Origin of the sequence: Burkholderia pseudomultivorans, from assembly GCF_001718415.1 — a bacterium.
GTDB classification, from domain to species: Bacteria; Pseudomonadota; Gammaproteobacteria; order Burkholderiales; family Burkholderiaceae; genus Burkholderia; species Burkholderia pseudomultivorans_A.
This window is the reverse complement of the sequence record NZ_CP013378.1, coordinates 3,431,911-3,487,165: the sequence shown is the minus strand read 5'-3', so window position 1 is coordinate 3,487,165 and position 55,255 is coordinate 3,431,911. Positions and strand designations below refer to the sequence as shown.

Annotated in this window: 62 protein-coding genes and 1 tRNA gene (1 of these 63 cut by a window edge); 46 read left to right on the top strand and 17 right to left on the bottom strand. The window is 63.6% G+C overall.

The features are described from left to right. Positions 1-106 precede the first annotated feature (106 nt). Entirely contained in the window at positions 107-316 is a 210-nt protein-coding gene (locus WS57_RS28405) for a dodecin (RefSeq protein ID WP_059512805.1), read from the bottom strand. A gap of 135 nt (positions 317-451) precedes the next feature. On the opposite strand from WS57_RS28405, the gene WS57_RS28400 reads away from it, so the two are divergent. Beyond that, positions 452-1,345 carry an NAD(P)-dependent oxidoreductase gene (locus WS57_RS28400; RefSeq protein WP_059512803.1) on the top strand — a complete coding sequence of 298 codons (894 nt, stop codon included), beginning with the start codon at positions 452-454 and terminating at the stop codon, positions 1,343-1,345. Between the two features lie 102 nt (positions 1,346-1,447). On the opposite strand, the gene WS57_RS28395 is transcribed toward WS57_RS28400, so the two are convergent. The 4 genes from WS57_RS28395 to WS57_RS28380 form a co-directional block, all read right to left on the bottom strand. Next, positions 1,448-1,894 carry a hypothetical protein gene (locus WS57_RS28395; protein WP_027784713.1) on the bottom strand — a complete coding sequence of 149 codons (447 nt, stop codon included), beginning with the start codon at positions 1,892-1,894 and terminating at the stop codon, positions 1,448-1,450. A 327-nt stretch (positions 1,895-2,221) separates the two neighbouring features. Beyond that, the gene (gene mscL / locus WS57_RS28390) at positions 2,222-2,662 is read right to left on the bottom strand and encodes a large conductance mechanosensitive channel protein MscL (RefSeq protein ID WP_009689958.1); all 441 of its coding nucleotides are present in this window, start codon (positions 2,660-2,662) and stop codon (positions 2,222-2,224) included. A gap of 240 nt (positions 2,663-2,902) precedes the next feature. Further along, positions 2,903-4,057: a tetratricopeptide repeat protein gene (locus WS57_RS28385; RefSeq protein ID WP_069245175.1), complete on the bottom strand. Its 1,155-nt coding sequence runs from the start codon at positions 4,055-4,057 to the stop codon at positions 2,903-2,905. An 88-nt stretch (positions 4,058-4,145) separates the two neighbouring features. After that, complete coding sequence (locus WS57_RS28380; protein WP_009689956.1) at positions 4,146-4,826, bottom strand: PspA/IM30 family protein; 681 nt, start codon at positions 4,824-4,826, stop codon at positions 4,146-4,148. 453 nt (positions 4,827-5,279) lie between these two features. Here WS57_RS28380 and WS57_RS28375 point away from each other — a divergent pair, with 453 nt between their 5' ends. Further along, positions 5,280-7,802, top strand: a complete 2,523-nt coding sequence (locus WS57_RS28375; RefSeq protein ID WP_040127599.1) for a penicillin-binding protein 1A — start codon at positions 5,280-5,282, stop codon at positions 7,800-7,802. Positions 7,803-8,622: 820 nt separating this feature from the next. Here the strand turns inward: WS57_RS28375 and WS57_RS28370 are convergent. The 5 genes from WS57_RS28370 to mfd form a co-directional block, all read right to left on the bottom strand. Next, complete coding sequence (locus tag WS57_RS28370; RefSeq protein WP_009691834.1) at positions 8,623-8,856, bottom strand: hypothetical protein; 234 nt, start codon at positions 8,854-8,856, stop codon at positions 8,623-8,625. Positions 8,857-9,126: 270 nt separating this feature from the next. Then, positions 9,127-9,609, bottom strand: coding sequence for a DUF3574 domain-containing protein (locus tag WS57_RS28365; protein WP_069245174.1), 483 nt, complete (start codon positions 9,607-9,609; stop codon positions 9,127-9,129). 134 nt (positions 9,610-9,743) lie between these two features. Then, positions 9,744-10,763 (bottom strand): threonine/serine dehydratase, encoded by a 1,020-nt coding sequence (locus WS57_RS28360; RefSeq protein ID WP_069245173.1) that lies wholly within the window; start codon positions 10,761-10,763, stop codon positions 9,744-9,746. Positions 10,764-10,823: 60 nt separating this feature from the next. Continuing rightward, complete coding sequence (gene argE / locus WS57_RS28355; RefSeq protein WP_009691831.1) at positions 10,824-12,047, bottom strand: acetylornithine deacetylase; 1,224 nt, start codon at positions 12,045-12,047, stop codon at positions 10,824-10,826. A 112-nt stretch (positions 12,048-12,159) separates the two neighbouring features. After that, entirely contained in the window at positions 12,160-15,624 is a 3,465-nt protein-coding gene (gene mfd, locus WS57_RS28350) for a transcription-repair coupling factor (RefSeq protein WP_059512785.1), read from the bottom strand. Between the two features lie 107 nt (positions 15,625-15,731). On the opposite strand from mfd, the gene ispD reads away from it, so the two are divergent. Both ispD and ispF read left to right on the top strand, forming a co-directional pair. Then, positions 15,732-16,442 carry a 2-C-methyl-D-erythritol 4-phosphate cytidylyltransferase gene (gene ispD / locus WS57_RS28345; protein WP_009691828.1) on the top strand — a complete coding sequence of 237 codons (711 nt, stop codon included), beginning with the start codon at positions 15,732-15,734 and terminating at the stop codon, positions 16,440-16,442. Positions 16,443-16,470: 28 nt separating this feature from the next. Continuing rightward, positions 16,471-16,956, top strand: a complete 486-nt coding sequence (gene ispF / locus WS57_RS28340; RefSeq protein WP_059481168.1) for a 2-C-methyl-D-erythritol 2,4-cyclodiphosphate synthase — start codon at positions 16,471-16,473, stop codon at positions 16,954-16,956. Between the two features lie 135 nt (positions 16,957-17,091). Here ispF and WS57_RS28335 read toward each other — a convergent pair whose 3' ends face one another. The 4 genes from WS57_RS28335 to ompR all read right to left on the bottom strand — a co-directional run bounded on the left by WS57_RS28335 (position 17,092) and on the right by ompR (position 20,570). After that, on the bottom strand, positions 17,092-17,619 hold the full coding sequence (locus WS57_RS28335) for a carboxymuconolactone decarboxylase family protein (RefSeq protein ID WP_040127591.1): 528 nt from the start codon (positions 17,617-17,619) through the stop codon (positions 17,092-17,094). Between the two features lie 76 nt (positions 17,620-17,695). Continuing rightward, positions 17,696-18,244 carry a peroxiredoxin gene (locus tag WS57_RS28330; protein ID WP_009691824.1) on the bottom strand — a complete coding sequence of 183 codons (549 nt, stop codon included), beginning with the start codon at positions 18,242-18,244 and terminating at the stop codon, positions 17,696-17,698. 189 nt (positions 18,245-18,433) lie between these two features. After that, a complete protein-coding gene (locus tag WS57_RS28325) occupies positions 18,434-19,795 on the bottom strand; it encodes an ATP-binding protein (RefSeq protein WP_009691823.1) in 1,362 nt (453 codons plus the stop codon). 40 nt (positions 19,796-19,835) lie between these two features. Next, positions 19,836-20,570, bottom strand: coding sequence for a two-component system response regulator OmpR (gene ompR, locus WS57_RS28320; RefSeq protein WP_006478565.1), 735 nt, complete (start codon positions 20,568-20,570; stop codon positions 19,836-19,838). Positions 20,571-20,827: 257 nt separating this feature from the next. On the opposite strand from ompR, the gene WS57_RS28315 reads away from it, so the two are divergent. The 3 genes from WS57_RS28315 to WS57_RS28305 all read left to right on the top strand — a co-directional run bounded on the left by WS57_RS28315 (position 20,828) and on the right by WS57_RS28305 (position 23,989). Further along, positions 20,828-21,106: a hypothetical protein gene (locus tag WS57_RS28315; protein ID WP_009691822.1), complete on the top strand. Its 279-nt coding sequence runs from the start codon at positions 20,828-20,830 to the stop codon at positions 21,104-21,106. Positions 21,107-21,225: 119 nt separating this feature from the next. After that, positions 21,226-22,716 carry a DUF1800 domain-containing protein gene (locus WS57_RS28310; protein WP_059512876.1) on the top strand — a complete coding sequence of 497 codons (1,491 nt, stop codon included), beginning with the start codon at positions 21,226-21,228 and terminating at the stop codon, positions 22,714-22,716. 61 nt (positions 22,717-22,777) lie between these two features. Continuing rightward, positions 22,778-23,989 carry a DUF1501 domain-containing protein gene (locus WS57_RS28305; RefSeq protein ID WP_059512871.1) on the top strand — a complete coding sequence of 404 codons (1,212 nt, stop codon included), beginning with the start codon at positions 22,778-22,780 and terminating at the stop codon, positions 23,987-23,989. A 19-nt stretch (positions 23,990-24,008) separates the two neighbouring features. Here the strand turns inward: WS57_RS28305 and hpnD are convergent, their stop codons facing one another. Beyond that, positions 24,009-24,842, bottom strand: coding sequence for a presqualene diphosphate synthase HpnD (gene hpnD, locus WS57_RS28300; protein ID WP_059512781.1), 834 nt, complete (start codon positions 24,840-24,842; stop codon positions 24,009-24,011). 246 nt (positions 24,843-25,088) lie between these two features. Between hpnD and WS57_RS28295 the strand changes: the two genes are divergently transcribed. The 4 genes from WS57_RS28295 (at position 25,089) to WS57_RS37365 (ending at position 27,642) form a co-directional block, all read left to right on the top strand. Further along, positions 25,089-25,175, top strand: a tRNA-Leu gene (locus WS57_RS28295). 173 nt (positions 25,176-25,348) lie between these two features. Then, the gene (locus WS57_RS28290; protein ID WP_069245172.1) at positions 25,349-26,533 is read left to right on the top strand and encodes a tyrosine-type recombinase/integrase; all 1,185 of its coding nucleotides are present in this window, start codon (positions 25,349-25,351) and stop codon (positions 26,531-26,533) included. A gap of 99 nt (positions 26,534-26,632) precedes the next feature. Continuing rightward, positions 26,633-26,965, top strand: a complete 333-nt coding sequence (locus tag WS57_RS37370; RefSeq protein WP_146122073.1) for a hypothetical protein — start codon at positions 26,633-26,635, stop codon at positions 26,963-26,965. Next, positions 26,962-27,642 carry a hypothetical protein gene (locus WS57_RS37365; RefSeq protein WP_155774367.1) on the top strand — a complete coding sequence of 227 codons (681 nt, stop codon included), beginning with the start codon at positions 26,962-26,964 and terminating at the stop codon, positions 27,640-27,642. Before WS57_RS37370 ends, WS57_RS37365 begins: the two co-directional genes overlap by 4 nt. Before the next feature lie 247 nt (positions 27,643-27,889). On the opposite strand, the gene WS57_RS28285 is transcribed toward WS57_RS37365, so the two are convergent. Continuing rightward, positions 27,890-28,381, bottom strand: a complete 492-nt coding sequence (locus WS57_RS28285; protein WP_069245171.1) for a hypothetical protein — start codon at positions 28,379-28,381, stop codon at positions 27,890-27,892. Between the two features lie 94 nt (positions 28,382-28,475). On the opposite strand from WS57_RS28285, the gene WS57_RS28280 reads away from it, so the two are divergent. Next, positions 28,476-29,372 (top strand): DUF72 domain-containing protein, encoded by an 897-nt coding sequence (locus WS57_RS28280; RefSeq protein WP_069245170.1) that lies wholly within the window; start codon positions 28,476-28,478, stop codon positions 29,370-29,372. After that, the gene (locus WS57_RS36335) at positions 29,369-29,752 is read left to right on the top strand and encodes a hypothetical protein (protein WP_081337674.1); all 384 of its coding nucleotides are present in this window, start codon (positions 29,369-29,371) and stop codon (positions 29,750-29,752) included. The genes WS57_RS28280 and WS57_RS36335 overlap by 4 nt, the downstream gene beginning before the upstream one ends. Positions 29,753-29,771: 19 nt before the next feature. Here the strand turns inward: WS57_RS36335 and WS57_RS28275 are convergent, their stop codons facing one another. Next, positions 29,772-30,050, bottom strand: coding sequence for a pyocin activator PrtN family protein (locus WS57_RS28275; protein ID WP_069245169.1), 279 nt, complete (start codon positions 30,048-30,050; stop codon positions 29,772-29,774). 78 nt (positions 30,051-30,128) lie between these two features. Here WS57_RS28275 and WS57_RS28270 point away from each other — a divergent pair, with 78 nt between their 5' ends. The 33 genes from WS57_RS28270 to WS57_RS28120 form a co-directional block, all read left to right on the top strand. Further along, positions 30,129-30,959 carry a hypothetical protein gene (locus tag WS57_RS28270; RefSeq protein ID WP_155774366.1) on the top strand — a complete coding sequence of 277 codons (831 nt, stop codon included), beginning with the start codon at positions 30,129-30,131 and terminating at the stop codon, positions 30,957-30,959. Positions 30,960-31,256: 297 nt separating this feature from the next. Further along, positions 31,257-31,628 carry a hypothetical protein gene (locus tag WS57_RS28265; protein WP_155774365.1) on the top strand — a complete coding sequence of 124 codons (372 nt, stop codon included), beginning with the start codon at positions 31,257-31,259 and terminating at the stop codon, positions 31,626-31,628. Then, on the top strand, positions 31,621-31,908 hold the full coding sequence (locus WS57_RS28260; RefSeq protein WP_069245166.1) for a hypothetical protein: 288 nt from the start codon (positions 31,621-31,623) through the stop codon (positions 31,906-31,908). Before WS57_RS28265 ends, WS57_RS28260 begins: the two co-directional genes overlap by 8 nt. Then, positions 31,901-32,194: a hypothetical protein gene (locus WS57_RS28255; protein WP_069245165.1), complete on the top strand. Its 294-nt coding sequence runs from the start codon at positions 31,901-31,903 to the stop codon at positions 32,192-32,194. The genes WS57_RS28260 and WS57_RS28255 overlap by 8 nt, the downstream gene beginning before the upstream one ends. Positions 32,195-32,708: 514 nt before the next feature. Continuing rightward, positions 32,709-33,668, top strand: coding sequence for a hypothetical protein (locus WS57_RS37360; protein WP_155774364.1), 960 nt, complete (start codon positions 32,709-32,711; stop codon positions 33,666-33,668). A 160-nt stretch (positions 33,669-33,828) separates the two neighbouring features. Next, on the top strand, positions 33,829-34,095 hold the full coding sequence (locus tag WS57_RS38125; protein WP_236871927.1) for a transcriptional regulator: 267 nt from the start codon (positions 33,829-33,831) through the stop codon (positions 34,093-34,095). 257 nt (positions 34,096-34,352) lie between these two features. After that, complete coding sequence (locus WS57_RS28235) at positions 34,353-34,676, top strand: hypothetical protein (protein WP_155774363.1); 324 nt, start codon at positions 34,353-34,355, stop codon at positions 34,674-34,676. After that, on the top strand, positions 34,673-35,503 hold the full coding sequence (locus tag WS57_RS36330) for a helix-turn-helix domain-containing protein (protein WP_081337673.1): 831 nt from the start codon (positions 34,673-34,675) through the stop codon (positions 35,501-35,503). The genes WS57_RS28235 and WS57_RS36330 overlap by 4 nt, the downstream gene beginning before the upstream one ends. Next, a complete protein-coding gene (locus WS57_RS28225; RefSeq protein WP_069245162.1) occupies positions 35,500-37,287 on the top strand; it encodes a toprim domain-containing protein in 1,788 nt (595 codons plus the stop codon). The genes WS57_RS36330 and WS57_RS28225 overlap by 4 nt, the downstream gene beginning before the upstream one ends. Further along, positions 37,284-37,646 (top strand): helix-turn-helix domain-containing protein, encoded by a 363-nt coding sequence (locus tag WS57_RS28220; RefSeq protein ID WP_069245161.1) that lies wholly within the window; start codon positions 37,284-37,286, stop codon positions 37,644-37,646. Before WS57_RS28225 ends, WS57_RS28220 begins: the two co-directional genes overlap by 4 nt. Then, complete coding sequence (locus WS57_RS28215) at positions 37,643-37,996, top strand: winged helix-turn-helix domain-containing protein (protein WP_069245160.1); 354 nt, start codon at positions 37,643-37,645, stop codon at positions 37,994-37,996. The genes WS57_RS28220 and WS57_RS28215 overlap by 4 nt, the downstream gene beginning before the upstream one ends. A gap of 221 nt (positions 37,997-38,217) precedes the next feature. Further along, positions 38,218-38,685 (top strand): HNH endonuclease signature motif containing protein, encoded by a 468-nt coding sequence (locus WS57_RS36325; protein WP_081337672.1) that lies wholly within the window; start codon positions 38,218-38,220, stop codon positions 38,683-38,685. 257 nt (positions 38,686-38,942) lie between these two features. After that, on the top strand, positions 38,943-39,122 hold the full coding sequence (locus tag WS57_RS28210) for a hypothetical protein (protein WP_069245159.1): 180 nt from the start codon (positions 38,943-38,945) through the stop codon (positions 39,120-39,122). A gap of 736 nt (positions 39,123-39,858) precedes the next feature. After that, complete coding sequence (locus WS57_RS28205) at positions 39,859-41,862, top strand: hypothetical protein (RefSeq protein WP_069245158.1); 2,004 nt, start codon at positions 39,859-39,861, stop codon at positions 41,860-41,862. Between the two features lie 2 nt (positions 41,863-41,864). Beyond that, complete coding sequence (locus tag WS57_RS37355; protein ID WP_155774361.1) at positions 41,865-42,026, top strand: hypothetical protein; 162 nt, start codon at positions 41,865-41,867, stop codon at positions 42,024-42,026. Positions 42,027-42,028: 2 nt separating this feature from the next. Then, positions 42,029-42,205, top strand: a complete 177-nt coding sequence (locus WS57_RS37350; protein WP_155774360.1) for a hypothetical protein — start codon at positions 42,029-42,031, stop codon at positions 42,203-42,205. 7 nt (positions 42,206-42,212) lie between these two features. After that, positions 42,213-44,402, top strand: coding sequence for a hypothetical protein (locus WS57_RS28200; RefSeq protein ID WP_069245157.1), 2,190 nt, complete (start codon positions 42,213-42,215; stop codon positions 44,400-44,402). Continuing rightward, positions 44,399-44,743 carry a M48 family metalloprotease gene (locus WS57_RS28195; RefSeq protein ID WP_069245156.1) on the top strand — a complete coding sequence of 115 codons (345 nt, stop codon included), beginning with the start codon at positions 44,399-44,401 and terminating at the stop codon, positions 44,741-44,743. The genes WS57_RS28200 and WS57_RS28195 overlap by 4 nt, the downstream gene beginning before the upstream one ends. Beyond that, positions 44,736-44,984, top strand: a complete 249-nt coding sequence (locus tag WS57_RS37345; RefSeq protein WP_155774359.1) for a hypothetical protein — start codon at positions 44,736-44,738, stop codon at positions 44,982-44,984. Before WS57_RS28195 ends, WS57_RS37345 begins: the two co-directional genes overlap by 8 nt. An 8-nt stretch (positions 44,985-44,992) precedes the next feature. After that, complete coding sequence (locus WS57_RS37340; protein WP_155774358.1) at positions 44,993-46,999, top strand: beta strand repeat-containing protein; 2,007 nt, start codon at positions 44,993-44,995, stop codon at positions 46,997-46,999. A 58-nt stretch (positions 47,000-47,057) separates the two neighbouring features. Then, complete coding sequence (locus WS57_RS28185) at positions 47,058-47,576, top strand: hypothetical protein (protein ID WP_155774357.1); 519 nt, start codon at positions 47,058-47,060, stop codon at positions 47,574-47,576. Positions 47,577-47,584: 8 nt separating this feature from the next. Beyond that, positions 47,585-48,349, top strand: a complete 765-nt coding sequence (locus tag WS57_RS37335) for a hypothetical protein (RefSeq protein ID WP_155774356.1) — start codon at positions 47,585-47,587, stop codon at positions 48,347-48,349. Positions 48,350-48,365: 16 nt separating this feature from the next. Continuing rightward, positions 48,366-49,781: a N4-gp56 family major capsid protein gene (locus tag WS57_RS28170; protein WP_069245151.1), complete on the top strand. Its 1,416-nt coding sequence runs from the start codon at positions 48,366-48,368 to the stop codon at positions 49,779-49,781. A gap of 10 nt (positions 49,782-49,791) precedes the next feature. Further along, complete coding sequence (locus WS57_RS28165; protein ID WP_069245150.1) at positions 49,792-50,304, top strand: hypothetical protein; 513 nt, start codon at positions 49,792-49,794, stop codon at positions 50,302-50,304. A gap of 24 nt (positions 50,305-50,328) precedes the next feature. Then, positions 50,329-50,754, top strand: coding sequence for a hypothetical protein (locus WS57_RS28160; RefSeq protein ID WP_155774355.1), 426 nt, complete (start codon positions 50,329-50,331; stop codon positions 50,752-50,754). A 1-nt stretch (position 50,755) separates the two neighbouring features. After that, complete coding sequence (locus WS57_RS28155) at positions 50,756-51,460, top strand: hypothetical protein (RefSeq protein WP_048806070.1); 705 nt, start codon at positions 50,756-50,758, stop codon at positions 51,458-51,460. Between the two features lie 4 nt (positions 51,461-51,464). Next, the gene (locus WS57_RS28150; protein ID WP_069245148.1) at positions 51,465-53,084 is read left to right on the top strand and encodes a hypothetical protein; all 1,620 of its coding nucleotides are present in this window, start codon (positions 51,465-51,467) and stop codon (positions 53,082-53,084) included. 2 nt (positions 53,085-53,086) lie between these two features. After that, positions 53,087-53,857 carry a hypothetical protein gene (locus tag WS57_RS28145; RefSeq protein ID WP_069245147.1) on the top strand — a complete coding sequence of 257 codons (771 nt, stop codon included), beginning with the start codon at positions 53,087-53,089 and terminating at the stop codon, positions 53,855-53,857. A 44-nt stretch (positions 53,858-53,901) separates the two neighbouring features. Beyond that, complete coding sequence (locus WS57_RS28140) at positions 53,902-54,090, top strand: hypothetical protein (protein ID WP_069245146.1); 189 nt, start codon at positions 53,902-53,904, stop codon at positions 54,088-54,090. A gap of 9 nt (positions 54,091-54,099) precedes the next feature. After that, entirely contained in the window at positions 54,100-54,318 is a 219-nt protein-coding gene (locus tag WS57_RS28135) for a hypothetical protein (protein WP_069245145.1), read from the top strand. Further along, the gene (locus WS57_RS28130; protein ID WP_069245144.1) at positions 54,315-54,797 is read left to right on the top strand and encodes a glycoside hydrolase family 108 protein; all 483 of its coding nucleotides are present in this window, start codon (positions 54,315-54,317) and stop codon (positions 54,795-54,797) included. The genes WS57_RS28135 and WS57_RS28130 overlap by 4 nt, the downstream gene beginning before the upstream one ends. Next, a complete protein-coding gene (locus WS57_RS28125; RefSeq protein WP_069245143.1) occupies positions 54,797-55,198 on the top strand; it encodes a 3TM-type holin in 402 nt (133 codons plus the stop codon). The genes WS57_RS28130 and WS57_RS28125 overlap by 1 nt, the downstream gene beginning before the upstream one ends. A 41-nt stretch (positions 55,199-55,239) precedes the next feature. Next, on the top strand, positions 55,240-55,255 hold the 5' portion of the coding sequence (locus WS57_RS28120; protein WP_167361745.1) for an aspartyl/asparaginyl beta-hydroxylase domain-containing protein. Its footprint extends 503 nt past the window's final position; only the first 16 of its 519 coding nucleotides appear in the window; the start codon lies at positions 55,240-55,242; its stop codon lies off the right edge, out of view.

Sequence of the window (55,255 nt, the reverse complement as noted above, 5' to 3'; positions counted from 1 at the left end):
GAACGGGGCGGGGTGAGGCAGGGGCGCGCGGTATCACGCGGCCGCACGGCGGGCGCGCAGCCGGCTTGCGGCGGTGCGTGACGCCAGGTGACGTCGCGTGCGCGCGTCAGTCGTCGAGGCGCATACCGACCTTCAGCGTGACCTGCCAGTGGACGACCTGGTCGCCTTCGATGTGGCCGCGCGTCTCGGTGACCTGGAACCAGTGCAGATTGTGCAGCGTCTTGCCGGCCTTCGAGATCGCGTTGCGGATGGCGTCGTCGCTCGATTGCTGCGACGAACCGGTCAGTTCGATCAGCTTGTATACGTGGTCGCTCATGATGCACTCCCTGGCGTGTCGAGGTGTGTGACCGACGCAAGCCGCGGTCCCGAAGCGCCGCCGCGCGTGCCCGGCTTCTTGAGTGATAGGTATGATGGGCGGCAAGTGCAACCCCAATTGGAGACGAGGAGCATCGTGGAAGTCGGATTTTGCGGACCGGGATTGATGGGCATGCCGATGATTCGGCATTTGCTGGCGGCCGGGCATCGCGTGAGCGTATGGAATCGCACGCGCGCGAAAGCGGAAGCGCTCGAGGCCGATGGCGCGCAGGTGGTCGACACGCCGCGCGAACTGGCGGAGCGCGTCGATACGGTATTCGTATGCGTGCTCGACGGACGTGCGGTCGGCGACGTCGCATTCGGCGCCGACGGCCTGCTCGCGGGCGACGCGGCGGCGCGCCGGCTGCGGCGCATCGTCGATCATTCGAGCATCCCGCCCGCCGCGACGCGCGACTACGCGGCGCGCGCGGCCGAACTCGGCGTCGGCTGGGTCGACGCGCCGGTGTCGGGCGGCGTGCCGGGCGCGCAGGCCGGCACGCTAGCCGTGATGGCGGGCGGTCGCGCGGCCGATCTCGACGCGGTGCGGCCGCTGATCGACACGTATGCGTCGCGCATCACGCACATGGGCGACGCGGGCGCGGGGCAGACCGCGAAGCTGTGCAACCAGGCGATCGTCACCGCGACGGTCACCGCGATCGCCGAGGCCGTCGGCCTGGCGCAGGCGAGCGGCATCGACGCCGCGCGTCTGGCCGAGGCGCTCGCCGGCGGCTGGGCCGATTCGGTGCTGCTGCAGACCTTCGTGCCGCGCATGACCTCGGGCGGGCATCCGCCGATCGGCGCGCTCAGCACGTTTCAGAAGGATGTCGATGCGATCGCCGATGCCGCGCGCGACACGGGCGCGGTGATGCCGGTGTCGTCCACCGTGCAGCAGGTATTGCGGCTCGGTGCCGCGCAGGGGTTGGCGGGTGCCGATTTCGCGGCGTTCATCGATATCGTGCGGCCCGGCAACGGACGCGGACACGCGCAGTGACACGCGGGCGCCGGCCGGCTCGGGCCGGCCGCGCGACGGCATAACGGCGCGCGTGAATGGCCGATGGGCCGCGCGAAGGCGGCCCATCGAATCGGTGGCGGTTCAGCCGAGAGAGCGTGGTGTCGTGTCGCCGGCGTTTTGCCGGCCGAGCCCGCCGCGCAGGCTCGCTTTCGTGCCTGCACCAAATTCGGGCAGGATGCGCGCGCGGGCGCGGCTTGCGAACACGAGGAAGCCGAAGCCGTTCGCTTCGTACCAGTACCCGCCGTTCTCGAGGCCGTCGAGCGGCTGCTCGAGCGCGTTGGCGATCGACTCGATGCAGCGCTTGCGCAGCTCGGCGATCGCCGGATAGGGCGGCTGGGCGCCGCGCACGCTGCACAGGAGCACGTCGAGCCCGGGCAGCACGTGCGCATAGAGGACCGGTTCGTCCTGTGCGCGGGCGCGGGCAATCTTGGTGTCGAGCTGGGCAAACGGTTTCGAATGGCGCAATACCGCAAGAAACGACTCCTGGCCATCCTGTTGCGCACGTCGACGTTTTTTCGGGAAGGACATAAACACTCGCCTCAAAAACAATTGCAAGAAATGCGGCACTTTCATGCGACCCACTCCCGGCTATGTACGCCGCATGTCGATCCTTTATAGCACACGAAAATGCTGCGCTCGTGCGGTGCGACGATCGATGTCTCCCGTCGACCCGCTCCCTACGATCGACACAGCCAGCGTCTTGGCGCCTGTACTGTCATTTAGTCTCCATCATAGACCTGCTTTTCGCGCGCGTGCATTCGCGCGTCACAAAAAAGTGCGATAGCCCGCTCGCGGCGGCGCGCGCATGAAAAAGGCCCGCACGGTGGCGGGCCTGGCGTACGGGGCGGGCGGCGCTCAGCGCTGCTTCAGCGAATCGCGGATCTCGCGCAGCAGCACGATGTCTTCCGGCGTCGGGGCCGGTGCGGCCGCTTCGGCTTCGGCCGGCTTGCGCAGCTTGTTGATGAATTTCACCATCAGGAAAATGATGAACGCCAGGATGATGAAATTGATCAGCACGGTGATGAACGAGCCGTAGCCGAACGTCGCGACACCGGCGGCCTGCAGGTCCTTGTAGGAATCGGGGTTTCCCTTGAACGTCGGAGGGATGGTGCCGAGCAGAACGAACTTGTTCGAGAAATCCAGACCGCCCGTCAGCACGCCGATCACCGGCATGATGAGGTCCTTCACGACCGAGTCGACGATCTTCGAGAACGCGCCGCCGATGATCACGCCGACGGCGAGATCCATCACGTTGCCCTTGACGGCGAACTCCTTGAATTCCTTGATTATGCTCATGAGCGGCTTTCTCCTGTTGGGGGCGAGGGGAAGCGTGCCGCGACGCGCAGGGCTGCGAAGCGTCGATATAAGGGGTCGGTGGCACGCCGATGGCCGCATGATAGCGAACGCGCCCCATTGTCGGTAGTCCATCTTGAAATGATTGACAAAGTGGGACGCGCGCGCGACCGGTGAAGCGGGGGCCAGCACGGGTGCTGCGAGGCGCCGCGCATCGAGCGGGCGCCCCGGTCGATGAGGGGCTCAGGTGTTGTCGTCAGTCCAGCCGTCGTCGTTGCTGCCGAGATCGACGCCGCCACCGTTGCCGTCGCTCCAGTTCGAATCGTCGCCACGGCCGAGGTCGAAGCCCGGGTCGTTGTTCTGGCGGCGGCGCTCGTCGTCGACGATCACGTCGCGCTCGACCACGCGCTCGCGGCCGCCCGACATCGCCTCGCCGAGCAGCACGCCGGTCAGCAGCCCGCCCATCCCGCTGCCGAAGCCGCCGCCTTGCTGGATCACGACGGGAGGCTGCTGGGGCGGGTAGGGTTGCGGCGGATACGGCTGGCCCTGCGCGCCGGTCACGCGATCGGCTTCCTGCGCGTAGACCGAGCCGCTGCCGTTCGCCGGCGCCGTGGCTTGCGCGCTCGGGTCGGGGCGACCCTCGACGCGCGCCTTTACGCTGGCGTGGCGCTGCTCGAGCTCGTCGATGCGGTACGGCGGCACCGGATCCTTGCCGTTCGACAGCGATTCGACGAGCGCGCGCGCATCGGTCTCGATGCCTTCGATTTCGCCGGTGAGCGCGGCGGCGCCGGGCAAGGTCGACAGCTTCGCATCGAGCTTCAGCGGACGGATGTCGTTCAGCACGTCGGTCGCGCGCTTCAGCTGCGCGCGGCGTTCGTCGTCGGCGCGGCTGTCGCCGGCCGAGCGCGCGCGACGCAAGGTCCAGCGCAGCACCAGCGCGACGATCGCGACGATCAGGCCGAGACCGATCCACATGCCGGTGGACGGCCCGTGTTTTTCGGCCGGCACGGCCGGCGCGAGCGACGATTGCAGCGAGCCGGCCTGCGTGGCCGACGGCGCGTTGCCGCTCGTGCGCGCGGCGTCCGAGCGAATTCGCGCTTCGGTCTGCGCGAAGCGCGCCGCATCGGTGAAACGCAGTTGCGGATCGAGCGATTTCGCGCGCTGCAATTGCGCGAGCGCGTCGGACGCGCGGCCTTCGCGGTCCAGCACCTGCGCGTACAGGTAGCGCGCATGCGCGTTGTTCGGATGCGCGTCGATGACTTGCGACAACTGCGTGTCGGCTTGCTGCCAGTTGCGTTGGGCGATCGATTGCTCGACCTGCTGCAGCGACGGGACCGCAAATGCGGCGGACGACAGCAGCATCAACGAGAGGCCGAGAGCGGCGAGGGATTTCTTCATGGTCGAACCGGGCGCATGCGCCCGTCTCCTGGCGATCGGTTCGCGCCGCGCGCCCGGGCCGGGCCGCGGCACGGTTCCGTCACAGCGGTCACTGCGCCGGCGTATCGAGCTGCTTCTTCAGTGCGGCGAGGCGGTCCTCGACCGACGGACCCTTGTTCAGCGCGGCGAGCTTGTCGTCCAGCGCCTTGCCGCTCGACGTGTCGGCCGAATTCAGGCGTGCGTCCGAGCGTGCGTTCTGCAGCGCGACCTTGTCCTCGAGCTTCTGGAAGTCCTCGGACAGGTTCTTGCCGCCGATGCCGCCGAGCGCGCTCGCCGCGACGTCCTTCGCCTGCGCGATTTCCTGCTTGGCCTGCAGGATGTTCGAGCGCGAGTTGAGGTCATTGCGGCGCTGGCGCATGTCGGCGATCTGCCCCTTCAGCTTGTCGACCGACGGCTCGAGCGTCGTCAGTTCGGCCGCGAGCGCGTCGCGTTCGGCCTCGGCGTTCGCCTGTGCGGCCAGCGCTTCGCGCGCGAGCGCTTCGTCGCCGGACTGCAGCGCACGTTTCGCGCCGTCCTCGTACTTCTTCACCTTGTCGTCGGCCGCATCGCGCTTGCTGCGCTGGGTCGCGACCTGTGCCTCGATCTCGATCAGCGAATTCTCGGCACGGCCGATGCTGTCGTCGAGCTCCCGCACGATCTGCCGTGCGTCGCGCGACGGATCCTGTACCGAATCGGCCGCATCGTTGAGCAGGCCCTTGATCGTGCGCGAAATAGAGTCGAAAAGCGACATGAAATCCTCCGTGGTTGAAAGGCGCCGCGTGACCGCGGCATCGCCCGCTGCGAGCCGGTTCGGACCCGCAGGAGCCGGCGGATATTACACCACCGGTTCACTTAAATACGGCTTAAACGCGCGAGTTCAAGCGGTCGTTGCAGCGATTCGCGCAACGACGGCGCACAAGCTTTCGAGCTGAAAGAAAGGCGTGCGCCGATGCGATGTCGCGTGTCCATGATAGGTCGAGGATGCCGCCAATACAGGGCGTCCATTACCGATGTGCGGGAATTTTTACAAAAAATCGCGAAGGCGCCCGATCGATTTCATTAAAATGCGCTGTCACGTCGCGGGAACGGATCGTCGCACGGCGGGGTCTGTCGACGTGACAGTAGCCACGAAGCACCCACTCTGATTCATCCGCTTGCATTTCCGCATGCGTCCGAGGGCGCCACGTACGCCCGCCATTCCGACATGCCAATTATCAAACGACCGTCTTCTCCGCCCGACCGGACCGAACCCCACTACACGCTGCGCCGTTCGCCGTCGGGAGCCTATTACTCCGATGACGACGACCGCGACGGCGACCAGCGCCGCTCGCCGCGCAGCGACGGCGGGGGCCGCGGCCGCCGCTCGTTCGGCTCGCGCGTCGCACTGTGGTTCGTCGGCCTGTTCGCGACGCTCGCGATCGTCGGCGCACTGATCGTCGGCTATGCGCTCGTCGTGATGGCGCCGCAGCTGCCGTCGCTCGACGCGCTGACCAACTATCAGCCGAAGGTGCCGCTGCGCGTGTTTACCGCCGATCACGTGCTGATCGGCGAGTTCGGCGAGGAGCGCCGCAGCCTCGTGCGCTTCCAGGACATTCCCGACGTGATGAAGAAGGCGGTGCTCGCGATCGAGGACTACCGCTTCTACGAGCACGGCGGCGTCGACTTCGTCGGCATCCTGCGCGCGGGCGTGGCCGACCTGATGCACGGCGGCGCGCGCCAGGGCGCGAGCACGATCACGATGCAGGTCGCGCGCAACTTCTTCCTGTCGAGCGAGAAGACCTACACGCGCAAGATCTACGAGATGCTGCTCGCGTACAAGATCGAGAAGGCCCTGACGAAGGACCAGATTCTCGAGCTGTACATGAACCAGATCTATCTCGGCCAGCGTTCGTACGGTTTCGCGGCCGCCGCGCGCGTGTATTTCGGCAAGGACCTGAAGGACATCACGCTCGCGGAAGCCGCGATGCTCGCGGGGCTGCCGAAGGCGCCGTCCGCGTACAACCCGGTCGTCAATCCGAAGCGCGCGAAGGTGCGTCAGGAATACATCCTGAAGCGGATGCTTGAGATCGGCTACATCACGCAGCCGCAGTACGACGAGGCCGTGAAGGAAGAGATTCACGTGCGCACGCCCGGCAACCAGTACGCGGTGCACGGCGAATACGTCGCCGAGATGGTGCGGCAGATGATGTACCAGCAGTACAAGGACGAGACCTATACGCGCGGGCTGACCGTGACGACGACGATCAACTCGGCCGATCAGGAAGCTGCATACCAGGCCGTGCGTCGCGGGATTCTCGACTACGAACGCCGGCACGGCTATCGCGGGCCGGAGGGCGCGATCAAGCTGCCGGCGGCCGGCGACGACCGCGACGAGGCGATCGACGACGCGCTCGCCGATCATCCGGACAACGGCGACCTGCAGTCGGCGGTCGTGCTGTCGGCGGCGCCCAGCGCGGTCGAGGTGCAGTTCGTCGGCGGCGCGACGACGACGATCGGCCCGGCCGGCCTGCGTTTCGTGTCGGCCGCGCTCAGCGCGCGTGCGAACGATACGCTGCGCATCAAGCCGGGTTCGATCGTGCGCGTGCTGAAGGAAGGCAAGACGGGCTGGCAGATCGTGCAGCTGCCGCAGGTCGAAGGCGCACTCGTCGCGATCGCGCCTCAGGACGGCGCGATCCGCTCGCTGGTCGGCGGCTTCGACTTCAACAAGAGCAAGTTCAACCACGTGACGCAGGCATGGCGCCAGCCGGGCTCGTCGTTCAAGCCGTTCATCTATTCGGCGTCGCTCGACAAGGGCCTCGGGCCGGCGACGATCATCAACGACGCGCCGCTGTACTTCCCGCCGAGCGTGCCGGGCGGCACCGCGTGGGAGCCGAAGGACGACGATCAGCCGGACGGCCCGATGACGATGCGCACCGGCCTGCAGCGTTCGAAGAACCTCGTGTCGATCCGGATCCTCGCATCGATCGGCACGCAGTACGCGCAGGAATACGTGACGCAGCGCTTCGGCTTCGATCCGAAGAAGACGCCGCCGTATCTGCCGATGGCGCTCGGCGCGGGTCTCGTGACGCCGCTGCAGCTCGCGACCGGCTATGCGGTGTTCGCGAACGGCGGCTACAAGGTCGATCCGTACCTGATCGCCGAAGTCGACGACGCGCGCGGCCAGCCGCTGCAGAAATCGCAGCCGGCGATTGCGGGCAGCACGGCGCCGCGCACGATCGAAGGGCGCAACGCGTACGTGATGAACAGCCTGCTGCATACGGTCGCGACGGCCGGCACGGGCGCGGGCACCAACGTGCTGGGCCGTGGCGACCTGCAGGGCAAGACCGGTACGACGAACGATGCGAAGGACGGCTGGTTTGCCGGCTACCAGCAGTCGCTCGTCGCGGTCGCGTGGATGGGCTTCGACCAGCCGAAGAGCCTCGGCAGCCGCGAATTCGGCGCGCAGCTCGCGCTGCCGATATGGGTGAACTACATGCGCACCGCGCTCAACGGCGTGCCGGAGCAGCAGATGCCGATGCCGGACGGACTGACGTCGATCGACGGCGAGCTGTATTACGCGGATCGCACGCCGGGCAACGGGTTTGTCGCGAGCGTCGACATCAATCCGGCGGCGAATGCGATCAGCGCGAACGACGCGCTCGGCTCGGCCGGGGCGGAAGGGCTCACGCCGCCGCCGGTCACGCCGCAGGAGAAGCAGCAGATCATGGACATGTTCGAGAGCAAGTAGGCGGTACGCTGTTCTTCATCCATGCGACGGGCGCCTTCGGGCGCCCGTTTTTTTGTTGTGCGCCCAGCATGGGCGCACTCCTGCGGGTGAAAGTCCCGCCATAAGCTGGTCATGGCGAATGAAGCGAAGCGCAACTGCATGAGGGCGACCGAGTGTGGGGAGGAAGCGTGGAGCGTAAATCGCGAGCCGATGGACAAGAACCGTATAGAAGGCGCTGCCGAGTAGGGCGAGCGGGCAACAAACCGCAAAGCTCTCGTGACCAAAGCGAAGCGGCGTAAATACGGCGGTTGTGCGATGAAGGAGTGCGTTCTTACCTGGGGAGATCTCGCCTTGTGCCTGAAAGGGCGACGGTGCAGACCGGAGCGAGAAGTCAGCAGAGGCCGTAGTAGTGAGGTGGTGTGGCCGGGAAGGCTAAAGCTGCCAGCGAAGGGCCGAAGGAATGGGAGGGCAAGCCCTCTGGTTCTCGGAAGTGAATAGCCTCAGATGTTCGCGTAAGTGAAGCTCGCCGAACGGTGGATAGGGTGAAGCCCGACAGGCCCAGGCAGCGAGGAATCAGTTTCGGTGAAGCAGACAACAGCGAACCTGGGTGTCGGGTCGGGAGCAACACAAGCCCGGCAACCTCAACCATTCCAACCGCCCGGTGCGGACCCGCATGCCGGGTGGTGTGGGAGGGGATCGGTCAGGTTAACTGACCGCCCCTATCCCGATTGTTGCGGATTTTTGGGGAGCGCTAGAGGGCAATGGCGGTGTTCGGCCACAAACGGCCTTTCGACACAGCATTTTTGATCGTCGACAATCGGTGCGGATAAGGGCGTAGCCTTTAGCGGTTACCGTCGATCAGATCGTTCAGCAGCGCATCGAACGCGGCCTGTGCGTCTTCAAGTTCCTGCAGGGCGGCATCGAAGGTTTGCAGCGCGAACGGCGAAGGCTCGCCGCTGCCTTGCGGCGGAAATTGCTTCTGCATCGAGGCGAACGTACTCTGCACACGCAGTGTGGCGGCCACCATGCGCTCCATCGCCTGGGTTTCTTCGGCTCGGGCCTGTTCCGGACTCATTCCACTCTCCCTGGATGGTTTTCTTGAAGACCAGATCGTACACGCTGTGTCCGTTCTTGCCGCCCTTGGCAGAACGACTCCGTTGAAAGTTCCAACGGCACGCTGCGCGAGAAGCGATTTAATCGGGAATGATTCCGCAGTCGCGGCGAGGCCAAGTACTCATCGAGCGTGGCTACAAAATCCCGCCGTAGGTCACAACGATTGGCCGCTTTGGATGAATCTGCAGGGCCGTTCAGGGTCGACAAGCGCCGCCCAAGAATTCCCCGAAGATCAGAACGACGCACAGGCACCCACGAGCGTAATACCGACCGATTCCTGATGAAACCGTTGCGCGTACGCGTCGCGGATTGCCTTGAGCCGCGTGCGCGTGTCCGGCGTATCGTCGGCAACGATATGCACGACGAAGCTTGCCTCCTGCGTGATCAGCCCGGTCACGCGATCGCGCCACTGTCCCTGCGCGTCCCAGTACGTGAAGCCGTCGGGAAAGCGCGGCGTGACGACATCCGCGAGGAACGTCGCGCGCTCCGCATCGCTGACAGGCGCGCGCCCCGCGATGCCGCGGCCGAACAGCAAATCGGCCTGCAGCGCCGCGTGCTCGCCGGGCTGCGTGCATGTGTGGGCCGTGCCAGCGACGGGCGAGGGCGTTCCCGCGCAACCGGCGAGGAGCGCGATCGCCGCGGCGCCGATCGCGAGCCGCACGCGTCGCCGCCACGCAGCAGCGGCAGCACGTAGGCGCAGCCTCGCAGACCGCATCTGCCCATTTCGCGCCCAGCGCGTTTCTCGCGCGTAAAACGCTGCGCGTTCAACCACTTGCGGGTTTGTTCGGCGAGTTATCAACAGGGCTGTCAACACAAACTGGGGATAACCCTAGGTCACTCGCGCGCACGTCAGCGCTGCAGCTGCGCATGCGCGAGATGCATGCCGAGCGTGCCGGGATCGGTGTTCGTGCCCGACAGCAGCACGCCGACGCGCTTGCCCTGCAGCGGCTCGCGCAGCGGGCCGAGCAGCGCCGCGAGCGCGGCCGCGCATGCCGGCTCGACCGCGAGCTTCAGGTGCGAGAACAGGGACAGCATCGCCGTGCGCAGCGCGTCGTCGGACACCGTGACGATGCGGTCGACATGGCGTCGGCACAGCTGGTAGCTGTATTCCTCGGTATGCGGTGCCATCAGCGAATCGGCGATCGTCTGCATCGCGCTCATCTTGACCGTGTGATTGGCCGCGAAGCTGCGGCTCATCGCGTCGGCGCCCTCCGGCTCGACGCCGTACACATGCACGTGCGGATTCGCGAGTCGCAGCGCGGTCGCCATGCCGGCCGCGAGCCCGCCGCCGCCGATCGGCACGATCACCGCATCGAGGTCGGGCGCCTGCGTCGCCCATTCGTAGCCGAGCGTCGCGGTGCCGAGAATCGTGTGATAGCCGTTGAACGGATGGATGAAGAAGCGGCCTTCCTCGGCCTCGATCCGCCGCACGAGGTCGAAGGCCTGCGATGCGCTGCCCGCGAGCACGACTTCCGCGCGGTACTGCTTGCATTGCGCGATGCGCGTCGGGCTCGCGGTATGGAACATCACGACCTTCGCGCTGCTGCCGAGCCGCATCGCCGCATACGCGACGGCCGCCGCGTGATTGCCGGCCGACACGCAGGTGACGCCGGCGTTCTTGCGCGCCTCGTCGAGCGCGAGCAGGTGCGTGAACGCGCCGCGCGCCTTGAAGCTGCCGCTCGCCTGCAGCAGCTCGAACTTGAAGTTGACGTGCGTGCCTTCGAGCGAAGGCAGGTCGGCGCGTTCGAACACGGGCGTGCGCGCAACCCACGGTGACAGCGCGAAATGCTGCGCGGCGATTTCGTCGAGCGTCGGGATCGGCTCGCCGTCGATCGTCGGATGGGCGATGCCCTGTTGTTCAGTCGACATGGCGTGGCGTGTGGCGGAGTGATCCGGCCCGCGCACGCGGGCCGGCGTGGCGGGGATCGGTCAGTGTGCGTCGACCGACATGCTGCGGATGAATTTGCGCAGGAACTGCTCGCAACCGGCGAGCTGCGCGAGCTCGACGTATTCGTTCGGCTTGTGCGCCTGCTCGATGTTGCCAGGGCCGCATACGACGCTCGGGATGCCCGCGCGTTCGAACAGGCCGGCTTCGGTGCCGTACGCGACCTTGCGCTTGTCCTGGTCGGCCGTCAGCGCGCGCACGAGTTGCGTGATCGCGGCCTGCTCGGTGGCGTCGAGGCCGGGCGCCGCGGCGATCTTCGAGAACTCGATTGCCGCGTTCGGATGCTCGCGGCGCATCTGCGGTAGCAGCGTTTCCTGCGCATACGCTTCGATGCGCGCGAAGATCTGTTCGGGATCGAGCGTCGGCAGGTTGCGGAACTCGAAGTCGAACCGGCATTCGGCCGGTACCGTGTTGATCGCGTTGCCGCCCTGGATCGTGCTGGTTTGCGCGGTCGTGAACGGCACGTCGTACAGCGCGTCGAACGGGCCTTCCGCGCGGAAGCGGTCGGCGATGTCGCGGATATGGCAGATCAGGCGCGCCGCGTATTCGATGGCGTTCAACCCCTTCGGCGTCAGCGACGAATGCGCCGCATGGCCGCGCACGCAGCAGCGGTACGCGTTGATGCCCTTGTGCGCGATGATCGGCCGCATGCTGGTCGGCTCGCCGACGATGCAGCCCGACGGCTGCACGCCGCGCTTCACGAGATCGGCGATCATCAGCGGCGCGCCGGCGCAGCCGATTTCCTCGTCGTAGGACAGCGCGAAATGGATCGGCTTCGCGAGCCGGGTCGCCTGCATCTCGGGCAGCAGCGCGAGCGCGGTGCCGATGAAGCCCTTCATGTCGCAGGTGCCGCGGCCGTACAGGCGATCGTCGCGGATTTCCGGCGCGAACGGATCGCTGTCCCACTGCTGGCCGTCGACCGGCACGACGTCGGTGTGCCCGGACAGCACGATGCCGCCGTGGGTCGAGCCGTCGTGCGCGGGCACGGTGGCGAACAGGTTCGCCCAGCCTTCGCGCGGATCGTGCGTGATCGTCGACACGATGCCTTTCGCGGCGAGCGCGTCGCGCACCGTTTCGATCAGGCCGAGATTCGGCACGCGGCTCGTCGTGTCCATCGACACCAACTGCTTGACCCAGGGCAGGCCGACGAGCGCATCGCCGTCGTGTTGACCGGCGGCGGAGGGCGTCGTCGCGTCGAGAGTGGACATGGCAGAACTCCGTCAGATGAATGGGAAAATCATACTCAAAAACGCGTCGGCCCGCCTCGGTCGGGCGCCATGCGGTGCAGCATCGCGACCGGCCGCGGCGCGCGCCGCCGCGTCAGCGCGCGGCCGCCGACGCGCCCTCGCGGTTGTGGCCGAGCGCGCGCAGCGTTTCCTTGACGGTCGACACGCGCACCGCGAGGTCCGGCGAGCGCGTCTCGATGCGCAGCTTGTCCTGGCCCGCGAGCTTGATGTGCCGGTGCTTCTGCACCATCTCGATGATCCGCATCGGATCGATCGGCGGATTCGGCACGAACTGCAGCCCGATCGCGACTTCGCTCGCGTCGATCTTGGTGATGCCGAGCGGTTTCGCGGCAAGGCGCAGCCGATGCGTCTCGACGAGCGCGTGCGCCTGCGGCGGCAGCTTGCCGAAGCGGTCGATCAGCTCCTCCTGGATCCCGTCGATCGCGTCGCCGTGCTCGCAGTTCGCGAGACGCTTGTACAGCGACAGCCGTTCCTGCACGTCCGCGCAGTAGTCGGCCGGCAGGATCGCGGGCGCGTGCAGGTTGATCTCGGTGGTCGCGGCGAGCGGCGCGGTGAGGTCGGGTTCCTTGCCGTTCTTCAGCGCCTTCACCGCGTCGTTCAGCATTTCCGTATAGAGCTGGAAGCCGATCTCGTGGATCTCGCCCGACTGCTTGTCGCCGAGCACCTCGCCGGTGCCGCGGATCTCGAGGTCGTGCATCGCGAGATAGAAGCCCGAGCCGAGTTCCTCCATCTGCTGTATCGCCTCGAGCCGGCGCTGCGCCTGCTTGGTCAGCGCCTGCGGATCGTGCACGAGCAGGTACGCATACGCCTGGTGGTGCGAGCGGCCGACGCGGCCGCGCAGCTGGTGCAGCTGCGCGAGGCCGAACTTGTCCGCGCGGTGCATGATGATCGTGTTCGCACTCGGCACGTCGATGCCGGTCTCGATGATGGTCGTGCACAGCAGCACGTTCGCGCGCTGCCCGACGAAATCGCGCATCACGCGCTCGAGCTCGCGCTCGTGCATCTGCCCGTGCGCGATCGCGATGCGCGCCTCGGGCACCAGCTCCTCGAGCATCGCCTTGCGATTCTCGATCGTCTCGACCTCGTTGTGCAGGAAGTAGACCTGGCCGCCGCGCTTCAGCTCGCGCAGCATCGCCTCGCGGATTACGCTTTCCTCCTCGCGGCGCACGAAGGTCTTGATCGCGAGCCGCTTCTGCGGCGCGGTCGCGATCACCGAGAAGTCGCGCAGCCCTTCGAGCGCCATCCCGAGCGTGCGCGGGATCGGCGTCGCGGTCAGCGTCAGCACGTCGACTTCCGCGCGCAGCGCCTTCAGCGCTTCCTTCTGGCGCACGCCGAAGCGGTGTTCCTCGTCGATGATCACGAGCCCGAGCCGCTTGAACTGCACGTCCGACGACAGCAGCTTGTGCGTGCCGATCACGATGTCGACGCTGCCTTCGTTGATCTGCGCGATCGCTGCGTTCACTTCCTTGGTGGTCTTGAAGCGCGACAGCTCGACGATGCGCACCGGCCAGTCCGCGAAGCGGTCGGCGAAGGTCTGCGTATGCTGCTCGGCGAGCAGCGTGGTCGGCGACAGCAGCGCGACCTGCTTGCCGCCCATCACCGCGATGAACGCCGCACGCAGCGCGACCTCGGTCTTGCCGAAGCCGACGTCGCCGCACACGAGGCGGTCCATCGGCTTGCCGCTCGTCATGTCGCCGATCACGGCCGCGATCGCGGCGGCCTGGTCGGGCGTTTCCTCGAAGCCGAAGCTCTCCGCGAACTTCACGTAGTCGCGCGGTTCGAGCGCGAACGCATGGCCCTCGCGCGCGGCACGGCGCGCGTACAGGTTCAGCAGCTCGGCCGCGGTGTCGCGGATCTGCTGCGCGGCCTTGCGCTTCGCGCGCTCCCACTGGCCCGAGCCGAGCGCGTGCAGCGGCGCGCTGTCCGGATCGGCGCCGCTGTAGCGCGAGATCACGTGCAGTTGCGCGACCGGCACGTAGAGCTTGCTGTCGCCCGCGTATTCGAGATGCAGGAATTCGGTTTCGCCTTCGCCGAGATCCATCGACACGAGGCCCATGTAACGGCCGATGCCATGCTGCGCGTGGACGACCGGGTCGCCGACCTTCAGCTCCGACAGGTCGCGCACCATCGCGTCGACGTTGCTCGCCTGTTCCTGCCGGCGGCGGCCCGCGCGGCGGCCGAGCGTGCCGTACAGCTCGGTCTCGGTGACGACCGCGTAGCCTTCGCCCGGCACCGCGAAGCCGCTCGCGAGCGGCGCGACGCCGAGCGCGAAGCGCGCGTCGCTTTCGAGCCAGCCCGCGAAGTGATCGTTCGCGGCGGGGCGCAGCTGATGCTCGGCGAGCAGCTGCAGGATCGTCTCGCGGCGGCCGGCCGACTCGACGGTCAGCAGCACGCGCTTGCCCGAGGTTTCGACGAAGGTGCGCAGCGCGGCGAGCGGATCGTCGGCATGACGGTCGACCGACAGGTCGGGCAGTGCGGTCGCCCAGCCGCCCGCCGGCTGCGCGGGCAGCACGACGCGCGCGAACGGCTTGGCGAGCGTGAAGAAGTCCTCGTCGGACAGGAACAGCCGCTGCGGCTCGAGGATCGGCCGCTCGCGGTCGTGCGACAGGAACGCGTGGCGCTGGCGCGTGTCGGCGGTGAAGCGCCGGATCGACGCGTCGAGATCGCCGGTAAATACGAGGTGCGCATTCTGCGGCAGGTAGTGGAACAGCGTCGCGGTTTCGTCGAAGAACAGCGGCAGGTAGTACTCGATGCCGGCCGACGGCACGCCGTTGCCGATGTCCTTGTAGATCGGCGCGCGGCTCGGGTCGCCTTCGAAGGTTTCGCGCCAGCGGCTGCGGAAGGCCGTGCGCGCGGCTTCGTCGAACGGAAACTCGCGGCCGGGCAGCAGGCGCACGTCGCGCACCGGGTAGAGGCTGCGCTGTGTGTCGGGATCGAACGCGCGGATCGAGTCGACCTGGTCGTCGAACAGGTCGATCCGGTACGGCAGCGGCGAGCCCATCGGGAACAGGTCGATCAGCGAGCCGCGCACGCAGTATTCGCCGGGCCGCACGACCTGGCTCACGTGCTCGTAGCCGGCCAGCGTCAGCTGCGCCTTCAGCTTCGCCTCGTCGAGCCGCTCGCCCTGCGCGAACGCGAACGTGTAGGCGGCCATGAACGACGCGGGCGGCATCCGGTACAGCGCGGTCGTCGCGGGCACCAGCAGGATGTCGCAGCGGCCTTCGCCGAGGTCGTGCAGCGTCGCGAGACGCTCGGACACGAGATCCTGGTGCGGCGAGAACGTGTCGTACGGCAGCGTTTCCCAGTCCGGCAGCAGGCGCACGCGCGCGTCGGGCGAGAAATAGCGGATTTCCTGCGAGAGCCGCTGCGCGTCGACCGCGTTCGCGCAGATGACCGCGAGCAGCGGCACGTCGTGGCGGTTGTCGGCGAGATAGCGGGCGATGGCGAGCGCGTCGGCGGAACCGTGCGCGCCATCGAAGGCGAAGCGCTGGCCGGGCTTGACGCGCGGAACGGGCGAGGTGGAAGCGTTGTCTGGCATAGGGACGGCTGGGGTGGCGTGCGCGGGCGCATCGCGGTGCGCCGGTCGAGACGAAAGACCTATTATAAAATCCGCTTCTCGATTTCATCTTTCCGGCGTTTCCCTTCGTGACTCCCCGACTCTTCGCCCTGATTCCCTGTGCCGGCACGGGCAGCCGCTCCGGCTCGGCCGTGCCGAAGCAATACCGCACGCTGGCCGGCCGCGCGCTGCTCCATTACACGCTCGCCGCATTCGACGCGTGCAGCGAATTCGCGCAGACGCTCGTCGTCCTCGCGCCCGACGATACGCATTTCGATGCGCGCCGCTTCGCGGGCCTGCGCTTCGCGGTGCGGCGCTGCGGCGGCGCGTCGCGGCAGGCGTCGGTGCTCAATGGATTGCTCGAACTGGCCGAATTCGGCGCGACCGACCGCGACTGGGTGCTCGTGCACGACGCGGCGCGCCCGGGGATCACGCCGGAGCTGATCCGCACGCTGGTCGCGGCGTTGAAGGACGATCCGGTCGGCGGCATCGTCGCGCTGCCGGTGGCCGATACGCTCAAGCGCGTGCCGGCCGGCGGCGACGCGATCGCGCGCACCGAGTCGCGCGACGCGCTGTGGCAGGCGCAGACGCCGCAGATGTTCCGCATCGGCATGCTGCGCGAAGCGATCCTGCGCGCGCAGCGCGAAGGCCACGACCTGACCGACGAGGCGAGCGCGATCGAATGGGCGGGCCATACGCCGCGCGTCGTGCAGGGCAGCCTGCGCAACTTCAAGGTCACCTATCCGGAAGACTTCGCGCTCGCGGAAGCGATTCTCGCGCGTCCGGCGAACGCGTCCTGACTTTCACTTCATCTCAATCGGAACACGCATGGATTTCAGAATCGGACAAGGCTACGACGTGCACCAGCTCGTCCCCGGGCGCCCGCTCATCATCGGCGGCGTGACGATCCCGTACGAGCGCGGCCTGCTCGGCCACTCGGACGCGGACGTGCTGCTGCACGCGATCACCGACGCGCTGTTCGGCGCGGCGGCGCTCGGCGACATCGGCCGCCATTTCTCCGACACCGACGCGGCGTTCAAGGGCGCGGACAGCCGCGTGCTGCTGCGCGAGTGCGTCGCGCGCGTGAAGGCGGCCGGCTTCGCGATCCAGAACGTCGACAGCACCGTGATCGCGCAGGCGCCGAAGCTCGCGCCGCATATCGAGGGCATGCGCGCGAACATCGCCGCCGATCTCGGGCTGCCGCTCGATCGCGTGAACGTGAAGGCGAAGACCAACGAGAAGCTCGGCTATCTGGGCCGCGGCGAGGGCATCGAGGCGCAGGCCGCCGCGCTGCTGGTGAAGCCGGCCGCTTAACGGGCGGCGGGGCGGCGCGCGCCGCGCGGCCGATCAAACGAGAAATGCCACGCAATTGCGTGGCATTTTCTTGCTGCAACGTCGCGCGCGACAGAGGCGGCAGGGGCGGCCCGGCCGGTCGCGCCGCGCGGCCGCTTATTCGCCTTCGGCGGCGATCACCTGCGCAGCGGCGTTGATCACCGATGCGATGCGGCCGACGTCGCGCAGCTGCGTGACCGTCATGCCTTGCTCGTTCTTCAGCAGCGCGTAGTGCGACTTCACGCAGAAGTGGCACTTGCCGACGATCGACGCGGCGAGCGCGTACATCTCGAAGCGGCGCTTGTCGACGCCGCCGTGCGACGCATACGCACCCATCCGCAGCTCGGCGCGCTGCGTCTTCAGATCGGCATCGTCGGCCATCTCGACATACGGATACCACGTGTTGTTCATCCCCATCAGCGCGGCCGCCGTCAGCGCGGCATGCGTTTCCTCGGGCGACAGCACGCCGGCTTCGCGGATCGTCTTCACGAGCACCGTGCTCTTCGCCGCGACCGCCGCCGCGAGCGCCACGCCGACCGCGTCGTTGCCTTCGAGCGACGAGCGCGAGATCGTGCCGTCGAGGTTCAGGCGAATGTCCTTCGCATAGTCGGGGATACGTGCCTTAATCGAGTCGATGAATTCCATTGATATCTCCTATGGGTTGGCCGTTAAAAAAGCCCGCAGGCAGGACGTGCGCCGCGGGCTTCGTGCATCGATGCGCTTACAGCGTTGCGCCGCCGACTGCACGGTTGCACGGGCACAGTTCGTCCGTCTGCAGGCCGTCGAGAATACGCAGGACTTCTTCCGGGCTGCGGCCGACGTTCAGGTTGTTCACCGAAACGTGCTGGATCGTGTTGTCCGGGTCGACGATGAACGTCGCGCGCAGGGCCACGCCGGCTTCCTTGTCGCGCACGCCGAGCTGGTCGATCAGCTCGCCCTTGACGTCGCCGAACGAGTAGTGGTTCAGCTTGTCGAGGTCCTTGTGTTCACGGCGCCATGCGAGCTTGACGAATTCGTTGTCCGAGCTGCCGCCGAGCAGGACGGCGTCGCGCTCTTCGAACTGCTTCGCGAGCTTCGCGAACTCGACGATTTCCGTCGGGCACACGAACGTGAAATCCTTCGGATAGAAGTAGATGATCTTCCACTTGCCCGGGAACGACGCTTCGGTGACGGTCTCGAACGCCGACTGGCCGTTTTCCTCGTGGTTGTTGAAGCCCGGCTTCGCGGCTACGACGGTGAAAGCTTCGAGTTTGTCGCCAACGGTTTTCATGCGGATACTCCTGTGTGTGTTGGGAAGAAGACTGAGTCAAGCTACCTCGTTGCTGCAACGATCATGTGACAGCATGGGGAACACTCTAACACTATTGACTAAGCGCTTCAATAGATTTTGACTAAGCGCCCCCATAGTTTTTTTCAACCGTGCCGATAGTGTGACGCGCAAGCGGCGTGCGCGCTCGCGTCACGCGGTCGCACGCGTCTTGCCGGCGCCGGGGAATTCGAGCGTGACTTCGAGGCCCGCTTCGGGGCTGCGGTTGCGCAGGCGCAGCGCGCCGCGATAGCGCCCGACCAGGCGCAGCACGATCGCCATCCCGAGACCGGTGCCGTCCGCCTTGGTGCGCGCGGTGTCGACGCGATAGAACGGGCGCATCACCAGCGGGAGCTGGTCCTCGGGGATGCCGGGGCCCTCGTCGCTGACCGACAGCTCGACGCGCGCGTGCGACACGCGCGTCTCCAGCGTGATGCGCGAGACGCCGTCCTGCTTGCTCTGGCCGTACTTGCGCGCGTTCTCGACGAGGTTGCCGATCACGCGGCGCATGTCGGTTTCGTCGGCTTCGATGATCGCGGTCGGCGCGAGCTGCGTGCGGATCTCGACGCCGTCCTCGCCGGCCACGCGTGCGGCGACTTCATGCGCGATCGACGACAGGTCGACCGGCTCGGGCTTGCGCTGGGTCGGGCGCGCGTAGTCGATGAACGCCGCGATGATGCGATCCATCTGCTCGATGTCGTCGACCATCGCGTCCTTGGTCGCCTGGTCCGACGGGCTCATCTCGGTTTCGAGGCGCAGCCGCGCGAGCGGCGTGCGCAGGTCGTGCGAAATGCCCGCGAGCATCAGCGCGCGGTCGGCTTCGAGCTGCTCGAGGTCGCGCACCATCTGGTTGAAGCTGCGGTTGGTTTCGGCCGCGACGCCCATCCCGCGCTCGGGCAGCGGCTCGGGCGCCTGACCCGAGCCGACCTGGCGCGCGGCGAGCGCCAGCCGCGAGAACGGCCGGTTCACGAGGCTCGTGATGAACGCGGAGCCGAACAGCGACAGCGCGAGCGCGAACAGCCCCCAGCCGGCCCACTGCAGGCCCGTGACGTTGTCGAGCTGGTCGCGGTCGAGCGCGACCCAGTAGTCGTCGTCGTCGATCTTGAAGCTGATCCACACGCCCGGGATGTCGTTGACCGACTGCGCGATCACGGTATCGTCGCCGAGGCGGCTGCGGATGTCGTGTTCGATCAGCCGGTTCAGCGATTCGTCGGGCTGCAGCTTGAACTTGTCGGTCTTCTCGCGCGGGTAAACGCGCACGCCCTCGTTGCTCTCGAGATCCTGCAGCAGCGCGCGGCGCAGGTCGGGATCGGAGTAGAGCAGCGCGGTGCGCGTGAGCTTCACGACCGCGACGAGCTGCAGCGCGACGCGCTGCGCGCGCGGCTCGCGCTCGATCACGCGAAAGCTCTGGAACCACGCGGCGAGACTGACCGAGATCAGCAGCGCGATCAGCAGGAAGGTGCGCCAGAACAGCCCGCCGAACGCGAGCTGCAGGAGGCGCCGGTCGATACGCATGGGGCGGGTCGTGGGCGGGCGAAACCGGAGAAGGAAAAGATCAGGCGGCGCCGTCCGGGATGAACACGTAGCCGAGACCCCAGACGGTCTGGATGAAGCGCGGGCTGCCCGGATCCGGTTCGATCAGCTTGCGCAGGCGCGAGATCTGCACGTCGAGGCTGCGGTCGAACACTTCGTATTCGCGGCCGCGCGCGAGCTCCATCAGCTTTTCGCGCGACAGCGGCTGGCGCGGATGGCGTGCGAACACCTTCAGCACCGAGAACTCGCCGGTCGTCAGCGGGATTTCCTGGCCGGACTTCGTCAGCGTGCGCGTCGCGAGGTTCAGCGAGAACTCGCCGAACTCGAACACCTCGGTGGTTTCCGACGGCGCGCCCGGCAGCTCGGCCGGCGCCTGGCGGCGCAGCACTGCGTGAATGCGCGCGACCAGCTCGCGCGGGTTGAACGGCTTCGGCAGGTAGTCGTCGGCGCCCATCTCGAGGCCGACGATGCGATCGACGTCCTCGCCCTTCGCGGTGAGCATGATGATCGGCGTGCGATCGTTGCTGCCGCGCAGGCGACGGCAGATCGACAGGCCGTCTTCGCCCGGCAGCATCAGGTCGAGCACGAGCAGGTCGAAACGCTCGCGCACCCAGAGCTTGTTCATCGCGGTCGCGTTCTCCGCGACATAGACATTGAAGCCCTGCTCGCCGAGATAACGGCGCAGCAGGTCGCGCAGGCGCGGGTCGTCGTCGACGACGAGAATCTTGGAGGGGTTTTTCGTTTCCATGATCGGCATCTTATCGCGAATGGGAAATGGCGCGCCGTCGAGGATTTTGGCGCGTTACAGTCAGTTACAAAATTTACCCGTGGTGTCGCGCGGAGTAAAGGCACGCTATAGAGATTCCTTTACTCGAAGCCGAAATTCGGTGGATACTCGCTGGACTCCATCTTTCATCTTTGTACGCCCGAATTCCGCAGGGTTTTTCTAGTACCAGAGGTAACCGGTTGCCGCGTGACGAAGGGAACAAATCGACCAAAGAAGCGAGGACGGTCATGCGATCTGCCCGGATTGCACTGATGCTGACGATCGCGCTTGCCGGTCCGTATGCGTCGAACTTCGCGTATGCGCAACGCCCCGAGCAGGGCGCTTCGTCGCGCAAGCTGCCGCGCGGCAAAGCGCCGCAGCCCGACCGCGCCGCCGATTCGGCGGTCCGCTCAGCCGTGCCCCCCGATCTCGAACAGCGCCGCCGCGACGGGCACATGACGCCCGAAGAACGCCATCTGCTGCGCCAGCATATCGAGGACGCCGTCCGCGAGCTGTACAAGCGCTGATCGCGTCGCCTTCCGCGATGCGCGGAAAAACTCCGTAGCAATTTTTCAGTCAACGTGCGTTCGTCGCCTGCCGTTGAACCGGCATCCGCGCCGCCGGTGCGTTTCGGGAGTCCATGACGATGAAAGCGAACGTTGCCGAACCGGCGCCGTCGCCTGCGATGCAGGCGACGCTCGACGCCGACGACGCGCTGTTCTTCCTCGGTCGCACCGGTTTCTCGCCCGCGCCGGCCGATGTCGCGCGCGTGGTCGGCATGACACGCGCGCAGGTTGTCGCCGATACGCTCGGCAATGTCCGCAGCGAGCCCGTCACGCCGTGGCCCGACTGGATCGCCGAGCCGCCGCCGAGCCGTGCGCAGCGGCAGGCGCTGACGCCCGACCAGCGGCGCGACGAACAGCGCCAGCGCAATCTGCGTTACGACGCGTTACGCGCCGCCTGGGTCAACGAGATGATCGCAACGCCGTCGCCGCTCGTCGAGCGCATGACGCTGTTCTGGCACGGGCACTTCACGTCGGGGCAGGACAAGGTGCCTTATCCGCAGACGATGGCCGCGCAGAACGCGCTGTTTCGCCGCGACGCGCTCGGCAATTTCGGCACGCTGCTGCACGCGGTCGCGAAGGATCCGGCGATGCTGCAGTATCTCGACGGCGCCAGCAACCGCAAGGGACGGCCGAACGAGAATTTCGCGCGCGAGGTGATGGAGCTGTTCACGCTCGGCGAAGGGCATTACACGCAGCACGACGTGACCGAAGCCGCGCGCGCGATGACGGGCTGGACCGTCGATCCCGATACGCTGCGCTTCACGGTGCGCGCGGACTGGCACGATGCGGGCGACAAGACGATTCTCGGCGAAACCGGGCCGTTCGACGGCGACGGCTTTCTCGACATTTTGCTGAAGCGGCCCGAGACGGCGCGGTTCATCGTCGGCAAGCTGTGGCGGGAGTTCGTGTCGGACACGCCCGACGCGCGCGAACTCGACGCCGTGGCCGAGCGTTTTCGCGCGAGCGGCTACGACATTCGCACGGCGCTCGCCGCGCTGTGGTCGACCGATGCGTTCTGGGATGCGCGCAACCGCGGCGTGCTCGTGAAGTCGCCGGCCGAATTCGTCGTCGGGTCGGTGCGGATGTTCGACGTCGCGTACGGCGATCCGCAGATGCTCGCCAACACCGTGCGCACGCTCGGCCAGAACCTGTTCTATCCGCCGAACGTGAAGGGCTGGCCCGGCGGCGCGCTGTGGATCAACAGCACGACGCTGCTCGCGCGCAAGCAGTTCGTCGAGCAGCTGTTTCGCGCGACCGAGACGGCCGGCATGCGGCCGCCGCCGGCGCACCCGAATGCAGCCGCGCGCGCGATGCCGGTGGTCGACACGGCGGCCGCCGCGGGAATGCGCGGCGCGCCGCCGAAGCCCGCGCGCGGCGGCTTGCGCTTCGATCTCGAGCGCTGGCTCGCGCAGTATCGCGCGCGGCCGCAGGCGATTGCCGGGCTGTCGACCGAGCTTCAGCTGCAGCACGCGGTGCTGCCGGTATCGCCGGTCGCGGCGATCGACACGGATTCGACCGGCAGCGCGTATCTCGAGGCGCTGCTGATGGACCCGGCCTACCAACTGAAATGACGAGGAATCGGGTCCGGGCCGATGCGGCGCGCGGGCCGCGCGGCGGACCAGGGGATGCATGATGAACCGACGTGATTTTCTGACGCTGACGGGAGCCGCGGCCGCGGCGGGCGTATCGCTGTGGCAGCCGGCGCATGCGGTGCTCGCCGCCGAAGGGCGGCCGGCGGCCGGCTATGCGAACGTGCTGATCCTCGTCGAGCTGAAAGGCGGCAACGACGGGCTGAACACCGTGGTGCCGTATGCGGATCCGCTGTACTACCAGTTCCGGCGCAGCATCGGCATCAAGCGCGAGCAGGTGCTGCAGCTCGACGCGCAGACCGGGCTGCACCCGTCGCTCGTGCCGCTGATGCCGCTGTGGCGCGACGGGCAGGTCGCGATCGTGCAGGGCGTCGGCTATCCGCAGCCGAACCTGTCGCATTTCCGCTCGATCGAGATATGGGACACCGCGTCGCGTTCCGATCAATATCTGCACGAAGGCTGGCTCACGCGCACGTTCGCGCAGGCGCCGGTGCCGCCCGGCTTCGCGGCGGACGGCGTGGTGCTCGGCAGCGCCGAGATGGGGCCGCTCGCCAACGGCGCGCGCGCGATCGCGCTCGTCAATCCGGCGCAGTTCATCCGCGCGGCGCGGCTCGCGGAGCCGTCGTCGCTGCGCGAACGGAACCCCGCGCTCGCGCACGTGATCGACGTCGAGAACGATATCGTGAAGGCGGCCGACCGGCTGCGTCCGCGCGGCGGGATGCGCACGTTCAGGACCGCGTTCCCGGCCGGCGCGTTCGGCACGTCGGTGAAGACCGCGATGCAGGTGCTGGCTGCGTGCGAGGCGGCCGGGCCCGGCGCGCAGGACGGCGTCGCGGTGCTGCGCCTTACGCTCAACGGCTTCGATACGCATCAGAACCAGCCCGGCCAGCAGGCCGCGCTGCTCAAACAGTTCGCGGAAGGGATGAGCGCGATGCGCGGTGCGCTGGTGGAGCTCGGGCGCTGGAACCAGACGCTGGTGATGACCTATGCGGAATTCGGGCGGCGCGTGCGCGAGAACCAGAGCAACGGCACCGATCACGGCACCGCCGCCGCGCATTTCGTGATGGGCGGCCGCGTGGCCGGCGGCCTGTACGGCGCGCCGCCGGCGCTGGCGCGACTCGATGGCAACGGCAACCTGCCGGTCGCGGTCGATTTTCGTCAGCTTTATGCGACCGTGCTCGGGCCGTGGTGGGGGCTCGACGCGACCCGCGTGCTGCAGCAGCGCTTCGACCCGCTGCCGCTGCTGAAGGTGTGACGGCGACGCGCGTTCGGGCTCAGCGACGGCGCGCGGCGCGCCACGCGATCCACAGCTTGCGGATCGGCGTCAGTGCGATGCGCTGGTGCAGCACCTGATAGCCGTCGCGCTCGATTTCGTCGAGCAGCGCGTGCGCCAGCGCAAGCTGCGCGCGCAGCGTGCGTTGCGCGCGGCGTTCGGCGGCGGGAATCGCCGCTTCGGCGGCCGTGAGCGCTTCGCGCGCACGCGCGGTCTGGAATTGCAGCAGCTCGGTGAATGCGGGGCTGTAGCGCCGGTTCAGCAGGTCGGCGGCAGTCACGTCGTAGCGCTGCAGTTCGTCGATCGGCAGGTAGATGCGGCCGTGGCGTGCATCGTTGCCGAGCTCCTGTACGAATTGCGCGAGCATCAGCGCACGGCCGACGTCGTCGGCCCACGATTGCGGATTGCCCGGCTGGGCGGCGCTCGCGCGCGCGACGAGCGCCGCGAACGTGCCGCCGACCTGCGAGATATAGCGCTGCAGGTTCGCGAAATCGAGATAACGCGCCTGTTCGAGATCCATCCCGTAGCCGTTGACGAGCGCGCGCAGCGCGTCGGCTTCGGCTGCGATCGACGGATGGTGTTGCGCGAGCGCCTTCGTGACGGGGTGCGTCGGCTGGCCGGCGGCGAGCGCCGCGAGTTCCTTGTGCCACCACGCGAGCTTCGTGTGTCCGACGGTCGGGTCGCTGGTTTCCTTGACGGTTTCCTCGAGTTCGCGGCGCAGCGCGAACAGCGCCGTGAGGCGCGGCGCGGCCGCGAGCGGCGCCTGACGCAGCGCGTAGTAGACGCTGGAGCCTTCGGGGGCGGCCTTTTGCTGACAGTAGTCGTCGATGTTCACGGGCGGAAATCGTGTCGGGGGCGGGATCGGGGACGCGCGACGGCGCGCGGCCGAAACGTCGAGCGCGGCATTCTAGCACCGCTGCGCGACGGCTGTCGGAGGGACGAGACAACGCCGCGCAGATCGGGTAGAATCTCGCGCTCGCCTGATCGGGCGTGCCGGTTTCAGGCCGGCGGGATGTCCCGGGCGCGCGGTGAAGAACGCATACGGCGTTCCTGTTCCGCGCGGTCAGGCGACACAGCATGCGCGTGAGTGGCGAAATTGGTAGACGCACCAGGTTTAGGTCCTGACGCCCGCAAGGGTGTGCCGGTTCGAGTCCGGCCTCACGCACCACATATACTCCCAAGCAATCCAATGTTTGGCCAAAAAGCCCCGTCAGTCAAGCACTTACGGGGCTTTTCCTTGCCAGCGTTTCCCAGAGCTTCCCATTGACACCCACAAAATCCGGGGGCATCGTAGGGGGCAGTTTTCTCTGATCAGGGGCATCGAAATGCCCCCGCGCCCAAATGCCCCTTACCGATGTCGCCGTCCGTGCGGCCAAGCCCCGCGAAAAATCCTACAAGCTGACCGACGGCCAAGGTATGTATCTTGAGGTCATGCCCAACGGCTCGAAGTACTGGCGGCTGAAGTATCGTATTGACCGCAAGGAGAAACGGATGGCCCTCGGGGTCTATCCCGCAGTGACCTTGTTGGCTGCTCGGAAGGCGCGTGACGAGATTAAAGAGCAGTTGCGGGCCGGCCTCGATCCTTCGCATGAAAAGAAGCGTATCAAGTTGCAGCGGAGCCTTGATCGAGACAATTCGTTCGAGCCTATCGCGCGGGAGTGGCACGCACAGCGAAAGGACGCCTGGAGTGAGCGCCACGCGGATCGGATGATGAAACTGCTCGAGCGCGAGCTGTTTCCGGTGCTTGGCGCGCGACCAATTACCGGGATCACGGCTCCGGAGTTGCTCGCGGTGATCCGGAAGATCGAAGCACGAGATGCGATCGAACTGGCAAACAAGGCAATCCAGGCAACGAGCCAGATCTTTCGATATGCCATTGCCACTGGCCGGGCCGAGCGCGACCCCGCGCCGGATCTCCGCGGCGCCCTGAAGACTCGCACTGTCGTGCACATGAAGCGCGTCAGCGAGTCGGAACTGCCTGAGCTGATGCAGAAGATCAGCGCGTACGACGGCGAGTACCAGACCCGACTGGCGCTGCAGTTCATGGCGTTGACGTTCGTTCGAACCAGCGAATTGCGGTTCGCCGAGTGGACGGAGATCGACGAGAAGAAGAAGGAATGGCGCATCCCGGCCGAGAAGATGAAGATGCGCTCGCCTCACATTGTGCCGCTGTCGAAACAGGCGCTAGAGGTGCTGGCGAAGCTGCGGGAACTCAATGGCCAAAGCCAGTTCGTGTTTCCGAGTCGATCGAGCTCGAAGAAGCCGATGAGCGAGAACACGATCCTGTACGCACTGTACCGAATGGGCTACCACTCGCGGATGACGGGACACGGCTTCCGCGGTCTCGCGTCGACTATCCTGAACGAGCATAATTTCAACCGGGACTGGATCGAGCGTCAGTTGGCCCACAGTGAGCGTGACGGCGTCCGGGCTGCATACAACCACGCGGAGTATCTGCCCGAACGCCGGAAGATGATGCAGTGGTGGGGTGATTACTTGTCTGGACAATTGGATGGGCGAGACTGAGGCAGTGCCGTCTAGCCGACCAACGCAGGGTTATCCAGTGTGCTAATCTACCCTCGCTAGAGTTATCATCATTTGTAAAATTACAAGGTCATCACAACCATGTCCGACGTCACCAACGCTCCGATGCAGCCCGGTACCCTGCCTCCAGACGAGTTCTTGCGGAGGCTGTCGTCGGCGGGTGTGCCGCATCTTTATTGCAACGGATTTGGCATTGCATATTCGCCCAGCGATGCGACCATATTCCTGAATCTAAATGATAGTGTGGTCGGGCGTGTCAGTTTGTCGCATGAGACGCTGCGCAGCTTGGCGATAAAGCTACGAGAAGGGATCGACCAGTTCGAAAAGGCGGTGGGGATGTCCCTGCCATCATCAGATGAGCTGAGCGAACGCCTACAAGCCTCAGGGACTGCTACAAATCCGAGCTCAAAATGAATCTCTATTTTTTTGAGCACAGCGCGCCGACAGTGTCTGAGACGGCCTTGGCGGAGCGATTGGAGCGCCTCCGCTACGTTGAGGACAAGATTATTTCGTTCGCTAGGTTGCCAGATGGTTGGCATTTCGGTCGAGGTCGTGCACCGGCCAGTATGGCGTTGGTTGGTGCTCTTAACTTGGTGAAGGCCGGGGTAAGGAATGGCCTTTGGCGAGCGAATGCGTTTCCTGGTAGTGAGGGATCCGTCCTTGTTAGCTTCCGACATGGCGACAATCTTATTGAGACCGAGGTCGACGCACGGTATCAAGTGACGTTTAGTTACGACGTTGCGGACGATGAGATTGAGTTCGAAGAGGGGATGTCGGTATCGCAGGCTATCGACAAATTAGTAACGCACGCTAAAAAAATATGTACGTCCGCGCCCTACACCCTAAGCATTTCGACGAACTCGAAGGATGCTGGAATGGAATGGCTTTCGAGCCATCGAATGACGGCGGAACGTCTGTATTTTGCGCAAACTGCGCAGAGCAAGCGTCTGGAGGAATCTGCGATCATATCCGTCGGTTCTACGCCCTTCAATCCTCTGATCCAGCGATCTACTGGCGATTTACGGAACTGCCGGAGCGTACTGTGGCAGCATTCGAAAAATCGGAAGGAAACGATGACCCCTGCCATATGAACATTCGGTCGGCTGATGGGCAAGGGGTAAGCGGATTTAAGAAGCGCATTAAAAAGTATTTTAGAGAGGGGTTCGGATCAGCCTTTAATCAGTTTGTGTACTGTCATCCTGACGGTGATCGGCCGCCGACACTCGAAGAGCTGAAGGAGTTGGCCCGCGCAAGTTGAGCCGATAGCCTTAATGTGCCCTGTCAAAGTTTCAGCCCCGCCACGAGCGGGGCTTTTCACATCAGCAGGTCATGTTCCGATTAACTCATCCCCGCGCGCTGCATCTCCTCGCGCAGCAGGTGCATCAGTCGATGCAACTGGCCCTGTGCGCCGGCTAGATCGCCCTTGTTGGCGACGTTCTTGTCGCTGTACGTGTACCACTCCTCGACGCGCTCGAGCGATTTTCGAAGGGCGCGGATTTCGAGAATCAACCATCGGACTTGAAGGTCGCTGTACTCGCGCCATAGCGCGCGCAGATCGGCCTCGGTCGGCGCGTCAAATTCCGGCACTGCCGGACGCAGCTTGAACCGCCGATCCGTGAGCGGAACGCGGTTGCGGTCGATCCTGGTCGCTTCGATTGGTGTGTACGTAACTAGGGAGCTCGACCTTGGATCCTTGTCGAGCCAAAACTCAAATTCACGTTTCGTGAGCTCGATCGGGGTCCTCAGGCGGTTCTTGTCGCCCAGAAAGCTGTACTCCCAGATGTAAGCCCACTGAGGTTTGATCACGGCTGAAGCACTGTATAAAAACACAGTGTATCGTGGGCTAAGATGGTGGCGTCAAGGCGAAAAATTGGGGACGGCCGGACTGCCCGATCTCGGCCCCGACATCTCACCGGAGGCTGGCATGTCGATTCTGGTAGGCACGGCTTCGTGGACCGACAAGACGCTCATCGAGTCCGGCGCTTTCTATCCGCCTGGCTGCAGCAGCGCGGAAGCGCGCCTGCGGTATTACGCCAGCGTCTTCCCGGTGGTCGAGGTGGATTCTTCATACTACGCGATGCCGAGCGCCAGCAACAGCGCGCTTTGGGTCGCGCGGACGCCGCCGGACTTCATTTTCGACATGAAGGCGTTTCGCCTCTTCACCGGTCACCAGACCGAACCCAAGTTCATCCCCAAGGATCTGCAGGCCGAGCTACCGAACACCGGCAAAAAGAACCTGTACTACAAGGATGTGCCGGCGCCGATCGTCGAGGAATTGTGGTCGCGTTTCTTTGAGGCGCTACGCCCGCTGCACGAGGCAGGAAAACTCGGAGCAGTGCTGTTCCAGTTCCCGCACTGGGTGACCGCGGCGCCGAAATCGCTCGCGCATGTCGAGCACTGCGCCGAGCGCATGCACCCACTGCTCACCGCCTTCGAATTCCGGCACGAGAGCTGGTTCGACGAGAAGCACCGCGAATCGACGCTCGCGATGGAGCGCGCGCGCGGAATCGTGCACGTCATCGTGGATGCTCCGGAAGGGGTGACGAAGCGCGTGCACTCGATCTGGGATGTGACGTCGCCTGAACTGGCGATCGTGCGGCTTCACGGACGTAACGCCTCGACGTGGAGTGGGTCCGAGTCGGCGGCCGAGCGGTTCAACTACGAATACAGTGAAGAGGAGCTGCACGAACTTGCAGAACCGATCGCGGAAATGTCAGGACGCGCGGCAAACGTGCACGTCGTGTTCAACAACTGCTATCGCGATGTCGCCCAGCGCAATGCTGGAACAATGAAGCATTTGATCGAGACCATCGCATCATGAGGCATATCGATTCACAGGTTTTGTCGGAGGCGCGGGCCTTGGTTGTCGACGCTGGGATGGCCGACTTCCTCCCAGCCAGTTCGGCGCCGGCGAGTACTGGCGGTGAAATCATTGCGATTGATTTGATCGATTCACCTCGGAGAAATGTGGGTACTCCAAACTTCGACAAACCAGATCCGGACAGGCCCGGTGTGATTCGAAGCACCAGCATACTGGACGCTGTGAGGGATGGTATTCCGTTGCCGCCATTGAGCGTGTACAAGCGGCCAGGAGAGGTACGCTACGAATTGCTCGCCGGGTTTCATCGATATCATTTGTTTGCAGCGCTCGGCTATACGCATGTGTACGCTGAGGTGACAGGCTGGAAGCCCGATTGGTGATTTGATCGGGGCGAGGTGGCTACTCGGCAATCCACTTCCTATCATGAAACGTTTCGTACTCTTTGATAGCGGCGGCGCGTTGCTTGTCGATGAACGCCGCGAGGTCCGAGATGTGGACTCCCTTTGCGCCTTTTTGCGATTTTTCCATTCGAACTATCGGGAGCCGGATTTCGCCGGCGCCGATCTTCCGCAGCAATGTCGCGACCGTGAGCGGGGCGAAGTAGTCCCGGCAGACATCTTCGATTGGAATGATCGCGCGCGCATCATATTGGGCCAAGAGGATAAAGACGGTCTTCATAGGTCGGGAATGGTATTGTCAGACGTTGCACGCCGATCGACATTGCAGAGATTCGTATTCGACACTATCGAGGTTCCCATGTCGAAGCGCCAGATGGATTTTGCACGTGGCTTGAAGGATCCGGTCGTCGTGCGGATCGCGCAGATGCATGAGGCTCAGCGAACCGCGAAGCGATGGATCTCATGGGAGGAGTATTTCCCGCCGCGACCTGGCGATGCCGAGCGTCGAGCCTACGATCATGAAGTGATCCGGAGTAGCAAGCTGAAGCGCGAACGAGCGCTGCAAATACTCGACTGTGTTTGTGTTGCAGCCGCGGCGCGAGGGTTCACGACCAGGATGGGATATCGCTGTCATCACATTGACCTTATCCGCGACGAGGCCGCGGTCAGGGTACGTCTCGTCGAAAGAGGCTTCCGTACTAACACGGAGAAGCTCGATGATGAAGACAGGGATCGATTTCTCGGTCATGGCATCCTTGGGTCTGGTCTCCTCGAACTCATCATCGACGAGTACTCGGACCAGGCCATGCGGTTCAAAGACCATCAGGATTCCAACATTCTCGACCGGCTTTCTGACATCGTGTCCGCGATCGAGACTCGCCATGTTGAATCGCTCGAACGTCTCAGGCGAGATCGACAGCGCGACGAAGCGATCAGGCTGATACGGGAAGAGGCCGCGGTGCGAGAGGCCGAGCGAAAAGTGGAGAAGCGCCGCGTCGACGACCTTCTGAAAGAGGTGCGAGATTGGAACGACGCCGACCTGATTCGTCGATACGTGCAGTCGCTCGATCAAAGACATACAGGCGGCGCACAGCGGGCCGAAGACTATTCGTCGTGGCGCCAGTGGGCGCTGGCGAAGGCCGATGAGTTGGATCCGAGCTCGCGACGGTTGCCGCAGCAGGAACCGTGACGACTGCGGCCGTTGAAAATTCCCCTTGACCGAGGGTTTTCTCGGGGCTACCCTTGTTGCATCGCTGAAACAACAGCGACCGGGTTTGGCGACCTGACTCCATAGGCGGACAACCGCCGAAGTGCGGTTTTTTTACGTCCGTAGGCCTGAGCACGCCTGTACAATTTACGGGTGGGCGATGGTGGGGAGACCTTCGGGTCTGCCGGTTTCCTATGGGCCGGTTCGCCAACCCTGTCATTCGCCCGCCCACCCCATTTGGCGATGGGGCGCGGGTCTCCACATCCATAGGAGGCCGACATGCCTGGTTCAAACGCGTTCGCAGTTTCTACTCCCCAACCTGACTATACCGATCCGACGTTTCGCGGCGCCATGATGAGTGACCATTGGGTCACCGGCGACGACAGCGAATTCGCCATGGTTCCGGCAAACCTGATCGCGGACGTGTACCGCGCATCTGACGCGATCACGACAATTTCTCGGCTGGTTCATAACAGCAGCTGCGAGCCGGGAATGTCGAACGCTGAACCTCTCGGGCAAGCAGCTCACTTGGGGCTGCTGAACGCAGCCGAGCTGATCGGCCAGTACCTGACGGAAGTTGCGGATCGAATGGTGGAAGGCCTGCAACTGGCCAAGCGCGCGAACGAGTCTGTGGAGGTGCGCCATGACTGACATTCGTGCGCTGAAGACCGCTCCCGAGCTGCTTTCCGGCAGCAGTGTAGTGACCAGTTTTCTGTCGATCACTGCAGGCTTGCCGCTGGTAGATGCCCTGGAAGCCTCGTCATGCCATCTGGCGATCGCACGCGACGTGTTGAACGAGACTGCCTCCAATAGCGCCGCAAGCTCGAGCCATTTGTATGCCGTTCTCACGTCCCTCGAAATAGCCAAGGGCTTGCTCGATGCCGCTGTCATGGCTATTGCGCGCGATGGCAAGGAGGTGCGTCATGACTGACGTTCGCGTACCGGCCAGCACACTCAAATGGCTCGGCGACTCACTGCTTTGTGACGGAGAGCCGGCGATTTTTCAACTCATGCATACCGACGGCCGGATCGAGACAATGACACTCCGGGAATGTCTTGCGATCGCTCATCAGATCGATCCATACGGCCGCAGCCGTATCGTGTCAGCGCTTGAGTATGGCTTGCCGCACAATATGCTTGCTAACGAGGACCGCGACGCTTGGGCGACCGAGCGCACGCGCGTTCTTTCACTATCGACTGCAGAGCGGGGGGAGTGATGACGAAGTCCAGAAAGTCGCAGAAGAAGCCGACGCCGGCGTTTGAACGTCCATGGATCGATGCGTTTCCATATCGAAGCCTGGCATCGCGCACTCAAAATCCCGCTACAGCCGACGCAGAACTTAGAGCGTCTTTACCAGGTGGATGCGTAGTAGCGTATATCGACGAGTTGGAGAGAACTCATGTGATGGAGGGCCGGGTGTATGGCTTGACTTCCGGGGGAAGACCGCTGCTGATTGGATATCAGGTAGAGCATGGGCTGGTCCGAGAGCACGTGTGGAAAGCGATTGAAAGGGTGGATCGGATCTTCATCCTGGAGCGCGATGTCCAATTGGTCGATAGAACGGCCCCGTGTCAGCACGCGTCTAGATTCACTGAAATCTTTGCGTTGGCACCTAATACGGCGCTGGATCTGACAAAGCACGAAGCGGAAGGATATTGACAGTTATAACCGCGCCTAGCCCTACGGGGCGATAGCAGGGCCTCACTTGGCGGAAAAATACTGGTGAAATTATGACAGTACCAAGCGTTGATGATTTTATTGCGTGTTTGGACTTGTACGAAAGATATTCATTTGAGCCGAAGTTTTATGATAACCCTGGGAGAGTCGAGGGAGGTTCGGAAGATCACATCTATTGGGAAGCAACTAAATCCTTGTTCGTCAATAATGAGGGGGAATTCGCGCGACTCCTTGCTCGTGCTTACGAGGAGATGGTTAGGCGACAAACAGAGATTCATCATACGCCGGTTATGCGGTGGCTGGACCAATCGCCTTCTTTTGGTGTGGCAATCAATAGAATGTTTCCTTATGTTGAGAGAATTGGCGGGTTGTCTGAAATGCGCGCGCATAGGGATATTTTTGTTTCTTCTGCAATCGAGAGATTGCGTCCATGGGCTGCGGTTGATGGATTTAGATTTAATATAATAAGGAACAGAATATTTTCTGGCCCCAGTGTGTATGGATGGGTTGGCAGTTGTGTTTATGCTTTATATGAGTATCATTATATTAATAGTGCTGAATTAATTTCGTCTCGTCGGAAATTATATTTATCTAATGTTGAAAATGCCATAAAGGCGGTTGAGGCGCTGCAATCTTTGGCCGACGATCCTATCGCATCGAGTTTATTCGAGAGAGTTGGTCGAAAGCGAACTTTTATAAAGCAATTTCAATCGAAGCGAGGAAATTCGGAAGACATGCTTTCGAGGCTGTCAGAGATGAAGAAGTTCGATCCGAACATCTTGTATCCGATATCACGGCTCGATGGCACTGCTAGAGCGAGATTGTTCGTCTATAAAATGGCTGACACGAACGTTCAGCATTGTGGTTCGGCTAAGGCGGCGGTGATTGCCGAACTTATGGAAATTGATGGGTTCGTGTCTCGGCTTGATTTGCGCACGATCGAGCGCCAATGCGCAAACTACGGGTCGATGCAGCAGAACTACTGGCGGCTTCTTCGTGAGGGTAAAACTTGATGTCGGCTGTTCGAATGGATCCGTCGCGACAGTAGTTTGCGAAAATTTAGCAACAACTGTCGGGGCGGTAGATTCGCATATTCGTGAGAACAACCGCCGTTTCTAAAAATTCAACGAATAAGTAGCATTAGCTCACCAACTTCTCCAACGGTGAGCAAAAGTGAAGAAGACAGCCGCGCAGGCCGATCCCGGCAAGCCGATCGAGCCGATCCTCCCGCGGGTCGGCCTCTCCAAATGGGCTCAGATCGCGCCCTTTATTCCGATGTGCCGTGAGTCCTGGCGGAAACTGGGGCTCGCCGGCAAGGCTCCCCAGCCGATCCGGATGAGCCGCACCCACTCCTGCTACAGCAACGCCGAAGTGCACCGGTGGCTGGCCGATCCGCTTGGCTATGCCGCGGCGCCTCAGGAAGAGCGGGAGGCGGCGTGAAATCACAGATCAATTCCACTGCGACAACTGCGTCACCGGCGTGCATTGATGGGCGATGCTTGGCCGGGAAACCGAAATAGCCTATGGACGTCGACTGGTCATCGGCGAATGAGACAGGCGCCCCGTGTTTCGGGGGAAGAGGTGAGCCGAACCTGTCCGGCGAGCCGCTCAGCCTGACCAGCTGCTTCCCCCAAAGCGCGGGGCTTTTTTATGGCCGTTTAGTAATCCTTAGTGGATTATCGGCAAGGATGGTAAGCATGAAAACCATTGAAGATGATGTGATCGTCACGACTCCGCCGTGTCAGACATTTTCGGCGCCGCGGCACCTGCGACGATTCAGCGTGCCGAATCTCTGCGGTTGGTCGATCGAGCAGGCGGACGTCACCGAAGTAACTGGGCAGGCCCGAGCCGACTACGAGCGCGAGCTCCGCATCAGCGCGATCGGCAAGCTGCTCGAATCGCCGGCCGCAACGCCTCTCTGGCGGCGCGTCTGCAAGCACGCGATGTACAGCGAGATCCGCGGGCGCAGCGCCGACCAGCGACTCGTCATGGAGCTGGCCATCCAGGAGTCGATGCGATGAGCTTCCAAGCCATGACATGGGCCGTCGAGCAGGACTTGCCGGCCCTCCAAAAGCTCGTCTTGCTGATGCTGGCGAACTGCTGCAACGCACATACGGGACGGTGCGACCCATCGCACGACCGGCTGGCGAAAGAGTGCGGAATGAGCCGTGACTCCGTGCGACGTGCGATTGCGGAACTCGAGAAGTGCGGCCTGATCGAGATTCGACGCCAGACTCAAAACGGCGTAAATCTCCCGAATCAGTATCTCCTGAGGGTGGGGTCATCCGTAGGGGGAGTAGGTGCTGATAGCACCGACGGGTATGTGCACGCAGCACCTACCGTAGGTGCTGACAGCACCGAGGGTGGGTGCTCACAGCAGGGAGGGGTAGGTGCTGACAGCACCACAAAACAGGAAGTTAAACCAGGAAGTAAACCTACTCGTTCGTGCGATTCGAAATTCGATGATGCATGGCGGCAGTATCCGAAGCGTGAAGGCTCAAATTCGAAGCAGGCTGCGCTGCGGGCTTGGAACGCTCGGATCCGTGAAGGCATCGACCCGGATGTGCTGGTAGCAGCGGTGGCCGCCTACGCTGCGGCGATGGCGGCTGCCGGCAACATCGGGACGCCGTATGTCAAGCAGGCGTCTACGTTCTTCGGTCGTGACCGGCATTTCGAGGAATTCGCGAAGTCCCTGCCCGCGGCGGGTGACCTTTTCGCGGGCGGCGATACCGTGCCGTGGTGGAAGGCCGCGGGTTTCACGTACCAATGGCAGGCAACCAATGCCGGCTGCAGCGAGCGATCGGCCCATCTCTGGGCGAACGGCGTACGGCAGGAGGCTCGGGCATGAACGCGCGAGAACTGGCCGAACTCTTGGCGCAGAACGCGCAGACGGTCGTCGAGCACCTCCTGCCTAACGGTCGAAAGTCGGGCAAGGAATGGAAATCCGGCAGCACGGCGGGCGAGAAGGGGCAGAGCCTGTCGGTATGCCTCAGCGGCGCTAAGCGGGGCGTGTGGAGGGATTTCGCCGGCGAAGACGGTGGGGATTTGCTCGATCTCTGGTGCGCGTGCCGGTCGATGTCCGTAGCCGATGCCATGCGTGAGGCGAAGCAGTTCCTCGGCGTGCGGGATGACATGCCGAAGCGCCAAGCGCCGACGTATCAGCGTCCGGCACGGCCGAAGGCAACGCGACCGACGAGCCTGCTGGACGAGTGGTTTGGCGGCCGCGGCATCACGCCTGAAACCGTGAAGGCTTTCCAAATCGCCGAGCAAACCAACGGGCCGAAGACGCACATTGTGTTTCCGTACCTCCGCGGCGGCGAGCTGATCAACGCGAAGTACCGGAACATCGCGGACAAGAAGGACATGCGGCAGGAGGCCGGCGCCGAGCCGTGCCTGTTCGGCTGGAATCTGATCGATCCCGCTCAGCGCGTCGTTGCGATCGCGGAGGGCGAGATCGACGCCATGACGCTGCACCAAGTCGGCATTCCCGCGCTGTCCGTGAATGCCGGCGCCGGCAACCACCAGTGGATCGACAGCGACTGGGAACGGCTTGAACGCTTCAGCGAGATCCTGCTCTGCTATGACAACGACGAGGCCGGCCGGAAAGGGGCGCACGAGGTCGCGAATCGCCTCGGCATCGAGCGTTGCCGCGTTGTGTTCTTCGACGATTCGAAAGACGCGAACGAATACCTGCTGTCCGGTGCCACCGCTGCAGATTTTCGCCGTTGCTGCGATCAGGCATCGGGCTTCGATCCGGACGAACTCAAGTCGATCGAGCGCTTCTGGTCGAACGTCAAATCGATGTTCTACCCGGCACACGAGGAAGAGAGCTGCGCGTACCTGTCGTTCTGCGGTCGCAACGAACTGTGGTTCGAGTTCCGACCGGGCGAAGTGACGGTCTGGACGGGCATCAACGGGCATGGGAAGTCGCTGCTACTTGGCCAGGTGCTCATCGGCCTGATGTGCCAAGGCGAGCGCGCGTGCGTCTTCTCGGGCGAGATGCGGCCGGAGATGCAGGGCAAGCGGCTCGCGAAGCAACTGGGCGGACTTGATCGGCCGGCGCCGGAGTATCTCGACCACATGGGCGCGTGGCTGCGCGATCGGATGTGGGTCTTCGACCTCGTCGGCGTCGCCGCGATCGAGCGCTTGGTGACAGTGTTCACGTACGGCTTCAAGCGCTACGGCATCCGCCACTTCGTGATCGACAGCTTGATGATGACCGACGTCCCGGAGGACGGCCACGGCGCGATGACGGCGCAGAAGGAGGCAATGCGCCTGCTCGCGAACTTCGCGCGCCAGTACAACGTCCACGTGCACCTCGTCGCCCATCCGCGCAAGGGCCAGGATGAAAAGCGGAGTCCCGGAAAGATGGACGTCGGCGGCAGCGGAAAGATCACGGACGCCGCGGACAACGTGTTCTCGGTCTGGTCGGCGCAGAAGGATCAGGACGACGAGAGTGTCGAAGAACCGGATGCGTTCCTGACGCTACTGAAGGCGCGAAACGGCGAGACGCAACGCCGGTCGCTTGCGCTGTTCTTCAACCGGGATTGCATGCAGTTCGGGCCGAGCGAATCCCGCCGGCCATACGTTTATTTGCCGTTCAGCCGGGCCGGACAGGAGGCAGAGGCATGAAGCAGATCGAGCGCAACGGGTCGGCGCAGCGGCAGATCTGCCAGCTCTTGGCAAGTCATGGTGCCATGACGATCAACGAGATCGCAGAGGTGCGAAGCGTTCATCCGCGGGCGACGGCGCGTCAGCTCGACGCGCTGTCTGAAGCTGGATTCGTTTCGGCGTCGGGAAAGCCCAAGCGCTATGCCCGTACCGAGAAGCCGATCCCGGCGGTCGTCCCGCTTACGCCGAAGTCCGCGCGTATTGCCGAGCGCCGGCAGGGTGACCAAGCACGCGTTAGCGCGCCGTTTCGCGTGCCTGAGCCGACGGAGCTTGAGCGTGTCATATCGCGATGGGCGGCGCTGGAAGGCGCCTGCTTATGATCTCGCTGCGCAACCTGTCGAGCCCGGATCTCATCGGCCGGCGCATTTGCGAACTGCTTGAGGAGGAGGGGATGCAGAGCCAGGCTCACCTGAGCCTGCGGTTCGGTGTCCCTCGCGGAACCATCTCGAAGTACCTCAAAGCGTTGACCGAAGAGAAATATGTCTACGTGGCCAGTACGATCACATATTCGAAGCAGACAGCGTCCAAGGGCCTAAGGCGGGGCGAAATTCTGCTTTACGCACGCACTCAGAAGCCTCTCCCGGTCGGAGGCGTGGAAGTCGCAGAGCTGACGCCGCTCGAACCCCATCAGATCATGTGCAGCATCATCAGCAGAGGGAAACCGGACTAACTTGGTCGCGTCTCCTTCACTACGGTGATTCGCCCGGCCAGTCCGGGCATTCTTTTCTGGAATGCGCCTCGAATCCTCCATCTGCCCGCAATGCAAGCGCCTCTGGCGGCTGAACATCGTTGCCGTGCTGCGTGAAGCGAAAGGGAAGAGATGGGTGTGTCGCGTCTGCCAGATCGCCAACGAAGCGGACGTCGCAAATAGGCAGCGCGGGAGCAAGAGCGATGAATCTGTCTGAAAAAGACATTGCGAGATTCTGGTCGAAAGTTGGCAAGTGCGGTGAAGACGAGTGTTGGCCATGGTTGGCGGCCATCACGCATGGGTATGGGCAATTCTTCGCCCGTGGGAAGAACCTCCGCGCGCACCGAGTTGCGTGTCAATTGGTGCATGGAGATCAGCCATACGAAAAGGCAGAAAGTGCTCACCGGTGCCACAACCGCCTCTGCTGCAACCCTAAGCATTTGCATTGGGCAACCAGGGCAGCGAATGAGCAGGAAAAGGCAGAGGCTGGCCGCCAAGTGCGAGGTGAGCAAGTGCATTCCTCCAAACTGACCGAGCAAGACGTCCTCGAGATTCGGCGGCTGTACTCGGCTAAACAGGCAACACAGACGGTTCTATCCGAGCAATTCGGCGTGAGCCAGAAGCAGATTCACCTCGTCGTTACCCGAGCGCGCTGGAAGCATGTGCAGTAAGGAATAACCGCAAATAACCGGGAGCGGTATAGAAGAAACGGTAGTGGGGGCCATTAGCCCAGCCCTGAATAACCGGTGCCGAGCCGGCTCAATAAACGTGGACGAATGGCGGAGTCGCACCGCCACGCGCAGATGGATGGCTACCGCACAAGGGCGCAGCAGTCTGCACGAATCCGGATATACCACCCTCGGCCTAGCAACGCTTCTAAAAAAAGCGGGTGGGAGGTTGCGCCCGTTCCATCGGTCCGGAGTTGAACATGATCGCGTACGCTATCTTCACGTCTGGCGGCACACTGCTTGCCACTATCTCGACGCCGACTCCGCCGACGCTCGAGCAGATGGCGGACTACTGCGCGGAAATCAACGGATTCGCCGATCGAGATGAATGGATGTACCAGGCGCGCATCGATAGCATCGCGTACGCGCCTGTCCATTGAGGGAGACGTGATCTCCGTCACTCCGGAGAACGCTAGTTCCCGCAAGCGGGGCACTTTCTGCCGGCCTCGGCGAACGTTGAATGGTCTCCCGGCCTCTTCTGGCTCATATCTTCATCGACGTATTTGACGCTGCTCCATTCGGCCGAGTACGGCTGATCGTTCTCGCTTTCCACGAGCGTGCCGCGGTGCCCGCAAGAGCATGAGAGGTGCGTGTACGTGCGCATCGTCATGATGACCTCTTAGGTGATTCGCCAGTGTAGCAATTGGCTTCGTGCCGGCAACGTTCTCTCGCGTGCGCGCACGTACGCGCGAGAAAAGGCTCAGGGACGGAGAGGGGAAAGGAAGGAAAGGTGGAGGAAGAGGGTGTCCTACGTGCCTAAAAAACACCTGTTTTCTGCCTCGCCTTCATCCATTCAATTTCCTTTCTGTCACATTCGAAAGCTTTCATGTTGCGGTGCGTTCGTCGTGATCGGTCTATCAGTCGAACCATGAAGATGTATAAGTCATTGATTGTATTGAGTTGGTGCGATGCACATGGATTTGACATAATGGGTGCTATCGGTCGAAACGGGGCATTATCACCTCATAATGAGAGCAATTCTCATCCTTGCCTTACGAAATCCCAACTTTGGGACCACCCCAGGGCCCCACGGACGGGGGTGACGAAATTTCGCGAACCCTCTCTCCAATCCGCACGAGGGAAAAACATTGATGATCCTCCGCGAGGAGGAATCTCATGGCCCTGACCAATGCAGCGTTGCTTACCGCGATCTCGGACGACCGGGCGCTTGGTTCTGCGATGCTGTTCCCGCATCGGCATCCGCAGGCATCGCCGGCGTTCCACGTCGAGGTGATGGACCTGTGGCGATGTGCCGACGAGTGGGTGCTGATCGAGGCATTTCGGGAGGGTGCCAAGTCGACGCTGTCGGAAGAGCATCTGCTGATCGAGGCGTGCTTCGGCAACTTCGGGTACTGCCTGATCATCGGTGAGACCTACACGAAGGCATGCCAGCGGCTCGAGGCGATCAAGTTCGAGGCGACGCGGAACATGAAGCTGCAGGGGCTGTTCGGGCGTCTGAAGGAGGCCGGGCGCGTCTGGAACGAGCACCAGATGGAGCTTTCGAACGGTGTGCTGCTCGAGGCGCACGGCTGGGAAGAGGAGTTCCGAGGCTTCAAGTGGCGCGACATTCGGCCGGACCGGGCGTATCTCGACGACATCGAGAACAAGGAGCGGGTCAAGGACAAGGCTGCGGTCGATGCCTCTATGCGGAAGCTCTACCTCGAGCTGATCCCGGCGATGGACAAGGTCAAGGGCAAGATCCGGGTCACCGGGACGCCGTTGGCCGAGGACTGCATGATCACCAGGCTTCGAGATAACCCGGACTGGACGAGCCGGCGGTACCCGATTTGCAACGGAGACATCGACGACCCTGCCACGGAGGCTTTGTGGCCGGAACGCTATCCGATGGACTGGATCCGCCGGAAGCGAGACGAGATGGAGCGGGCCGGACAACTCCGGGGTTTCATGCAGGAATACATGCTCATGGCGATCGGCTCGCAGGACAAGCCGTTCGAGAGTGAGCATATCCGCGAATGTGTGATCGACCCTGCGCCATGGCTGCCGAAGGTCATCATCACCGACCCCGCACGGACAACGGACGTGAAGAAGAGCGACCGGACTGGGCGGGTGGTCGTCAGCCGATTCGGTACGAAGATCTACGTCCATGCGAGCTCGGGTGAATTCTGGAAGCCCGACGAAGTGATCGACGACGCGTTCAAGACGTCCGCGCGGTACGGTGACGCGGCCGTCGCGATCGAGAAGAATTCGCTCGACGAGTGGTTGCTACAGCCGATGCGTGCGGAAATGCTCCGCCGTGGCGTGACGCTCGCACTGCGTCCTCTGACCGCCCCGCAGGACCGGGACAAGGTGCAGTTCATCATGGGCATGCAGCCATTCTTCGAGGCCGGCGACATCGTGCTGGTCGGCGGGCACGGTGCGCACCCCAAGCTTGTCGCCGAGATCCTGAATTTTCCCAGCGGCAAGCGCGACGTCCTGAACGCGCTCGCGTACTTCCAGCGCGTTTTCTCGGGGTCGCCGGTATACGAGGACTTCGGCCAGTGGAACCTCGTCACCGAGTACGAGCCGAGCCAGCAGCACCCGCTTGGCCTGGCATTCAACTCGAACGGAACGGAGACAACTGCAGCACTGGTTTGCATCGAGGGCCAGCGCATTGTCGTCGTTGCTGACTGGATTTCGCCAGTACCTCCGAAGGAAGCGGTAACCGACATCACTCAGCTTGTGCGCGCTGCGTTCCCTCGCGCGCGCGTGACGACATGGCTACCGGCCGACGTGCTCGACCAAGCCGATCGCATGCCGATCGTGGCTGCGCTTCGCGCCGCGAACATGTATCCGATGCGCGGGGCATACGTGAACGTGGCTCGGGGCTCCTTGTCTCCGCTTATCCGCACCGAGGCTAAGGCACGACGTCTGTTCCAAGTCGACCAGGAAGGAGCGAAGCACACGCTCAACGCAATGGCCGGTGGCTACAACTACCCCGTCGATCGCGCGGGAAACCGGAATACGCTCCCCGAGACTGGTCCGCACCGTACCCTCACAGAGGGATTGGAAGCGGCCGTGTATGTGATCTGCTCGCAGCGCGAGGACGTCCTGCCGGAAGGCGTGAACATGGGCGTCAACCCGCAGGGCGTGAGCTACCTGACCACTTTGCCGCGGAGATGACCATGGCAGTCGATCGAAAAATCACCCCCAAGGCGCCGTCGCAGCGCCCGTCGGACTTCTACAAGGGCAAGCAGCAGGGCGGCGCCTACGGCCGCGCGGAGAAGGTCGGCGAGCGCATGTCGGGCGGCCCGATGCGCGAAAAGCTGTCGAAGCCGGGTCTGTGATCATGAAGTCGCGCCGCGAATTCCAGGGTACGCGCTCCGAGTCGCGCCCGGTCGGCGACTTCTTCGCCGAGAAGACCTCGAAGAAGCCGAACACTGATGATCGGCCGAAGCGCACGCCGCGTGATCGCGGCACCGGCACTTCGCTCGAGCGCAAGCTCCGCGGCAAGGTGATCGGCTGATTCTTCCATGGCCCGCCCGAAGAAGCCGAAGCAGCAGGACGACAAGCCCGCGGTCGAAACACTGGACGCGCGGGCCCTCGATGCTGAGAAGACGGGCGAAGAGATCGAGAACTGGGCCGACCGGCCCGATTCCGACGCTTACACCGAAGCGGCGAAGCTGTATCCGAAGATCGCGAAGTGCTACGAGAACAAGCAGGAGCAGATGGACCGCTGCGCCGAGTACTGGTCCATCTACAACGCCCAGCCGGACGAGAACCAGCAGTACTCCGGCAACTCCCAGTGCTACATCCCCGCGGTTCGTAACGCCGTCAATGCGCGCATGAAGCGCACGCTGGCGCAGCTCTTTCCCGTGAATCACAAGCATGTTGGGGCGACCGGCCCGGACGGCACCATCCCGTTCGCGCAGGTGAGCCTGCTCGAGCATTACATCCGTTCGGCCGCGGTGAAAGACGTCGTTCGCGCGGACCTGATCGCCGGCGATGTGACGGGGCAGTGGAACCTGTACATCGATTGGTCGCGCACGCAGCGCCGGATCACCGAGCTGATCAAGAAACCGCCGATCCTCGAGGACCATGAGCTCGGCGGGGAGGTTGAAGACCTCGCTGCGGACGACGACGAATGGGACTGGGAGAAGGAAACGAAGGAGGTCACGACCGAGGGGCCGGACATCGTACCGTTCGCTACTGAGGACCTGGCCGTCTACCCGCCGACCTGTAACGACATCGAGAAGGCCACCGCGACCGCGATCCGGCTGCGGCTGACGATCGACGCCGTGCAGCAGTTCGTCGACGAGGGCATCTTCATCGGCGTCTCGGCGAAGGAGCTGGTCGACAACCTGGCGAAGCCGGACGGCGGGCGCGAGAAGTACGTGCCGCCCAAGAAGCGGACTGGAGACGCTGGCATCCGCACGGAAGGCACGTTCAAGTACGCGCTGATCTACGAGGTCCACACGAATCTGGATCTGGGCAACGGCAAAGAACCATGCTTCGTTTACTTCGCCGGCCAGGACGTGATCCTCGGGATCATCCGGAACCCGTTCTGGTCGGGCAAGCGGCCGATCATCTCGGCGCCGATCGAGCGCATCACGGGCTCGTTCTTTGGCATTTCGAAAATCGAGCCGGTCAAGTTCCTGCAGTGGAACCTGAACGACTTCTGGAACATGGGTCAGGACTCGGCGCAGTACAGCTTGCTGCCGATCACCATGGTCGACCCGCTGTCGAATCCGAACTACCAGTCGATGGTGGTCGGGCTCGCCGCGGTGTGGCTGACCGACCCGAACAAAACGAAGTTCGCGAACTTCCCGGCCATCTACAAGGACGCGATCCCGCTCTGCGAGAACCTGAAGCAGCAGATCAACGAGTCGATGGACGTCAATGACGCCATGCTCGGGAAAATGCCGGCCGGCCGGAAGAACCAGGCGCAGATGGCCGCCATGGCGCAGCAGCAGGAATCGAACATCATCGACAACGCGAAGCGGTACGAGGAAGTCATTCTCAATCCGCTGCTCGAATGGATGTTCGAGCTCGATCGGCAGTTCCGCACCGAGGAGCTCACAGTCGAGGTGCTCGGCGAGCTCGGCGCGCGCGCCAACCTGCAGACGATCCCGCCGCAGGCATTCGGCGAGCGCTACTTCTTCCGCTGGTGCGGCACGTCGTACCAGCAGAACCTGCAGCGCATGCAGCAGATGATCGCGTGGATGAACGTGCTGCGCGGCATCCCGCCGCAGCAGCTCGACGGCCGGCGCCTGAACATCGGGCCGATCCTCGAGTACGGTACCGAGCAGATCTTCGGCCCGGAGGTGGCGCCGCGCATCCTGATCGACGAGCGGAATCTGTTCCACCTCGATCCGCAGGACGAAAACCTGATGATGCACAACGGCCTCCCGGCTGAGATCCATCAGGCCGACGACGATCGCGCGCACATCGCCGCGCACCTGCAGGCGGCGCAGCTCACCGGCGACCAGCAAGGGCTGTTCCGCGCACATATCCAGCAGCATCAGCAGGCCATGCAGGCGAAGCTCCAGGCGCAGCAGGCGCCGACCCCGCCGCAGGGGCAACCCGGCGTGCCGGGCGGCGCGGGGCCGGGCGTTGCAGGCACGCCGCGCCCTGGCGCACAGCCGGGACAGCCGCGGCCGCAGGGACCGGCCGGCATGATCCACCCGGATCAGATCGCCTCACCGATGGCGGGGCCGCGATGAAACGCTTCGTGGCCCGGTGCACGCCGTGGGGAACCATCCAGACCGGCATCTTCTTCCGATCGCTGACGGACATCGAGAAGGATGCCGTGATCGCGCACGAGCGCGCGCACCTGATTCATCGGGATCCGTGGCGCCGGCTCTGGTGGCTGCTGACGCTGCAGCTGATCTTCCGGCCTGAATGGGTTTTCGCGCGCGTGCGCGAACAGGAGCTGGCTGCTGATCGGTACGTGAAGGAGCAGGGTCTCGCGGTCGGCATGCGCATGTTCCTGCGTCGGCACCCGCATCCGGGCAGTGCGCTGCACCCGAGCTCTCAGGAAAGGCTGGAGGCGCTCCATGTCTGACGCATTTCGCATCACCCCGCCATTCATTCGCGCCGAAGGCAAGGATGCACCGCCGGAAACCATCCAGGCCGCGGTGAATTCCCTTGCGCAACAGACGACCGTCGCGCTTAACCAGATCGGCACCGGGAGCGGCCCCATATTCAACGCAATCATGCTCGCCTGGTTTCTCAGTCTGCCGACTACCTTGCCCGCAACGTCCGGCGTGCTCTGGAACAACGGGGGCACCCTCGCATTGTCGTAGAGGCACCCATGAAGAAATTCATCGTCGCAGCGCTGTCGCTTGCATTCTCGGTGATTGCCCTGGGGCAAAGTTATCCGAGCCCGACGTACAACAATGTCGCGATCAACGGCACCGCGACGATCCCGCACGCCGCAATTACGGGCGGCACGATTAGCGGATTGAGCCCGCCGATTCCGGTCGCATCCGGCGGTACGAACAGCGCTTCAGCCAGTGGCACGGCGCTCGACAACATCACGGGTTTTGCGTCGACCGGCTTCATGAGCAGGACGGGCGCCGGCACGTACAGCTTTACAGCTTCTACCGGGTCGGGGTCTGTCGTGCTTGCAGCATCGCCGACGATAGCTTCACCGACGGTTACCGGCAGCTTTACGGCGACCGGGCTGGTCACACTTGCAGACCATGCGACGCAAGCGGCCAATACGATCATCGGAAACGGTACCGGCTCGACGGCGAGCCCTACGGCACTTGCGGTGCCTTCGTGTAGTGCGACCACGAACGCCTTGACCTGGACCTCAAGCACGGGATTCACCTGCAATTCGTCGATTAACGCGGCGACTCTCGGCGGGGCGACGTTTGCAGCACCCGGTCCGATCGGTTCCAGTACGCCATCGACAGGTGCCTTTACGACGGTCAATTCTGCTGGCCCGAATGTCGCCGGCGGAAACATCACGGCTGCTTATACGTCGCCCGGTGCTTACATTGCGGCCCGCACGCAAAGTACGAGCATTGGGAACCAGATATACAACACGGTTACTAACGGCGGCGGGACAGATTTCGATGCCACGGAATCTACGGTTGTCATACCGAATGGATCGACTCTCACTGGTGTTAATGGATTCGGAAGTTACGTCGTGAATCAAAACCCCGCCTCCGCAGGGTCGCGTAATGGCGTGAATTATTTCAGCGTACAAACATGCGCCGTGAATAACGGCGGGTGCTGGGCGCAAAACGCTATCCTCCAGGACAATACGACATACAACACGTCGAGTTTCACTGGCATCAACATGATTGGCGCCGAGTACGATCTGACTGCGACGTCGACAGGGACCAATATCCAGGGGATTTCGTTGCTCGGATCGTCGCTTGTGCAGCCCGCAGGCGCAGACGGATTTACGGTTGGCTCTCTATCAACACAGAATCCAGGAGTTGCCACGTGGTCGCATTCATTTGTGTCGTCGAACGGCTCGTCGAATGTCGCCCTGTACGGTGGGATGCTCGGTGGTACGAGCGGGAATAATCTCGCAAGTCAACCGATTCAGCTCGCATATACGAATGGTTCGGGCACTGCTTATAACTGGACGCTTCAGGCGCTCACAAATGGAGCGTTCAACATCACGGATGGAGCGGGCGCTACTGCTCACTCGATTAACCTAAATTCTAATGTAAATATTACTGCCGCTGCACAGACCGGCGCGAATGTCGCAAGCGACAATTTGCTTCTGAATTATCGTGACGCTAGTGCTACTGCTCAAGACTATCAAATCGCGGTAGGCGCCAACCAAGTTTTGTCTTTCCAAAGCTCGGCAGGTAATGCGTCGGCCAAATATTTCTTTGGCGGTCTAATTCAACCAGTTTCTTCAATAGGCATTCAAGGCACAACTGCTGGAGACAATGCTCAAGCTGGCAGCATTGGGGAGCATCCTTCCAGTTCCGTGTCGTCTGGGTCGGCAGTTGCTTTAACGACCGCGACACCCGCCAATATCACTTCCCTGTCTCTTTCCGCTGGAGACTGGCAGGTATGCGGATCCATCGCGACCAATCCCAACGCTTCGACAATCCAAACGGTCATCGAAGGAGGCGTAAGCGCGACATCAGCGACGCTGCCACCAGTGACGAGTGGCGCACTCGCGTTGCTCAACCTTACCTTTGCGACAGGGGCCGGACAATCCTTCCCAGTCGGATGTACTCGCGCGAATATCACCGCCACCACGACGTATTACTTGGTGATGTTGTCCAATTTCAGTGGGTCCACGAATTCGGGATACGGAACAATTTGGGCAACGCGGATGAGGTGACTTTTGAGAAACAGGGAAACCGGAATAAAAAGTGCGGAACCCTGATCAGGAGATCATCGTGCGCAAAAAAATTCTGGCCCGTTTGTTCGGCCTTGTATTCCCGGCGGTCGGCGCCGGCAACCCGCCGAGCATCCCGGACAACGGTGCAATGCCCGATCAGATCGGCCTGTACAACGCGGTTCTGGGCATGAACCCGTTCCAGGAAACTGGCTACAACGCAGCGGCGAACACCTCCGGCTTTACGCTCGCGGCTGCACAGATCGCTGGCGCCGCGCAGAACTTCCTGAACCTCACCGGAGCGCTTGGCGCCGGCGCGAACGCGCAATTGCCGACCGTTGCTGCACTGATCGCGCAGCTGCCGACGGTGGTTCAGAACGCCCCGATCGGCCTGAGCTTTCAGCTGCGCATCATCAACAGCTCCAGTGGCGCGTTTGCCTGGACGGTGACGACAAACACGGGCTGGACGCTCGGCGGCACCATGTCGATCGCGCAGAACACCTGGCGCGATTTCATCGTCACCATCACCGGCGCGACGACCGCAACGCTTCAGGCGGTTGGTACGGGCACGCAATCGTAAGGGCCGCCATGATCAAGCTCCTGCAGCGACTTCTCGGTTTCCTGTTTCCTGGCGTCGACGATGCCGACCCGGCGGATCCTGGTGGTGATGCTGGAGGCGGCGGCGCTAGTGCTGATGACGCTGGCGGCGCTGATCCTGGCGCTGGCGATCCTGCTGGCGATATTTCGGAGGACGATCTCGAATTCGATTTCGTCGAACCCAGCGCGCCGGCACGACGCACGACTACTGAAGCAGATCGGCTTGCGGCACTCGAGGCAGAAGTAGAACGTCGCGGGCGCATGGTCGACGCATCGCGCGCGGCCGCGCCGACCGCACCTGTCGCTGACCCCGAGTTTCAGCGCGAGGAAGAACGGTTGCGCGATCCGAATCTGGACCCGATGGAGCGCTGGCAAATCCAGTCCAACCGGACGCTCCGCCAAAGCCAACAGGCTGCGCAGGCCGCGCTGTTCCAGGCGCAGGACCTGCGCGATCAGACGTTGTTCGAATCAAAGATGGCAAGCGATCCGCACCGCGCGCGCTATCGCGATCGAGTCGAACAGGCGGTGCAGGACGAACGACGCGCAGGGCGCAACGCTTCGCGCGAGGCCGTCTACTACTACATGCTCGGCAAAGACATCGCGGACGGCAAGCTGAAGCCGAAGGCGAAAGCCAAGGCGCCCGCTGCCGACGTCCCGCGTGGCAAACCCCCGGGCGTGCGCTCGACCGTACCGCCGGCGCGCGGGCAAACCGAACACCAGAAGCGCGCCGCGCGGCTGGCCGACGTGAACATCTGACCAGCACGAGGACACCATGCTGACGAAAATTCTGGCCCTCCTGACGGGCCTCATGTTTCCGGGGGTGACGAACCAGTCGTCGAGTTTCACGGCTGACGTCGAAGCGTACATCCAGGAAGAAGTCGAGCCGCTGGCGCGTCGCCAACTGGTTGCGTACCAGTTCGGCAAGCCGCTGAAGCTCGACACGAACCGTGGCACGACATACACGGCATCGCGCTACCAGCGCCTGCCGCTGCCGTACGCGCCGCTGCAGGAAGGCGTCGCGCCCCCGGGTGAAGCGATGACGCTGCAGCAAGTCAGCGCCACCGCGCAGCAATGGGGCGATCGCGTCATCATCACCGATGTGGCGAACCTGACGATCAAGCATCCGCTGTTCCAGCAAGCGTGTGAGCTGGTCTCGCTGCAGATGCCCGAAACGCTCGAGCGCAACACGCTCAACACGCTGCTGTCCGCGCCGCAGGTGAACTATGCCGGCGGTGCTGCCAACCGCGCCGCGCTGACGGCGTCGAACGTGATGTCGCCGCACGAATCGAACCGCCTGTTCGCCTCGATGGCCGCGTACGGCGTGCCGCGTTTCAACGGCGACGAGCGCGAGGACATGATGATCGAGGCGGGCGCGTACCGCGATCCGTCGGCTATACCGCGCGTCAAGCAGCACTACGTCGCGCTGATCAGCCCGTTCTCGGCGCAGGACATGCGCGAGAACGCATCGGTCCAGCAAGCCTGGGCATATAGCGACGTCAATCGGCTCTACAACAACGAGCTGGGCGACTTCGGCGGCATCCGTTACTGCGAAACCAACATGATGCCGTATTGGACCGGTGCGGCTGCGATCAACGGCACGGCGTCGACGTCGGGCGGTCAGCTCGCGACGGGCACGTACTACATCCAGGTCACTGCCGCACCGGCGCTGACGTCGGTCGAGCAGACGATCTATCAGGTGTCGTCGTCGATCGCAGTCACGGGCCCGACGGGCTCCATCTCGGTGACCCTGCCGTCGTTCCCGAACTACGTGTTCAATGTGTACATCGGGACGACCGCGAACCCGGCCAACCTCGCAACGGCGATCGGCAACGGCGTCCCGGTGACCGGCGTGCTCGCCGGCCAGGCGACACAGCTGCAACCGAACCAGACGGTCACGCTGACCGGAATCGGCGTCACGCAGACGCCGCCGGCCGCCCCTGCGAACGGCGTGTCAGTGTTCCCGGTGATCTTCATCGGCAACCACAGCTACGGCCAGGTGCTGCTCGAGAACCCCGAGTTCCACTACCTGACCGGCGCCGACAAGTCGGATCCGCTGAACCAGACCCGGGTCGTGTCGTGGAAGGTGTTCTACGGTTCGATCCTGCTCAACACGGCCTTCCTGGCCCGCGTCGAATGCGGCTCCGCCTTCGCGCCGGGTTACCAAGGCGGTACCGTGACCACCCCGTAAGGAGTAACTGATGGCCGCACGTAACTCGCAGGAGCCGGGGAAACCGGCTCCCGAGTCGGCTGACGCCGACGAACTGCTTGGCGGTGCGCCGGCAGAAGAAAGCCGTGAAGCGCTGCTCGAGCGCATCAAGGCGCTCGAAGCCGAAAACGCCAAGCTCGGCGCGGCGAAGGACATCGCCGAGGAAGAATCGGCACGCCTTTCCGCACAGGCACAGTCGGCGCTCCTGACGTCGGGCGTCGTCGAGCGCTATGCCGGTAAGGCCGAGGACGGCGAGACGGATCTCTGGTGGTATCGCATCGATCTCGCGCCGTGCGGCGGCGAGCACCTGAAGATCAACGGCACGCCGTATCTGCACGGCCACACGTACAAGTTCGACACGGACACCCTGCGCTCCATCAAGGAAATGGTCGCGCGAACCTGGGTGCACGAAAACGACATCAACGGCCACGCATTCAACCCGTATCGGCAGGCTCAGAACAAAGTGCTCGGCGGCGGCCCCGTGCCGGCCTGGGCGCGTCAGTAATTCTCCACCCCCGAAAGGAAGACCATGTCGCAAGCCTCTCAGGAAGTTACGGCTGCAACGGTGATCGGAAACTTCACGATCACGCTCCCGGCGCCGAACCAGGCGCAGCTCTCGGCCAGCGGTTACCTGGTCGAGGGCGAGGACAAGGCGTCGCTCGACGCCAGGATGGATACCGTGCGCGAGGCGCTCCAGCGCCAGCAACGCCTGCTCGAAATCCCCGTCCTCGAAGCCCACATCGAACAGTGGGAAAAGGCGCGTGATGACGTCGCGCGCGCGTATGCCGATCTGCTGGAACGTCACAACGCGAAAACGGCTGGCAAGGCCGGTTCGAAGGCGTTGTCGAGCCAGGAGCAGGCGAACCTGAAGAACGCACCCCAGCAGTTGAAGGGCATCGAGGCCGAGCTCGAGAAGGCGCGCAAGAAGATCGCCGACGCGCGCACAGGGGCGTGAAATGGCCTACCTCCAGGCCCAGCAGATCGTCGCGCGCGCCTGCGCGATCGCCAAGGCGCCGGGATGGCTGTCGCAAGGCGGCATCTATCTGAACATGGTCCTGGAGGACCTGTGGCTGCATCGTGACCTGAAGATCAACCGGGTCACTGAATTCGTTACCGTGCAGGCGAACAACTACGGACCGTTCACGCTGCCGTTGAACTATTTGCGGACGTACGACCTGTTCTTCCAGCAGAACAACCTGCCGTACTTCCTGCACCCGATTTCGCCGGAAGAGTGGGATCAGGAGTTCAAGGATCCTTCGATCGCGAACTACCCGTACGAGTTCATGACGCTGCTGTACGACGAGACGACGGCTCAGGCCAACAACTCGGCGGGTCAGCTGTTCATCTATCCGCAGTCGTCCGGGCAGATCGTCCTGACGCATCGGTACATGGTCAAGCAGCCGGACATCACGACACCCGAAACGTCGACGACGATTCCGTGGTTCCCGGACCAGAACTACCTGATCAAGGCCACCGCCGCCGAGCTGATGGGCGAGACGGATGACGTTCGTCAGGAATCGTTCCGGGCGCAGTGCGAGGCAATGCTGCGCACGCACTTGATCATGGAGGGCGACGAGCAGCAGGTCGTGAAGTCGGTGCGGCTGGATCCGCGGCGCTTCCACACGAACCGCACGCTGAAGCCGACGAAGATCACGGACTAGGGCCATGGCGATCCGCAATGCGAAGCCGGTCCGGTTCACGCCGAAAGGGCTCTGTGACGCATTCGATGCTACGGACGCTTTCGCCGGCGCTTGCCAGCTACTGAGCAACCTCGTATTCGACCAGGGTAATCCGGAAATTGTCGTTGCACGTCCGGGCGTCGGAAACGCTGCGACGACGTTCAGCGGCTTCACGTCGCCGACGTTCGTGTCGGTGCACACCGTGATTGGAAATGTTGCGTACGGCATGGTGTCGAGCGGGCGCAACCCCGGGTTCGACGAGCCGTTCGCGTACAACCTTGCGACGAATTCGTTCATCACGATCAGCGGCGTCACGTCGTCGAACGTGCCGGCGTCCCCCGCGACTACCGGCGCATGGACGCCACCGACGATGGCGGTCGTCGGCACGAAGATTCTTATCACGCACCCAGGCTTCAGCGGGAGCGGCACGAACTTCTTCGGCGTTATCGACATTTCGAACCCCGCCGCGCCAGCGTGGGCGTCTTCGAATCTGGCCACGAACGGATTGACTGGCGTTCCGACGTCGGTCGCGAACTTCAACAACCGCGCCTGGTTCGCCGTCGGCAACACGCTGCAGTTCAGTGATCCGCTCGCGCCGCTCACGCGCACGAACGCGACGCAGGCCGTCACGATCGGGGATACGACGCCGATCACCGCGCAGTCGGGTTTGCCGATCCAGACGACGACGGCCGGTGTCATCGGCGCGCTGGTCATCTTCAAGGCGAACCAGGTCTGGCAGGTCACGGGCGACCCCACGACGAACAACCTGGCGCTGAACTACATTTCTCTGACGACGGGCTGTATATCGCCGCGCAGCGTCGTGCAGGGCCCGTTCGGCATCTTCTTTGCGGGCGTCGACGCGCCGTACATCCTGAACTTCCTCGGCACGCTGGTGCCTCTGTCTAGCCGACCGGGAACCGACTTTCCGGCCGACCTGCAGGTGCCTTTCCAGAACACCACGCAGCCATCACGAATTGCCGCATCGTTCGCGGGAAACATCTACCGCACATGCGTGCCGACACTGATCCAGGGCCAGCAACAGACGAACGATTACTGGTACGACATCCGGCGCAAGCGCTGGACCGGCCCGCACTCGTTCATTTACGACTGCGCGTCGCAATACGGTGAAGGGTTCGTGCTTTCGAGTTCAGCGCAGGGCGCCGCGCTGTTCGTCAGTACGACCATACCGACGTCGAACTCGACGTATCAGGATGCGGGCACGGCTTTCCTCAGTCACCTGCGCTCATCCGACTTCCCGAAGACCGGGCACATGCAGCAGCTGCAGGTCGTCGAGTCGACGATCGAACTGGGATCGACGGGCGGCCAGGTCGTTTTCAACCTGACCGCGCTGAACGACCAGAACAACACGATCGCATCTGCATACGTAAAAACGCCCGCTCAAGGATCGGTCTGGGGGGCGTTCACGTGGGGTCTCGCGAACTGGTCATCGAACACCAGCATTCCGCACGTCTACACGATCCCGTGGCCGATTGCTCTCGTATTCCAGAAGATGTCGCTCGACGTGACCGTGACACCGACGAATGAAGTCCAGATCGGCACGTTCTACGCACGGTATCAGGACGCCGGGTACACAAACCAGGGGTAACCATGGGCATTATCGGAACGCTTCCCGCCAACCTGCAAAACGGTACGACCGCCGACGCGTCGCAGGTCATGGCGGACCTGAACTTCATCGTGAACCAGGTCAATGCCAACGCGATGGCAGCGGGCTCGATTTCCCCGGGCTCGTTGGTTGGTATTCAGGTACTGACGGCATCCGGAACCTATACCCCGACGACCGGTGCAACGAAGGCGATCGTCGAAGGTGTGGGCGGCGGCGGAGCCGGCGGCGGAGCCGCGGCCACCAACTCCGGCCAGTGGGCGATTGGTGCCGGCGGGTCGTCGGGGGCGTACGGAAAGATCTTCATCGCTTCGGGTCTCGTCACGCAGACCGTGACGATCGGGGCCAGCGGGGCGGGGGCATCCGCCGGAACCGGTGGGGCTGGCGGCCAAACGAGTTTCGGTGCGCTGCTGGTATGCCCTGGAGGCCCAGGTGGGGCCCCCGGTTCCGCCGTAACCGCTGCGTCGACCTCGGTGTTTGCGCCGCAGACGGCTGGCGCCGCAGCGCCATCCGGAACCGGGCGCTTCCTGTTTTCGACGGCGGGGGGCAATGGCGCCGCGGCCTTTTCGCTCCCGAGCAACGCAATCGGGGGCGATGGCGGATCCAATCCGATCGGTCAGGGCGGTTCGGCGTTCAACGTGTCGGCAGCAACTGGATATGGGGCCGGTGGTGCGGGCGCCAATAACGGTATTTCGCAGTCAGCCAAAGCCGGCCTCAACGGGGCGGCGGGCGTCGTCATCGTCTACGAATTCGAATGATGTAGGGAAACAAAACCACAATTCGCATAACTATCGGGGAAAACATGGGAAACCGGACACTCACCGAAGACGACGTCAAGGCGATCGCCGAGCAAATCGAAAGCGGCATCACCCAGCGTTTCCAGCTCAACGTCGGTCGAGGCGTCCTCGGTCTGGCGTGGCGGGTTTTCATGTACGCCCTCGTCGCCCTTGCCGCGTACGGCGCTGGCGGTGGGTTCAAGAAGTTCTTCTAGGAGAAGCTCATGCTCGAAGCGATCAAATCCGCCATCGAGGCACGTTTCCAGGCGCTCGCAAACGACGGCCGCGCCTTTGTCGATAAGGTCGAGGAAATCGTGGGCCTCGGCAACACAGCGAAAGAACTCACCGATCTCGAAGCGCGCGTGACGTCGATCGTCACGGATGCTGAGGCCACCGCCGAGCAGAAGGTCGAGCAGATTCTGCACGCGGTGGGCAAGCTGTGAGCAGCTTCGACGATGCCTTCATCGCCCTCATGGGCAACGAAGGCGGGTACTCGAACAATCCGGCGGATCCGGGCGGCGAGACGATGTGGGGCATCACGGCCCGCGTCGCGCGTGCGCACGGCTATGGCGGCGACATGCACGCCCTCTCGCAGGAAATCGCCAAGCAGATCGCGAAGCGGGTCTACTGGGATCCGTACTATTGCGACCAGTTCGACCCGCGCGTGGCTTTCCAGGTATTCGACGCCGCGTACAACGGTGGCCTGCCCGTGACGTGGCTGCAGCAGGCAGCGGGTCTCGAACCCGACGGCCGAATCGGCCCAGTCACGATCGCCAAGGTGAACGCGACGGATCCGCTGCGCGTCGTCTCGCGCTTTCTCGCGTACCGGTTGAAGTATCTCGCTGACCTGCATAACTGGCCGGCATTCAGCCACGGATGGGCGAACCGCATCGCCAATAACCTTTTGAAGGGAGCCGCGTGATGGGATTCCTCGATCCGATTTCCGCAGTTTCCGACGTCGTCGGGAAGATTATCGACCGCGTCTGGCCGGACCCCGCACAGGCTGCCGCGGCGAAGCTGCAGCTGCTTCAGCTGCAGCAAACGGGCGAGCTCGCGCAGATCACCGGCCAGATGCAGATCAACCAGGCCGAGGCACAGAGCAGCGATCCGTTGCAGCACTGGCGCGGCGGGATGGGTTGGGTGTGCGTCGCCGGGTATGCCTACAATTTCGTCGTAGAACCGTTGATGAACGCGTGCGCGGCGATCGCAGGTCATCCGCTGAACCTGCCGCCGCTCGACCTCACGCAGCTCGCGACCATCACGATCGGCATGCTGGGCCTGGGCGGCATGCATGTCTACCAGCAGGTGAAGGGCGTCCAATGAACAACCTGATCCGGATCGGCGCAGGCATCGACACGGCCCCCTTGCTGCTCGCGATCG

Bases quoted from the DNA above. Each gene is read 5' to 3' on its own strand.
- WS57_RS28405 (WP_059512805.1), bottom strand. From the start codon at position 316: ATGAGCGACCACGTATACAAGCTGATCGAACTGACCGGTTCGTCGCAG.
- WS57_RS28395 (WP_027784713.1), bottom strand. From the start codon at position 1,894: ATGTCCTTCCCGAAAAAACGTCGACGTGCGCAACAGGATGGCCAGGAG.
- mscL (WP_009689958.1), bottom strand. From the start codon at position 2,662: ATGAGCATAATCAAGGAATTCAAGGAGTTCGCCGTCAAGGGCAACGTG.
- WS57_RS28385 (WP_069245175.1), bottom strand. From the start codon at position 4,057: ATGAAGAAATCCCTCGCCGCTCTCGGCCTCTCGTTGATGCTGCTGTCG.
- WS57_RS28380 (WP_009689956.1), bottom strand. From the start codon at position 4,826: ATGTCGCTTTTCGACTCTATTTCGCGCACGATCAAGGGCCTGCTCAAC.
- WS57_RS28375 (WP_040127599.1), top strand. From the start codon at position 5,280: ATGCCAATTATCAAACGACCGTCTTCTCCGCCCGACCGGACCGAACCC.
- WS57_RS28370 (WP_009691834.1), bottom strand. From the start codon at position 8,856: ATGAGTCCGGAACAGGCCCGAGCCGAAGAAACCCAGGCGATGGAGCGC.
- WS57_RS28365 (WP_069245174.1), bottom strand. From the start codon at position 9,609: ATGCGGTCTGCGAGGCTGCGCCTACGTGCTGCCGCTGCTGCGTGGCGG.
- WS57_RS28360 (WP_069245173.1), bottom strand. From the start codon at position 10,763: ATGTCGACTGAACAACAGGGCATCGCCCATCCGACGATCGACGGCGAG.
- argE (WP_009691831.1), bottom strand. From the start codon at position 12,047: ATGTCCACTCTCGACGCGACGACGCCCTCCGCCGCCGGTCAACACGAC.
- mfd (WP_059512785.1), bottom strand. From the start codon at position 15,624: ATGCCAGACAACGCTTCCACCTCGCCCGTTCCGCGCGTCAAGCCCGGC.
- ispF (WP_059481168.1), top strand. From the start codon at position 16,471: ATGGATTTCAGAATCGGACAAGGCTACGACGTGCACCAGCTCGTCCCC.
- WS57_RS28335 (WP_040127591.1), bottom strand. From the start codon at position 17,619: ATGGAATTCATCGACTCGATTAAGGCACGTATCCCCGACTATGCGAAG.
- WS57_RS28330 (WP_009691824.1), bottom strand. From the start codon at position 18,244: ATGAAAACCGTTGGCGACAAACTCGAAGCTTTCACCGTCGTAGCCGCG.
- WS57_RS28325 (WP_009691823.1), bottom strand. From the start codon at position 19,795: ATGCGTATCGACCGGCGCCTCCTGCAGCTCGCGTTCGGCGGGCTGTTC.
- ompR (WP_006478565.1), bottom strand. From the start codon at position 20,570: ATGCCGATCATGGAAACGAAAAACCCCTCCAAGATTCTCGTCGTCGAC.
- WS57_RS28315 (WP_009691822.1), top strand. From the start codon at position 20,828: ATGCGATCTGCCCGGATTGCACTGATGCTGACGATCGCGCTTGCCGGT.
- WS57_RS28310 (WP_059512876.1), top strand. From the start codon at position 21,226: ATGAAAGCGAACGTTGCCGAACCGGCGCCGTCGCCTGCGATGCAGGCG.
- WS57_RS28305 (WP_059512871.1), top strand. From the start codon at position 22,778: ATGAACCGACGTGATTTTCTGACGCTGACGGGAGCCGCGGCCGCGGCG.
- WS57_RS28290 (WP_069245172.1), top strand. From the start codon at position 25,349: ATGCCCCTTACCGATGTCGCCGTCCGTGCGGCCAAGCCCCGCGAAAAA.
- WS57_RS37370 (WP_146122073.1), top strand. From the start codon at position 26,633: ATGTCCGACGTCACCAACGCTCCGATGCAGCCCGGTACCCTGCCTCCA.
- WS57_RS37365 (WP_155774367.1), top strand. From the start codon at position 26,962: ATGAATCTCTATTTTTTTGAGCACAGCGCGCCGACAGTGTCTGAGACG.
- WS57_RS28280 (WP_069245170.1), top strand. From the start codon at position 28,476: ATGTCGATTCTGGTAGGCACGGCTTCGTGGACCGACAAGACGCTCATC.
- WS57_RS36335 (WP_081337674.1), top strand. From the start codon at position 29,369: ATGAGGCATATCGATTCACAGGTTTTGTCGGAGGCGCGGGCCTTGGTT.
- WS57_RS28275 (WP_069245169.1), bottom strand. From the start codon at position 30,050: ATGAAGACCGTCTTTATCCTCTTGGCCCAATATGATGCGCGCGCGATC.
- WS57_RS28270 (WP_155774366.1), top strand. From the start codon at position 30,129: ATGTCGAAGCGCCAGATGGATTTTGCACGTGGCTTGAAGGATCCGGTC.
- WS57_RS28265 (WP_155774365.1), top strand. From the start codon at position 31,257: ATGCCTGGTTCAAACGCGTTCGCAGTTTCTACTCCCCAACCTGACTAT.
- WS57_RS28260 (WP_069245166.1), top strand. From the start codon at position 31,621: ATGACTGACATTCGTGCGCTGAAGACCGCTCCCGAGCTGCTTTCCGGC.
- WS57_RS28255 (WP_069245165.1), top strand. From the start codon at position 31,901: ATGACTGACGTTCGCGTACCGGCCAGCACACTCAAATGGCTCGGCGAC.
- WS57_RS37360 (WP_155774364.1), top strand. From the start codon at position 32,709: ATGACAGTACCAAGCGTTGATGATTTTATTGCGTGTTTGGACTTGTAC.
- WS57_RS28235 (WP_155774363.1), top strand. From the start codon at position 34,353: ATGAAAACCATTGAAGATGATGTGATCGTCACGACTCCGCCGTGTCAG.
- WS57_RS36330 (WP_081337673.1), top strand. From the start codon at position 34,673: ATGAGCTTCCAAGCCATGACATGGGCCGTCGAGCAGGACTTGCCGGCC.
- WS57_RS28225 (WP_069245162.1), top strand. From the start codon at position 35,500: ATGAACGCGCGAGAACTGGCCGAACTCTTGGCGCAGAACGCGCAGACG.
- WS57_RS28220 (WP_069245161.1), top strand. From the start codon at position 37,284: ATGAAGCAGATCGAGCGCAACGGGTCGGCGCAGCGGCAGATCTGCCAG.
- WS57_RS28215 (WP_069245160.1), top strand. From the start codon at position 37,643: ATGATCTCGCTGCGCAACCTGTCGAGCCCGGATCTCATCGGCCGGCGC.
- WS57_RS36325 (WP_081337672.1), top strand. From the start codon at position 38,218: ATGAATCTGTCTGAAAAAGACATTGCGAGATTCTGGTCGAAAGTTGGC.
- WS57_RS28210 (WP_069245159.1), top strand. From the start codon at position 38,943: ATGATCGCGTACGCTATCTTCACGTCTGGCGGCACACTGCTTGCCACT.
- WS57_RS28205 (WP_069245158.1), top strand. From the start codon at position 39,859: ATGGCCCTGACCAATGCAGCGTTGCTTACCGCGATCTCGGACGACCGG.
- WS57_RS37355 (WP_155774361.1), top strand. From the start codon at position 41,865: ATGGCAGTCGATCGAAAAATCACCCCCAAGGCGCCGTCGCAGCGCCCG.
- WS57_RS37350 (WP_155774360.1), top strand. From the start codon at position 42,029: ATGAAGTCGCGCCGCGAATTCCAGGGTACGCGCTCCGAGTCGCGCCCG.
- WS57_RS28200 (WP_069245157.1), top strand. From the start codon at position 42,213: ATGGCCCGCCCGAAGAAGCCGAAGCAGCAGGACGACAAGCCCGCGGTC.
- WS57_RS28195 (WP_069245156.1), top strand. From the start codon at position 44,399: ATGAAACGCTTCGTGGCCCGGTGCACGCCGTGGGGAACCATCCAGACC.
- WS57_RS37345 (WP_155774359.1), top strand. From the start codon at position 44,736: ATGTCTGACGCATTTCGCATCACCCCGCCATTCATTCGCGCCGAAGGC.
- WS57_RS37340 (WP_155774358.1), top strand. From the start codon at position 44,993: ATGAAGAAATTCATCGTCGCAGCGCTGTCGCTTGCATTCTCGGTGATT.
- WS57_RS37335 (WP_155774356.1), top strand. From the start codon at position 47,585: ATGATCAAGCTCCTGCAGCGACTTCTCGGTTTCCTGTTTCCTGGCGTC.
- WS57_RS28170 (WP_069245151.1), top strand. From the start codon at position 48,366: ATGCTGACGAAAATTCTGGCCCTCCTGACGGGCCTCATGTTTCCGGGG.
- WS57_RS28165 (WP_069245150.1), top strand. From the start codon at position 49,792: ATGGCCGCACGTAACTCGCAGGAGCCGGGGAAACCGGCTCCCGAGTCG.
- WS57_RS28160 (WP_155774355.1), top strand. From the start codon at position 50,329: ATGTCGCAAGCCTCTCAGGAAGTTACGGCTGCAACGGTGATCGGAAAC.
- WS57_RS28155 (WP_048806070.1), top strand. From the start codon at position 50,756: ATGGCCTACCTCCAGGCCCAGCAGATCGTCGCGCGCGCCTGCGCGATC.
- WS57_RS28150 (WP_069245148.1), top strand. From the start codon at position 51,465: ATGGCGATCCGCAATGCGAAGCCGGTCCGGTTCACGCCGAAAGGGCTC.
- WS57_RS28145 (WP_069245147.1), top strand. From the start codon at position 53,087: ATGGGCATTATCGGAACGCTTCCCGCCAACCTGCAAAACGGTACGACC.
- WS57_RS28140 (WP_069245146.1), top strand. From the start codon at position 53,902: ATGGGAAACCGGACACTCACCGAAGACGACGTCAAGGCGATCGCCGAG.
- WS57_RS28135 (WP_069245145.1), top strand. From the start codon at position 54,100: ATGCTCGAAGCGATCAAATCCGCCATCGAGGCACGTTTCCAGGCGCTC.
- WS57_RS28125 (WP_069245143.1), top strand. From the start codon at position 54,797: ATGGGATTCCTCGATCCGATTTCCGCAGTTTCCGACGTCGTCGGGAAG.